Annotated in this window: 48 protein-coding genes (2 of these 48 only partly in view); 24 read left to right on the forward strand and 24 right to left on the reverse strand. The window is 46.1% G+C overall.

Annotated features, from left to right (window positions below):
- From Q369_RS0108215 to Q369_RS0108225, 3 genes are all read left to right on the forward strand, one after another.
- A protein-coding gene (locus tag Q369_RS0108215) for an ABC transporter ATP-binding protein (RefSeq protein WP_031527325.1) crosses the window boundary here: on the forward strand, positions 1-165 show its 3' portion. 600 nt of this gene lie to the left of the window's left edge; 165 of the gene's 765 nt are visible here — the last part of the coding sequence; the start codon falls outside the window, past its left edge; its stop codon occupies positions 163-165.
- 3 nt (positions 166-168) lie between these two features.
- Positions 169-1,182: an MlaD family protein gene (locus Q369_RS0108220; protein ID WP_031527326.1), complete on the forward strand. Its 1,014-nt coding sequence runs from the start codon at positions 169-171 to the stop codon at positions 1,180-1,182.
- Positions 1,183-1,285: 103 nt separating this feature from the next.
- The gene (locus Q369_RS0108225) at positions 1,286-1,654 is read left to right on the forward strand and encodes an Hpt domain-containing protein (RefSeq protein WP_031527327.1); all 369 of its coding nucleotides are present in this window, start codon (positions 1,286-1,288) and stop codon (positions 1,652-1,654) included.
- Positions 1,655-1,659: 5 nt separating this feature from the next.
- On the opposite strand, the gene Q369_RS0108230 is transcribed toward Q369_RS0108225, so the two are convergent.
- Together Q369_RS0108230 and Q369_RS0108235 are read right to left on the reverse strand one after the other, a co-directional pair.
- Positions 1,660-2,844, reverse strand: a complete 1,185-nt coding sequence (locus tag Q369_RS0108230) for a glycosyltransferase family 2 protein (RefSeq protein WP_031527328.1) — start codon at positions 2,842-2,844, stop codon at positions 1,660-1,662.
- Positions 2,845-2,847: 3 nt separating this feature from the next.
- Positions 2,848-3,765 carry a glycosyltransferase family 2 protein gene (locus Q369_RS0108235; RefSeq protein WP_031527329.1) on the reverse strand — a complete coding sequence of 306 codons (918 nt, stop codon included), beginning with the start codon at positions 3,763-3,765 and terminating at the stop codon, positions 2,848-2,850.
- 185 nt (positions 3,766-3,950) lie between these two features.
- Between Q369_RS0108235 and Q369_RS0108240 the strand changes: the two genes are divergently transcribed.
- Genes Q369_RS0108240 through Q369_RS0108280 form a run of 9 tightly spaced genes read left to right on the forward strand, consistent with a single transcriptional unit; the run spans position 3,951 to position 11,629 of the window.
- Positions 3,951-4,484, forward strand: a complete 534-nt coding sequence (locus Q369_RS0108240) for a hypothetical protein (RefSeq protein ID WP_031527330.1) — start codon at positions 3,951-3,953, stop codon at positions 4,482-4,484.
- Positions 4,481-5,638: a response regulator gene (locus tag Q369_RS0108245; RefSeq protein WP_031527331.1), complete on the forward strand. Its 1,158-nt coding sequence runs from the start codon at positions 4,481-4,483 to the stop codon at positions 5,636-5,638. The genes Q369_RS0108240 and Q369_RS0108245 overlap by 4 nt, the downstream gene beginning before the upstream one ends.
- A gap of 6 nt (positions 5,639-5,644) precedes the next feature.
- The gene (locus Q369_RS0108250) at positions 5,645-5,983 is read left to right on the forward strand and encodes an STAS domain-containing protein (RefSeq protein WP_031527332.1); all 339 of its coding nucleotides are present in this window, start codon (positions 5,645-5,647) and stop codon (positions 5,981-5,983) included.
- Between the two features lie 3 nt (positions 5,984-5,986).
- On the forward strand, positions 5,987-6,568 hold the full coding sequence (locus tag Q369_RS0108255; protein WP_157488102.1) for an ATP-binding protein: 582 nt from the start codon (positions 5,987-5,989) through the stop codon (positions 6,566-6,568).
- Complete coding sequence (locus tag Q369_RS0108260) at positions 6,565-7,692, forward strand: acyltransferase family protein (protein WP_031527334.1); 1,128 nt, start codon at positions 6,565-6,567, stop codon at positions 7,690-7,692. Before Q369_RS0108255 ends, Q369_RS0108260 begins: the two co-directional genes overlap by 4 nt.
- Positions 7,693-7,718: 26 nt before the next feature.
- Positions 7,719-8,609, forward strand: coding sequence for a glycosyltransferase family 8 protein (locus Q369_RS0108265; RefSeq protein WP_031527335.1), 891 nt, complete (start codon positions 7,719-7,721; stop codon positions 8,607-8,609).
- A gap of 11 nt (positions 8,610-8,620) precedes the next feature.
- On the forward strand, positions 8,621-9,379 hold the full coding sequence (locus Q369_RS0108270; RefSeq protein ID WP_031527336.1) for a glycosyltransferase: 759 nt from the start codon (positions 8,621-8,623) through the stop codon (positions 9,377-9,379).
- A 15-nt stretch (positions 9,380-9,394) separates the two neighbouring features.
- Positions 9,395-10,738: a flippase gene (locus Q369_RS0108275; RefSeq protein WP_031527337.1), complete on the forward strand. Its 1,344-nt coding sequence runs from the start codon at positions 9,395-9,397 to the stop codon at positions 10,736-10,738.
- A 39-nt stretch (positions 10,739-10,777) separates the two neighbouring features.
- On the forward strand, positions 10,778-11,629 hold the full coding sequence (locus tag Q369_RS0108280; protein WP_031527338.1) for a glycosyltransferase family 2 protein: 852 nt from the start codon (positions 10,778-10,780) through the stop codon (positions 11,627-11,629).
- A gap of 5 nt (positions 11,630-11,634) precedes the next feature.
- Here the strand turns inward: Q369_RS0108280 and Q369_RS0108285 are convergent, their stop codons facing one another.
- On the reverse strand, positions 11,635-12,840 hold the full coding sequence (locus Q369_RS0108285; protein WP_031527339.1) for a glycosyltransferase family protein: 1,206 nt from the start codon (positions 12,838-12,840) through the stop codon (positions 11,635-11,637).
- A gap of 11 nt (positions 12,841-12,851) precedes the next feature.
- Positions 12,852-13,676 carry a hypothetical protein gene (locus Q369_RS0108290; RefSeq protein ID WP_229206771.1) on the reverse strand — a complete coding sequence of 275 codons (825 nt, stop codon included), beginning with the start codon at positions 13,674-13,676 and terminating at the stop codon, positions 12,852-12,854.
- Between the two features lie 286 nt (positions 13,677-13,962).
- Here Q369_RS0108290 and Q369_RS0108295 point away from each other — a divergent pair, with 286 nt between their 5' ends.
- Positions 13,963-14,694, forward strand: a complete 732-nt coding sequence (locus Q369_RS0108295) for an FkbM family methyltransferase (protein WP_031527341.1) — start codon at positions 13,963-13,965, stop codon at positions 14,692-14,694.
- A 139-nt stretch (positions 14,695-14,833) separates the two neighbouring features.
- Complete coding sequence (locus Q369_RS0108300) at positions 14,834-15,184, forward strand: Hpt domain-containing protein (protein WP_031527342.1); 351 nt, start codon at positions 14,834-14,836, stop codon at positions 15,182-15,184.
- Here the strand turns inward: Q369_RS0108300 and Q369_RS0108305 are convergent, their stop codons facing one another.
- The 9 genes from Q369_RS0108305 to Q369_RS0108345 all read right to left on the reverse strand — a co-directional run bounded on the left by Q369_RS0108305 (position 15,185) and on the right by Q369_RS0108345 (position 24,486).
- Positions 15,185-16,669, reverse strand: coding sequence for an O-antigen ligase family protein (locus tag Q369_RS0108305; RefSeq protein ID WP_157488104.1), 1,485 nt, complete (start codon positions 16,667-16,669; stop codon positions 15,185-15,187).
- A gap of 11 nt (positions 16,670-16,680) precedes the next feature.
- Complete coding sequence (locus Q369_RS29255) at positions 16,681-16,824, reverse strand: hypothetical protein (protein ID WP_169739241.1); 144 nt, start codon at positions 16,822-16,824, stop codon at positions 16,681-16,683.
- Between the two features lie 5 nt (positions 16,825-16,829).
- A complete protein-coding gene (locus Q369_RS0108315) occupies positions 16,830-18,002 on the reverse strand; it encodes a glycosyltransferase (protein ID WP_031527344.1) in 1,173 nt (390 codons plus the stop codon).
- Complete coding sequence (locus Q369_RS0108320; RefSeq protein WP_031527345.1) at positions 17,999-20,182, reverse strand: AAA family ATPase; 2,184 nt, start codon at positions 20,180-20,182, stop codon at positions 17,999-18,001. The genes Q369_RS0108315 and Q369_RS0108320 overlap by 4 nt, the downstream gene beginning before the upstream one ends.
- Positions 20,179-20,847: a TolC family protein gene (locus Q369_RS0108325; RefSeq protein WP_051663965.1), complete on the reverse strand. Its 669-nt coding sequence runs from the start codon at positions 20,845-20,847 to the stop codon at positions 20,179-20,181. Before Q369_RS0108325 ends, Q369_RS0108320 begins: the two co-directional genes overlap by 4 nt.
- 48 nt (positions 20,848-20,895) lie before the next feature.
- Positions 20,896-22,110 carry a sugar transferase gene (locus Q369_RS0108330; RefSeq protein ID WP_051663966.1) on the reverse strand — a complete coding sequence of 405 codons (1,215 nt, stop codon included), beginning with the start codon at positions 22,108-22,110 and terminating at the stop codon, positions 20,896-20,898.
- A gap of 14 nt (positions 22,111-22,124) precedes the next feature.
- Positions 22,125-22,514 carry a response regulator transcription factor gene (locus Q369_RS0108335; RefSeq protein WP_031527348.1) on the reverse strand — a complete coding sequence of 130 codons (390 nt, stop codon included), beginning with the start codon at positions 22,512-22,514 and terminating at the stop codon, positions 22,125-22,127.
- A gap of 411 nt (positions 22,515-22,925) precedes the next feature.
- On the reverse strand, positions 22,926-23,909 hold the full coding sequence (locus Q369_RS0108340; protein WP_031527349.1) for an energy transducer TonB: 984 nt from the start codon (positions 23,907-23,909) through the stop codon (positions 22,926-22,928).
- Complete coding sequence (locus Q369_RS0108345) at positions 23,902-24,486, reverse strand: RNA polymerase sigma factor (RefSeq protein WP_031527350.1); 585 nt, start codon at positions 24,484-24,486, stop codon at positions 23,902-23,904. Before Q369_RS0108345 ends, Q369_RS0108340 begins: the two co-directional genes overlap by 8 nt.
- A 137-nt stretch (positions 24,487-24,623) precedes the next feature.
- Between Q369_RS0108345 and Q369_RS0108350 the strand changes: the two genes are divergently transcribed.
- Complete coding sequence (locus Q369_RS0108350) at positions 24,624-26,489, forward strand: YfbK domain-containing protein (RefSeq protein WP_031527351.1); 1,866 nt, start codon at positions 24,624-24,626, stop codon at positions 26,487-26,489.
- A 39-nt stretch (positions 26,490-26,528) separates the two neighbouring features.
- On the opposite strand, the gene Q369_RS0108355 is transcribed toward Q369_RS0108350, so the two are convergent.
- The 3 genes from Q369_RS0108355 to Q369_RS0108365 all read right to left on the reverse strand — a co-directional run bounded on the left by Q369_RS0108355 (position 26,529) and on the right by Q369_RS0108365 (position 31,727).
- Complete coding sequence (locus Q369_RS0108355; protein WP_229206772.1) at positions 26,529-27,002, reverse strand: hypothetical protein; 474 nt, start codon at positions 27,000-27,002, stop codon at positions 26,529-26,531.
- A gap of 51 nt (positions 27,003-27,053) precedes the next feature.
- Positions 27,054-31,280 carry a malto-oligosyltrehalose synthase gene (gene treY, locus Q369_RS0108360; protein ID WP_031527353.1) on the reverse strand — a complete coding sequence of 1,409 codons (4,227 nt, stop codon included), beginning with the start codon at positions 31,278-31,280 and terminating at the stop codon, positions 27,054-27,056.
- 69 nt (positions 31,281-31,349) lie between these two features.
- The gene (locus Q369_RS0108365; RefSeq protein ID WP_031527354.1) at positions 31,350-31,727 is read right to left on the reverse strand and encodes a response regulator; all 378 of its coding nucleotides are present in this window, start codon (positions 31,725-31,727) and stop codon (positions 31,350-31,352) included.
- Between the two features lie 193 nt (positions 31,728-31,920).
- Here Q369_RS0108365 and Q369_RS0108370 point away from each other — a divergent pair, with 193 nt between their 5' ends.
- The 4 genes from Q369_RS0108370 to glgB all read left to right on the forward strand — a co-directional run bounded on the left by Q369_RS0108370 (position 31,921) and on the right by glgB (position 43,549).
- Positions 31,921-36,132 (forward strand): hybrid sensor histidine kinase/response regulator, encoded by a 4,212-nt coding sequence (locus Q369_RS0108370; protein WP_031527355.1) that lies wholly within the window; start codon positions 31,921-31,923, stop codon positions 36,130-36,132.
- A 173-nt stretch (positions 36,133-36,305) separates the two neighbouring features.
- Positions 36,306-38,264, forward strand: coding sequence for an alpha-1,4-glucan--maltose-1-phosphate maltosyltransferase (locus Q369_RS0108380; RefSeq protein ID WP_031527356.1), 1,959 nt, complete (start codon positions 36,306-36,308; stop codon positions 38,262-38,264).
- Positions 38,265-38,271: 7 nt separating this feature from the next.
- Positions 38,272-41,607 (forward strand): maltose alpha-D-glucosyltransferase, encoded by a 3,336-nt coding sequence (gene treS, locus Q369_RS0108385; protein WP_031527357.1) that lies wholly within the window; start codon positions 38,272-38,274, stop codon positions 41,605-41,607.
- A gap of 10 nt (positions 41,608-41,617) precedes the next feature.
- Positions 41,618-43,549, forward strand: a complete 1,932-nt coding sequence (glgB, locus tag Q369_RS0108390) for a 1,4-alpha-glucan branching protein GlgB (protein WP_035333140.1) — start codon at positions 41,618-41,620, stop codon at positions 43,547-43,549.
- A gap of 150 nt (positions 43,550-43,699) precedes the next feature.
- On the opposite strand, the gene Q369_RS27560 is transcribed toward glgB, so the two are convergent.
- The 3 genes from Q369_RS27560 to Q369_RS0108405 all read right to left on the reverse strand — a co-directional run bounded on the left by Q369_RS27560 (position 43,700) and on the right by Q369_RS0108405 (position 47,532).
- Entirely contained in the window at positions 43,700-44,989 is a 1,290-nt protein-coding gene (locus Q369_RS27560) for a hypothetical protein (RefSeq protein WP_031527359.1), read from the reverse strand.
- Between the two features lie 141 nt (positions 44,990-45,130).
- Positions 45,131-46,156 (reverse strand): T9SS type A sorting domain-containing protein, encoded by a 1,026-nt coding sequence (locus tag Q369_RS28290; RefSeq protein WP_051663967.1) that lies wholly within the window; start codon positions 46,154-46,156, stop codon positions 45,131-45,133.
- A 71-nt stretch (positions 46,157-46,227) separates the two neighbouring features.
- A complete protein-coding gene (locus Q369_RS0108405; RefSeq protein WP_157488106.1) occupies positions 46,228-47,532 on the reverse strand; it encodes a hypothetical protein in 1,305 nt (434 codons plus the stop codon).
- Positions 47,533-47,878: 346 nt separating this feature from the next.
- On the opposite strand from Q369_RS0108405, the gene Q369_RS0108410 reads away from it, so the two are divergent.
- The gene (locus Q369_RS0108410) at positions 47,879-51,457 is read left to right on the forward strand and encodes a histidine kinase (protein WP_031527362.1); all 3,579 of its coding nucleotides are present in this window, start codon (positions 47,879-47,881) and stop codon (positions 51,455-51,457) included.
- A 5-nt stretch (positions 51,458-51,462) separates the two neighbouring features.
- The gene (locus Q369_RS0108415) at positions 51,463-52,218 is read left to right on the forward strand and encodes a LytR/AlgR family response regulator transcription factor (protein WP_031527363.1); all 756 of its coding nucleotides are present in this window, start codon (positions 51,463-51,465) and stop codon (positions 52,216-52,218) included.
- A gap of 7 nt (positions 52,219-52,225) precedes the next feature.
- Here Q369_RS0108415 and Q369_RS0108420 read toward each other — a convergent pair whose 3' ends face one another.
- The 3 genes from Q369_RS0108420 to Q369_RS0108430 all read right to left on the reverse strand — a co-directional run bounded on the left by Q369_RS0108420 (position 52,226) and on the right by Q369_RS0108430 (position 54,521).
- Positions 52,226-52,609, reverse strand: coding sequence for a DUF3037 domain-containing protein (locus tag Q369_RS0108420; protein ID WP_031527364.1), 384 nt, complete (start codon positions 52,607-52,609; stop codon positions 52,226-52,228).
- Complete coding sequence (locus Q369_RS0108425; protein WP_031527365.1) at positions 52,587-53,390, reverse strand: HipA family kinase; 804 nt, start codon at positions 53,388-53,390, stop codon at positions 52,587-52,589. Before Q369_RS0108425 ends, Q369_RS0108420 begins: the two co-directional genes overlap by 23 nt.
- A 129-nt stretch (positions 53,391-53,519) precedes the next feature.
- Positions 53,520-54,521 (reverse strand): quinone oxidoreductase family protein, encoded by a 1,002-nt coding sequence (locus Q369_RS0108430; RefSeq protein WP_031527366.1) that lies wholly within the window; start codon positions 54,519-54,521, stop codon positions 53,520-53,522.
- A 91-nt stretch (positions 54,522-54,612) separates the two neighbouring features.
- Between Q369_RS0108430 and Q369_RS0108435 the strand changes: the two genes are divergently transcribed.
- From Q369_RS0108435 to Q369_RS0108445, 3 genes are all read left to right on the forward strand, one after another.
- Entirely contained in the window at positions 54,613-55,479 is an 867-nt protein-coding gene (locus Q369_RS0108435; protein WP_031527367.1) for an AraC family transcriptional regulator, read from the forward strand.
- A gap of 73 nt (positions 55,480-55,552) precedes the next feature.
- Positions 55,553-55,906 (forward strand): hypothetical protein, encoded by a 354-nt coding sequence (locus Q369_RS0108440; RefSeq protein WP_031527368.1) that lies wholly within the window; start codon positions 55,553-55,555, stop codon positions 55,904-55,906.
- Between the two features lie 8 nt (positions 55,907-55,914).
- On the forward strand, positions 55,915-56,379 hold the full coding sequence (locus Q369_RS0108445) for a hypothetical protein (RefSeq protein ID WP_031527369.1): 465 nt from the start codon (positions 55,915-55,917) through the stop codon (positions 56,377-56,379).
- Positions 56,380-56,457: 78 nt separating this feature from the next.
- On the opposite strand, the gene Q369_RS0108450 is transcribed toward Q369_RS0108445, so the two are convergent.
- Entirely contained in the window at positions 56,458-56,910 is a 453-nt protein-coding gene (locus Q369_RS0108450; RefSeq protein WP_031527370.1) for an SRPBCC domain-containing protein, read from the reverse strand.
- Between the two features lie 328 nt (positions 56,911-57,238).
- On the reverse strand, positions 57,239-57,671 hold the end of the coding sequence (locus tag Q369_RS0108455) for a DUF7133 domain-containing protein (protein ID WP_031527371.1). It continues 2,213 nt past the right edge of the window; the window shows 433 of its 2,646 coding nt (coding positions 2,214-2,646); its start codon lies off the right edge, out of view; its stop codon occupies positions 57,239-57,241.

Consider the following 57,671-nt stretch of genomic DNA (forward strand, 5'->3'; position numbering starts at 1 on the left):
AGTTCGATTATCATCACACACGACCTTACCTGTGCCCGCGCCACGGGAGATAAAATCGCAATGCTTCTTGACGGGAAATTCCTGAAACAAGGCACATTCGAGGAGGTATTTAGTTCAGAAGAAGAGAGAATCAAGAGTTTTTACGACTATAATTTTATTCAGTAAATAATGGAAACATCAACAAGAAGACGCTCTATCACCGTTGGCCTGTTTGTTATAATAGGGATTCTGATTTTCGTAGTCGGGATACTCACGATTGGTAGTATGAAAAAGATATTTTCCTCTACGATCAGTGTCAAAACCATTTTTGATGATGTTAACGGGCTTAAACCCGGGAATAACATCTGGTACTCTGGCGTGAAGATAGGAACTGTGAAATCCATCCGTTTCCTCGGCAATTCGCGAGTGGAAGTGATGCTGCACATCGAAGAAAAATCGCAGGAATTTATCCGCAAGAATGCGAAAGCCAAAGTCAGCACCGACGGGTTAATCGGAAATAAAATCATTGTCATTTACGGCGGTACGCAGAAGGTACCTTCCATTGAAGACGGCGACGAATTGGTTGTCGAGAAAATAGAAAGTACAGAAGAAATGCTGGCTGTATTATCTGAAAACAATAAAAACCTGCTGGGCATAACCAGCGCTTTCAAGACAATCAGTAAGAACATACTAGCCGGAAAAGGCACCGTGGGTATGCTCCTGAACGATGAGCGGCTTTACAACGACGTAGACCAGACGCTGGCCTCATTGAAAAAAGCCTCGGTCAATGCGCAGCAGATGACCGCTTCCCTGTCAGGATTCACGCAGAAGTTGAACCAGAAAGGCGGACTAGCCAATGATTTCGCTACTGATACAGTGATCATGAAAGATTTGCGCAGCACAATCGGCAGACTGGATGAAACAGTTTCTTCAGCCAATGTGATGGTGAACAATCTGAAAACTGCGAGCGCAGAGCTTAACTCCAACACTACCAGCCCGATCGGTGTGTTACTGCACGACGAAGCCACTGCTGCAAACCTGAAAGGAACACTTCAGAACCTGGAAACCAGCACTGAAAAACTCGACGAAAATATGATGGCGCTACGGTCTAACTTCCTGTTTCGCAGGTACTTCAAGAAGAAAGCGAAGGAAGAATCCAAACAACCGGTAAAAGAAGAAACAAAAACAGAAGTAAATCAATAATTGTTATAGTTTTGCGACGTGCAAGAGTTACCGCTGGTATCCTTGCACGTTTTAATTTTACCTCAACCAAACTTTTACCCCGCATACCCCTAACTCTGAAATAATGGCTTTAAACCTAAATCCAGCCCTCGACCTCACTTATATTGATCAGGCTTACGGAGAAGATCCCGTGATCCTTTACATGATTTTCGATGCATTTCTCAGTGATTCGCTGCCGCGTTGGAGAGCACTGGAACTTGCGCTTGAAACAGACAATAAAAAGGAAGCAGCCAGCATTGTCCACGGGTTAAAACCTTCCTTTACAATGGCGGGATTAACCGGCATTCGGCCACGGGTGGAGATTCTGGAACGGGCTATCAAAGACAATGAAACAACAGACGCGCTGATGAACATGTACATGGAGATCAACATGGATATCAATATTTTCGTACCGATCCTGGAAGGAGAATCCGCCCGTCTCAAAACGCTCTGAGCATTTCAGGAGGAGGCAACAGCACTTTTCCGCCGCGACTTATCCCAGGCGGCACTCTGCGAACCTTTGATATACCTGCGGATCCCGGCAAGTACCGCGTAGTTCATTACGCAGAAATAATAGGGTACAAACAAAGCTTTTACTTTGACTTTCCGCTTCTCGAGAAGCCAGCCAAGTAGTGCCGCCCCATAAAAGAGAATCTGGCCTGTCAGGATCAGGCTGTAAAACCACCCGCCTCCATTGACCACGATCCAGATGTTAAGCACAAATGAAAGGATCATCAGAAATGGGGTAACCGTCCAGCGCAACACGCGGTGGCTGATGTACTGAAAAGACAAAAGTGGATCATGGAATGGGTTAAGGAGTTTTTTCAGGCGCAGAATTGATTGTATCCCACCTGCAGCAATGCGGACCTTCCTCTTCAGTTCCTCCTTGATATCCTCGGACGAAAGCTCAGAAGCGTAGGCGGCAGGCTCGTAAATGATGCGGTAACCCTGCTGCGCAATGCGCATGGAAATCATAAAGTCATCGAGAATAGTATCAGGCTCTACATCCGTGTAAAGCGAATTTCGCACGCTGAACAACTCACCTGCCGCACCGACTACCGAATAAAGCTCCGAATCCCACTTTTTCAATGCTGACTCGTACTTCCAGTAAAAACCTTCGCCCGCCGTCGCATCGGAAACCGCTTCCTGCTGCACGCGTTTTTCACCGGACACCGCTCCCACTGTCGGATCCGCATAGTGCCTTGCAATCAGCAGCAATGCATCTTTGTTGAGAAATGTATTTGCATCGGTAAAAACCACCACTTCCGAATCAACTTCTTTCATGGCCCGGTGCATGGCGAGGATTTTGCCGCTCCTCACTGGTGTATGCATGAGCTTGATCCTGTCGTAAGCAGCTACAAGTTCCGGTGTTCTGTCCGAAGAGCCGTCGGTTACAAATACAAGATTCAGCTTGCCAGCAGGGTAAGACAGCTGCAAGGTATTGGCAATCTTCTCTTCAATAATGCTCTCTTCATTATATGCGGCAATGATCAGCGTCAAAGTCGGGAAATCCTGATCCAGACCCGGTATCGGCCGCTTTCCCTTGACGATCCTGCGCAGTCGTACCAGAATGTACAGCACGATCCCATAGCCAAGAAACGTATAGAAAACGACAAAGAGACTAAGCCAGAAGAGGAGTTCCATATATTAACTTATCAAATTATAACCCAGATTGTTACTATCTGCCTTGTTGCTGAAATGCCACGTAATTGCATTAAAAAACACCGGAATGAAGCTGGATTCTTTGTTTTTAATGTATTTGAAGATGTTTCTTGGGACAACTGTAAGGAGAAAGTAGCAGCAGAAAATAAAAAACGTAAACCCGGAGGCATTTTTCCGGATGAAGAGTATCCGGTTGCGGTTCATGAAAAACTCTTTCAATGCAGTCCTTTTACCCACCGAAACCGATTCTTTATGATAGATCAATGCGGATAAATCAACATGGATTTCGTAACCCGCCTTCCTGATGCGCTCGCACCAGTCCAGCTCTTCATAGTACAGGAAGTAATTTTCAGCCATCAAACCTGCCTTATCAATTGCTTCCCGACGTACCATCATTGCAGCGCCGTGCGCGTAGCCAGTCTCGCCGCTGAGCGAATCGTATTGTCCCCTATCCTCTTCGAACTGGCCAATGCAGGCATTCCGGGCAGTGTAATAGTTCATGGGCGTGTAGCCTGTGTACTGCAGCATGGTCGGGTGATCGAAGTAGTTGATCTTCGGAGAAATCATGCCGATTTTCGGATTTTGGTCTAATTGCGCGACCAGCTTGCCGATCAGGTCCGGTGTAACTTCGGTATCATTATTGATCAGGAAAAGGTAACTGCCCGTGGCTTGGGCGATTCCGATATTATTCCCGCCCGCAAAACCGGTATTTCTTTCAGACCGGATGAATTTGACTTCCGGATAGCGCTGCTGCCAGGCTGGTACCGGATTAATTTTGCTCCCGTTATCGACCACAATTATTTCCAGGTCCGGATAATTGTTAACCTCGTCAAGTGATCTGAGTAAATCTTCGGTAACCTGAGGCTGGTTAAAATTAACCGTCACAATGGAAACTGTCTTCATTGTAAAAATGACTGCGGGAAAGTGTTCGGAATGAGGGAATATTTTCGTTGTTTTGTAGAACTATTTCAAATGTAATAATAAAAATATAGCTTTAACAAATTGTTGTTTAAGACCGCAGGTTTTGTTGAGCAAAGGCAAGTAATTGCAATACCGAACCTCCTTTATCCAAAATCCGCGTCAATCAAGTGAAAATTCCTCGTCTGCTGGAAATCAGGCCGATTAGCATCCCCTCCAAAAAGGTACCGGAAAATGCGCTCCTAGAAGCAAAGGTTGACGAAATAGTTCGGCTGATCAGTCATGCCAATGTAGATAGCAAGCAGGCACTCGAATACAAGGAGCGCATTGCCGAAGCATTCCGCAAAGCCGAAGCTACCAGGAAAAGACTGGCACCGTACGAGGCGCTGGACCAGGATACCCTGTCAAGGGAGGATTTGCTGGAAGGTCTTGAAAAGCTTCTCGCAGAAAACCCGGTTGACAACAGGATTGTAGAGAACAGCCCGGCACGGAAAGGGCTACAGACCGGCATCATGCTGATTTTAGGATTCCTACTGATCACCACAGGATTTGCTATGATCATCATGCCCGCGCCGCCCAGTTTTGAAATTGCTACCGTGTTTTATTTTAATATCAATGACGGCGTAACAATCATGGATTTGGTCTCGCTGATGATCATATTTGGAGGAGTTCTCCTGATTGTTTTAAACTTCAGCAAGAAATGATCACGTTTGCAGATCCGCTGACAAGTGTCAAAAAGATCCTTCTGGTAGAAGATAGTCTGCTGTTTGGCAGGGTAATCGAAGCTGCATTGCGGAAAGCGGGCTACGAATGCGCCTTCTGCGAATCGGCCGGGCAGGCGCTTGATTTTCTTACCAACGAAATCCCCGACCTGATTATCTCCGATTACGATATGCCCGAGATGAACGGTTTTCATTTCAGGCAAGCCGTTTTGATGAACCCGAAGATCAATGAGATACCTTTCGTTTTCCTGACCTCTTTCACCGATAATTCGCTGGTACTGGAAGGTTTGAATATGTATGCGCTTGATTTTATCAATAAGGAAACGCCGATCCCGGTCATTATTTCCAAGCTGAACAACATTATCAAGTCGCTGCAAAACGAACATGTGCGCTCAGTACGTGAGTTGAAGATCGCGGCGGATGCATTGAATGTAAAGTCCATTCCGGTACGTGAGCCGGAACTGGGCGGTTTCCGCGTTTCCTTTTGGCATAAAGGGTTCAGAGGATATCCCGGCGGGGACTTTATCGATTTTGTCCAGGTAGACGACCGGTACTGTTTCGCATTCCTGGGAGATATCATGGGTAAGAAATGGAAAGCCTGGTTTTTCACATTTGGGTTCCTGAGCTATATCCGTGCTGCAATCCGCTTTTGCGTGCTGGACAAAGATTTTGAGCTTGACTTGATTGTTCAAAAGATCAACAAGCTAATCTGTCTGGACGAAAGCCTGCAGAACATTCTTTCGAGCCTCTCATTGCTGCTGCTCGACAGCCACACCGGCGAGGTGCACTATACCGGTGCCGGCGACCTTCCGCTGATCAGCTTTAAGGCATTTAACAGACGCGTTGAAACGGTACAATCATCGGGATTACTGCTGGGTTTGCTGGAAGAAGGAATGTACGACAAGCAGCACATTCAAATGGAGCCTGGCGACCAGCTCGCCATTTTCACGGATGGAATGATCGATATACCTTCAAACAATTCAAAAAAGAGCGATTATCCTTTTTTTGTCGAAAAAATCACCCCCTATCTTGGTCAGAATCAAAGCTTTGAGCTTGTCAAGAAATACGTTTTGGCAATCATCGACGATACCAATCAGGTGGACGATGCCAGTATTATTTTTATCGAAAAATTATAAGCTCCAATGTTATTACAAACCAGTGAAGTGAACGGCGTAATTCAGGTTACAATCCTGCCCGAGGAAGCCAATCTATCCAATGCGGAACTATTTAAGGAAGAAATGATCAGCCTGATGGTCAACGGCGCCAAGCTGATCATCGTGAGCTTTGAAAATGTCAATTACATCGATAGTTCTTTCCTGGGCAGTTTGGTAGTTGCCCTCAAATATGCATTGCCCCGGAACATTGATATATACCTCGTGTCCCTTAAACCGGATGTACATAATTTATTGACGCTGATTAGAATGGACAAAGTATTCAAGATTTACAAAGACCATCAAACGGCGTTGGAAACGCTTCGCTAACGGATGATGGAAACGCGCAACAAGTTTGAGAAAGTGTTCAGATGCGACCTGCAGGGAATTTCAGACATGTTGAATAGCTGTATGGAGTATGTGGAGCAGAGTAGCGTGCCAACAAACGATCTGACCGAGGATCTCAGATCCAGATTTAAGTGGGTTGTGACTGAAATGCTGACGAACGCCATTAAACATTCGGGCGTGCCTGAATGCGCGGTACTGATCCGGAACGATCAGGAAAAGCTCGTGCTGGAAAAAGCAGATACGGGGCTTCCGCTGACGATCAAGCTGGAAAACGGTGCTGGGAAAGTGTCGTGGCCGCTGGAAAGCATTATGCCGCCTGTTGCATTCGAGATTTACCAGAACGGGATCGAGTCGCTGCAGTTGACCGCGCCTAGCACAACCAGAGCAGTCTTTTCGGTGAAAGAAATGCAGCACAGCGATCAGCCGGTTATCTCGGAATCGACCACCGAACATTTCGGATTGCTGATCCTGACGAAGGCTTCGGATGCATTTGAATACGAATACGAAGCAAAAACGGGGACAAACACCTTTCGGTGCATTTTTAATTTGAAACCAAATGGCCAATGAAGCATCGGTTTGAGGTACTTGACATTTTTCGGGGATTGTTTGCGTCGATGGTTTTTCTGTTCCATTTGAGCCCATTCGCAGCTACGCCGATCATCAACAACAGTTTTGTTGATAATGCCGATATGTTCGTTGACTTCTTCTTTGTACTGAGCGGATTTGTGATCGCTTACAGCTATCAGGCGATCTCGTCCGGCGGAGACGTAAAACTTTTCCTCAAAAAACGCTTTTTCAGGATTTATCCGCTGCATTTATTCATGCTGCTCACATTTGTAGCGATTGAATTTGCCAAAAAATCTATGACAGCTTATGTGAAAGTAAATAACCCGGAAGATCCTGACAATAACATTTACACCTTCATTACCTCACTTTTCCTTCTCAACTCAACACCTGTTTTCAACCCCAAAGACGTAAGCTGGAACATACCCAGCTGGTCGATCAGCGCTGAAATGGTGGCTTACATTGTTTTCGCATTTCTGACGCTGACAGTATCTCTGATTGGTTTACAAAAATTGAAAAACTGGTTTTACGCCGCAGTAGTACTGCTAGCCGCTGTCGCGCTTATTTCAGTTCAGGACAGCTTCAAAATTGATTTCACCTTTGACTATGGCTTTCTGAGAGGCATTATCGGCTTTTTTCTTGGGGCAATTTGCGTGTATGTTTTCAGATCAAGCTACGAAACCGTTTCCCGGCTCTCTTCTCCCCTGTTTTCTGTACTTGAAATCCTGGCGGTTGCGGCGATTATCGCGATGATCTGCGCCGGGGCTGCATTGAAGGAAATCGGCTTTGTATATGAAGTACTCTTCTTCGTTTGCATTTACATTTTTGCATTTGAAAAAGGAATATTGTCCGGAATCCTGAAAAGCGTAGGGATACTGCATAGTCTTGGCAAGTACTCCTACTCCATCTACATGTGTCACGCCCTGATGATCAGCCTGTTCAATGTTGCATTCATCCGCGTGCTGAAATTCCCGGAGACAGCTTATTCTTACCTGTTCATTCTGAACTTTCTCATTATCTATCTCTTCTCCGCCTGGACTTACAAGCACATCGAAATGCGGTTTGCTTACAAACCCAAAGCGCGGGTCAATAAAAACAGCAAGGAACCCGAATTGAAAACACCCTAATTGTTCGCCAGTTTAATATCAAATGTATGAGCATTAAAGACAAAATCACGATCGTCGTTGCAACCGATAACCACTACGCAATCCTGCTTGGCGCGTTGATCAAATCCATCGAGATGAATCACAAAACGCACGAGAAAATTGACCTTTACATTATCGACGACGGCATTTCTGAGTCCAGCAAGAAGAAGATCCTTGCGTCCAGCAACCCCGCAATAACGACTATGTACTGGCATAAAACGGCCAGCGTGATCCCGCCGAATGTCAAGATCCCGGTGGATAAATCGGCATTCCCGATCACTACCTATCTGCGACTTTTTGCTCCTTACATTATCCCGAAAGAGACTGAGCGTTTCCTGTACCTGGACGTGGATATGATTTTGAAAGAAGATATTTCAAAACTGTGGCACACCGACTTGCAGGACAAAATGTTTGCGGCAGTACCCGACCTGGCCAAGGTGGTAAGCAGTGAATGGGGCGGTGTTCCTAACTACAAAGAACTCGGATTCGACCCGCAAACCCCGTACTTCAATGCAGGTATGCTGCTTGTAGACCCGATCCAGTGGCGCGCGCAGGATATTTCCAATAAAGTGATCCAATGCATTTACGACAATATTGCATCCGCCAGCTTCCCTGACCAGTATGGTTTGAATGTGGTTTTGGTAAATAAATGGGTAGTGCTCGACCAGCGCTGGAATACATTCGCAGTACTCGAAATCAAAGATCCCTGGCTGATCCATTACCTTGATATCAAACCGATTTTCCAATCTTACAACTGCAACCCTGCCTATAAGGACGAATTTTACAAATACCTGAGAATGACGCCGTGGAAAGACCACAAGCCCGTACCAGACTGGGTGCGACTGAGCAGAAAAGCTTATAACAAATTAAGGAAAATCGTTTCGGGATATCTCAAATAGAATACTTTCAGATGCATAGTTTCGATGATATAACTTTACTCGTAACGCATTACAACAGGAGCACTTCACTCGAAAGGCTACTGAAATCGTTTGAGGACCTCGGCTGCCGGTTCGGGAATATTGTTGTCTCCGACGACGGCAGTAAGCCCGAGCACATTACTTACATCAACTCGCTCAAAAGCACTTACACTTTCGAGCTGGTGACTACGCCGAAAAACCGCGGGCTTGGTAATAACATCAACAAAGGTCAGGACGCTGTTAAAACACCTTACACTTTGTATGTGCAGGAGGATTTCGTCCCTCAGGCGATTTTCCCGGACAAGCTCAGGAGTGCATTCGGTTTTATGCAGGAAAGAAAAGAGCTGGATTTTGTCCGTTTCTATGCCTATTTCAAATATCCGTATCTGAAACCCTACAAAAACGGGTTTTCCGATATGGTGTTCAGCATCTGGAATCCGGGTTACAAGAAGTTTTATTACTACAGCGACCACCCGCATTTGCGCAGAAGCAACTTTTTTGAGCGCTTTGGCCGCTATCCCGAAGGCTTGAAAGTGGAAGTTACCGAATACCGGATGATGATGTCTGTGCTCAAAAACAAGGGTAAAGCTTTGTTTTTCGACGAATACACCACCCTTTTCGATCAGGTAAATTCTTCTGCCGAGCCTAGCACGGTTAAGCGGAATTACTGGCGGGAAACTGAGAACCCGTTTGTCACCATGTCCCGGCATTTGTACCGGCATTTAAAATTCAACTACGATTTCCTGACCTAGTGTCGGCCGGTTTTTATGGCTACTGAAAAGAAGGCGAACGACAAATACTGGCTTAAATCGGGCATCATCAATGTACTGCAAAACCTCACGGGCGTACTTTTCGGCTTTGGCGGGTTTTATCTCATGGTACGAATGCTCGACAAGCATTCATTTGGCGTCTGGACGCTCTTTGCTGCTACAACCACCATTTTCGAAATGGTACGCAGCGGCTTGATACAGAATGCATTGATCAAGTATTTATCGTTTAGTGAGCCCGAAGAACACGACAAGATCCTATCCGCATCATTTGCATTAAGCGGCGGACTCACGCTGGTTTGCATCCTCGTGAACCTGCTCCTGGCGACTTACCTCGGCAGGATCTGGAACTCGCCCGACATCGTGCCGCTTTTCTGGACATATAGTGTCGTTTATCTGTTTTCGGGCATTCTGTCGCAGTTTCACTGGATGGAACAAGCCAACTTCCGTTTCAATGGAATTTTCATTACGAACTTTCTGAAATCGGGTGTATTCTTTTGTTTTCTTGCTTTCTGCTTTTTCTTCAATGTAAAGATCAGGCTGGTTGAGCTGGTTTATGTTCAGGCAGTTGCATTGTTCCTTGCGATTTGTCTGGAATATTACTTCGTCAAAGACCTGCTGAATTTCACATTAAAAGTTACCGGAGAATGGGTTAAGAAATTGCTCAATTATGGTAAATATGCATTTGGGACCTCTATCGGCTCCATTCTTTCAAGTACCATCGACCAGATGATGCTCGGATCGCTGCTTTCGCCGGCCGCCTCGGGTGCATTCAATATTGCAGTCCGGATTATGAACCTGGTTGATATCCCTACCAATGCAATTGCGGTCATCGTGTTTCCGCAAAGTGCGCGGAGGCTTGCCACCGACGGAGAAGCGGCGATCAAGTATTTGTATGAAAAATCGGTAGGTACCATCCTCGCGATACTCATTCCTGCGCTGCTTTTCCTGTTTTTGTTCCCTGAATTCGTGGTGAGTTTCATTGCAGGCGACAAATACACCGAAACGATCCCCATCCTGAAAGTGACCGTTTTATACTGTGTCCTGATCCCGTTCGGCCGGCAGTTTGGTACCATCCTGGATTCTATCGGCAAGCCAAAGATCACATTTGCACTGGTACTACTTAGCGCCACCACCAACCTGGGACTCAACTACATACTGATCACCCGAATGGGCGTAATGGGCGCGGCGTATGCGACATTGATTTCCAATATTGTCAATTTCGCGATTTCTCAGACGATCCTGAACCGCATTCTGCATGTAAACCTGCTGAATACATTTGTATACGCATTCAAATTTTACCCTGAGTTTTTTGCAAAGTATATTAAGCCAAGATTTACCTGATTACTCCATTTCTCCTAACTGACTTAAAGCCGCGTTCCAATGTCATTCTTTCAAAATCCGGATTGGCTAGAAAAATACAACTATCCTTATACCGCTTTCGACCAGATCCCGGACCAGGTTTTTGCTGAAATCAACCACCGGCTCGATTCGAAGAAAGCGGCGGAGCCTCTGGTCACCATCATGATTGCGGCGTGGAATGAAGAAGTAAACCTGCTCCGCTGCGTCGCGACGCTCTCGGATATGGCGACCAAAATTCCATTCGAGATATTGGTTGTCAATAACAATTCGACTGACAAAACGCAACAAACGATTGACAGCCTGCACGTTAGGACTGTATTCCAGGAAATACAAGGTCCAGGCCCCGCGCGCCAGCTCGGCCTGGAAAATGCACGCGGCAAGTACATCCTGCTTGCAGATGCGGATTGTTTTTACCCGAGCTCGTGGATGGACGATATGATGAATGTACTAACCCAGCCTGGCGTGGTGTGTGTGTACGGAAGATATTCTTTCATCAGCGAAGAAGGTTACTCCCGCTGGCAGCTCTCGGTGTTGGAAACGGCCAAAGATCTCATCGCTGAATACCGTCACCTGAACCGTCCATACCTGAATACTTATGGAATCAGTATGGGATTCGTTCGTGAGCCTGCATTGAAAATAGGTTTCGTAATGAAGAATGTCCGGGGTGAAGATGGCCGACTCGCTTATGCCTTAATGAATTACGGTAAAATCAGGCAGGTAAAAGCCAACCGTTCACGTGCCTGGACCGGCGCAAGAACCCTGAAACGAGACGGCAGCTTTTTGAGTCTCTTTACCAAAAGAGTTGTCAAAGAGATCAAGGGATTGTTCTTCAACCTGCATTCAAAAGCACCGAAAGAAATCGAGAAATTATAGCTGATCTACTTTTTGGCAAGTTCCGCGGCAAGTAGTTCCGAAATCTGAGCAACGCGCTTTTCCCAGGTATTGTCCGCAGCAACCTGAATGCGCTCCCGTCTTTTTTCCTCACTATCACTAATCAGGGCTTCATTTATAGCACTTGAAAACGCAGCCGCGTTTGAGCAAAACGCTACCGAATCTTTTGTAAATTCCTTTAAATCATCATTGAAGTTAATGGATACCAGGGGCTTACCTGCTCCCAGGTACTCAAACAATTTCAATGGGAAAATGGTAGCACTCACTTCATCCCGCTTGAAAGGCAACAACGCTACATCAAATCCCTTGATAACCGCAGGCATTTCAGAATAGGGTACACTGCCGGTAAAATGAACATTAGCCGCATTGAAAAACCATTCCGGTATGTACGATTTATCCATTGGCCCTACAAACACGAAGCTCTTATCCGCATTCATTTTGATCACTTCTTCAAGCATTACATAGTCCATTCGCCGCTCGATGTTCCCGAAGTAGCCAATCACAGGCTTTTTAATATCCTTCAAAACAGATGCAACGGGCAATGCAGGATCAAGCGCCTTCTGACTGTGCGTTACATCGGCTGCATTAGGAACAAAGTAGGTATTCGCGTTCAGCTTTTTACTTTGATTATAAAGCTGGCGTGCGGTACAAAACACAATATCACTTTTGCGAAGCAGCTGGTTCTCTGATACTTGCCCGTGACGCGCATCGAAAGGAACAATGATCGGGTCAACACAATGGTAAGCAGTTAATTTGGGACGCAGCCCGTCCATTAAGCCGGGATAATGGAAATTGAAGGAGTTGATAAATATAAAATCCTTGATGCCATATTTCTTGATAATCCTTTTCAGCTTTTCGCGGATCAGAAGCTCATTGATTTTCAGCAAAGAACGGAATAAAATTCCCTCCGGCAAAAAGTTGATCGACAATAAAACGGGTGGAATAATAACCTTGAAATTGGGGTTTTCGGTATCGATTACTTTGTCGTCAAGAACACCGTGATACCCTTTACGTTTCTCATTTTCAGGCTCATTGCGGAGACGCATGTAATCCTTAATGGTAAACGGATGTTCTACGTAAAAGACCTGATTATCCTTTGCCAGCATTTTGGCAATTGTATAATTTGTCGATTCGATTTTTGAATCAAACCGGGGCAATCCAAAAATGATCAGTTGTTGTCCCTCTAATTTCATCGCCAATCGTTTCAGACAAAAAATTCATTTACATAATTCCGTACTTCTTCATCTGTTTTTGCGTGCAGGATCTTTGCACCTGAGAATTGCGGATACAGCTTTTGAAAACAACCAAAATGATGTTCCGGCCCTTTTTTGGAAAAGATCAGGTTAGTGCCTCCAAAGTAACTTGCCAAAGTCGCGGTTCCTCCGTGAATAGAAATAAACTTGCTTGCATTGGCATAAACCATATATTGTAAGTGGTTGAAGTTGTTGGCATTACCTCGGTTCTCTTTGTAAAGATCTTCCATTAATATCACTTCCGGATGATTTTCTATAAGCCACTCATATTCCTTCAGATCATACACTTCACTGTTATCCATCGTGATCTGTTCCGGGCGCGGCCGATTGTAGATAATCGTGTATTTATCTTTAAGCAAAGTGATTATGAATTGTAAAAGCTCAATACTGTAAAAGCTCACCGGCGGACCGTCCCATTCCATATTATAGCGATTGGCGATTATCAGAATGGGCTTACTATAAACGTAAATCTCATTCTTGTAAATCTCTTTCAATGGTACAGGCAGCCACTTGGACATATTATAATCCTGGCTGTAAAGAACTCGCGGCATTTCGAAATTTTTATTGCCAGGTTCGGTCCTTACGTCAAATTCTTCGGTATGTTGTGGTGAGAAAAAGTAGAGTTCTTTGGTGTACTTGGGGGCACTTGTACTTTTCAATGTTCCATTCTTATAGTGCCAGTATGCAAATGGCAGAACAAATTGAAGTTCGCACGCAAATTCGCCCTCGAATGAGAGTTCCTTGTATTTGGGCTTAAAAATATAATCTTTTAACAAATACTTAATCTGAACCAACTTACAAGTGTAGGTATGTCTATAAAAATACCTGAGATCTGGCGGTAAGTTCCCGTATTTCAACAGTACAAAAAAGCTCAGTATTTTATTTAACATATTCAGAATTCTTGATCCCTGAAAAGGTACGGAACTGGTTACATTCTTAAAGTAAAAATACACAAGAATTGCTACCTGTTTAGCAAACCTGACCTAAAAGTGCTAAATTTAAAAGGCTGTCTATGCCAGCACACTGTTTGTTTCGGTTTCATTTGACGTTAAATTGTTTGCCATGAAAAATTTTATCCGGTACCTGCTTCAAAAAACATTATCATTTGAAAATTATCTCTTCCTATTTTCCTTATACTCAATCAGAACCATCGAAGCCGGAAAGTACGAGCCGGAGTTTTTACATTTCTTAAAAATCATCAAAAAGGACGGTATCATACTGGATATCGGCGCTAACATTGGAATCACAGTTGCGCCGCTTGCAAAACGTCACCCCAACGCACAAGTTCACGCATTCGAACCCATTTCGGAAAATTATTCCGCGTTGGACCGGGTTGTCCGATTTTTGAAATTGAAGAATGTCAAACTATTCAATATTGCATTGGGCAGCGAAATGGGAACGTTGAAAATGATTATGCCGGAACGCGGCAATTCCCGGATGCAGGGCCTGAGCAAAGCATATGAAGAAGGCGCAAATGAAACCGGGGTCGTTTACCAGGTGCCGCTGAAAAAATTGGACGATCTCTATCCTACTGAGACCAATATCAATGCAATCAAGATTGATGTGGAGAACTTTGAACTCGAAGTATTTAAAGGATCTTTGAAAGTCTTGGAAAAGAATAAGCCAATGATTTACTGCGAGTTATGGCAAAACGATAACCGTAGACAAGTGTTTGCTCTGCTGAGTGGATTTGGTTATAAATCGTATGTTTTCAACGAAAATAACGAATCACTCGAACCTGTTCAGCATTCAGATTCACTGCCGGCGGGTAACTTCTTTTTTATTCATGGCTGAGCCGGAGAATAAATGAGGATGTATATTAGAAAACAGTAAGTGGTCTGGCAGATTGCTATAATAATGTTAGCTTTGTAAATAATGCTGATCACAGACCAGCAACTATTTATGATATAACCCCTCAAAAATTCAAGAAGAAATGAATAGCACGCCCAACGACACCTCTCTGATTGATTTTGCTTATCTGCAGGAAATTACCGGCGGAGATGATGAATTGAAACATGAATTAATCAGCATGTTTGAATCAGAAACGGTTATCCAACTTGATAACATCCGTGATAATTGCAAAGCAGGCAATCTTGACCTGCTGAAACAATCCATTCACAAATACAGATCCTCATTATTTTCAGTTGGGCTACTAAATACTGCTGCCAAATACAAAGAAATCGAAACTGCATTAAAAAGAAATGAAACTGTTCCCAATCTGGCAATTCAATTAGCAGATCTGGAACTGGAATCCAATGCAGGTTTGGAACTTCTTAAATCCTGATCAATTTTCCTTTAAACTTTTTGCTGTTTCCCTCTTGTCGATCAGGTAAGTGGTGTGCACAATAGCGGCTGCAATATAGAAGAGGATATTGTTTGGAAATTGTACCAAAGCTTCCTGCGGAAAATTGCCAATATTTAGCGAGAAAATTACCAAAGTCATCGCAAGACAGTAAGTCTTCAATTCTGGATTTTTGATTCGGTAAAAATTCGTGATCCCCATCTTTAATATAGAATACATTAAAAAGCAAAAGATCAGTAATCCAATCCAGCCAAGTTCCACCGCCACACGAATATAGCCGCTGTCGGGTGGGAATGTCGCCAGAAAAGAATTAGGTGAAAACCGGGCGCCCCAGGCTCCGGTTGATCCTAGTCCGCCGCCGATCGGGTGCGTTAAAATATATGGTTGTATTTTCTTCTGATTGGCCTTCCTTACATTGAACGAAGCATCATCAGAAGGCCGGAATGCAGTTTGAAAACGTGCAATGGTAGGATTTGAAGTTGGAATGACAATCAGGATAATGATGAAAACGGCCGCCACGCACGAGGCAAACATGATCTTTTTACTGAAATTTAGTAATGCAAAGGGAATCAGCGAAGCCGGTACAAGTACGTAAGCGCCGCGCGTTCCGGAATACAACATTGCCAGGAGAAATGCGCCTATCATCACGACCAGGATGATCTTTTTCAGCAGACTTGCTTTCGCCGATAACAATGCTACACAGATCAAGCTCGCGCCTACCATTGTATAAGAAAAAGATACAGGGTCAGAAAAGATCGAATATTTCCGCCACGCACCATTGATATATAACAGGCTCACCTGCATCGGATCGCTCCATAAGTCAGCCAACTCAGCCGGGGCGATGCCGATATATTCCTGTTTGAAGCCATAAATAGCACCACAAACTGCCAGTACCAGCCACGTTTTCATAATTATCCGAATTGCATTTACAGATCTGAGGTAGTATACAAACACAAAATACATGATCGTGACAGCAGCTACCGACCGCACCGTGTACACCCAAGCGAGCCGCGACTCAGCCCAGGGATTTGCAACCTGGATCAGATTGTAGCCGATCCAGATCAGGATCATCAGAGAAACCGGGTTCTTGAATGTACTGATATTCCAATCTCCCTTTTGTTTCAATTTGATCAGAAAGCCTACGATCAGCAGCGCTTCCAGTCCGTCCATTAGAGTTCCGAGCGGGAAATTAATACCGAGCCGCAGGATGAAAAAGAGGAAAAAACCCATTGTAAGCAGCACAACAATGCCGAAAATCGGGTAAACCACTACTGCATAAACGGCAGGTATCGCAATCATAGCAACCAGCACCAGCAGACCGGCAACCATTCCGCCATAAATCGTAGCAAGCCCCAACCCGATTGCAGCCAATGCAAGCAGCACCATTCCGACAGGCGTACTTACCTTGTCGATAATCGGCAAATGGATCAAACGCCTATCTGATTCCGCTGATAATTCGTATTTCAATATCGTAACAGTTAGAAGAACAGGATCTTGAAAAAGAAAACAAATACGCTGACAAATGCGATAATAAGCGCAATCGTCCGGGTCAGCGTCTGAATTTGCGTGAGCTCAGGATCGTTCGATTTTTTCTTTGTTTTTTGGGAGGGGAATACTTTCATTCTGCTTAGGGTGCTTTACGGTAATTGTGCTTTGTTGCAACTGAAATCTTATTCGCTTTTCTGGCTTTAAGCAGCGAGAGCACCTGGTAGTACATAAAAACGGGAATCGACGTAAGTGACCGGAGAATGCGCTTATCGACTGAACTATCAAAAAGAGGCACCAGAAATCCGGCCACAAAAGTGAGCAATGCAGCCAGCCACCACGCGCTCATCAATGGATCGATCCAGAGATTGATGAACATGAACAGTACTGAAATAATCAGAAAAATGAAGAGCGGAGGCCGCAGCAGCACGAAGCCAAAGAGGAACTGGTTCCAGTTCAGGTTTTTCACGCCACTGAAAATCAGGTCGAATCCAAACTTGAAGTATTTGAACCAGGTATTAATCCAGCGCGAGCGCTGGTTGACAAGCTGCCCGGATTCAGATGTTTTTTCGTCCCACACCACAGCCTCTTCGCGGAATGCAATTCGGTGCTTGCGTGTGATGATTTCTTTTTGGAGTATTTTGTCAAAACCGGCTCCTACTATATCCAATTTACCCAGCGCCTCTTTGTACAATTCCACTGTAAAAGCCATTCCCGAACCGGAAAGCGTGGCCGATGAACCTGCTTCGAAGAGTAATTGACCATCATAGAAGTGATAGTAAATGTCGCGGGCAGCGTCCAGACAAGCATAAACAGAATCGAGGTTCTTTGCTTTTCTTACACCTTGAACCGCCACAAATCCATCATTGAAACAAACATCCAGCTCATTCAGCAGCTCCGGGTCAACGATATTGTCGCTATCAATGATCACAAGTCGCTCGTGCGCTCTCCTGAAATGGTTGATCGCGTAGAAATGCGAACGTGTGTTACTGGCCAGCACAGTTGGCGGGTGCAGTACGATTACCCGGTCACTTTCCAGGTTCAGCCCGGAAGCGTCACATTTATCTGCGACTACATAAACCAGGTAATTGGAATAGTTAAGCCTTGATATAGAAGCAATAACGTCAGGCAGCTGCTGCGTTTGCTCATAAGTCGCTACGATCAGCGCGTAATCTGCTTCCGGAAGTTTTACAGGTTTCTGATCAACCTTCTCCTTTTTGGTAAACAGATTGAACATCAGCAGTAATACCGGAAAAATCAGGTAAAAGCCGATTGCCATCTGGCATAACCACCATAAGAACCAGACTATTGTCATTCCGTTACTTGTTTGGAGACTCTTCCAGATTGCTTCAAAATATCCTGCGCGCCAGTCAATACCCAGCCTGCCATTTTTCCATTCAGACCTTTGAGATACTCAATTTTTGACCGGTCTTCGTAAGAAATGCTGTGCCCGCTTTCAAAAACTGCTACTACTGCATCCGAGAATGTGATCCATTCTTTGGCTTTGTTCATGGATACCAGTGAACCTGCGTCGACCAGAATCGTATCATACTGGGTTTTCAATGTTGCGAGCGCCTCTTTGATCCGCGCTTCGTCGGCCAGTTCGAGCAGCGACACGTCACCACCTTTGTTGGCCAGGATTGAAATAGAACCATTTGCAGCAGCTGTAACCGTATCCCCTTTCGTAAGGTAATCTTCCAGGTAGCGCGAGCCGGTGTTCAGCTTTGTAATATCGGCCGCATTGAAATTACCATCGATAATCAATACCCTTTTGTTGATTTTGGAGAATGCCCAGGCAAGGCTCAAAGTCAGCAAAGTCTTCCCGCTTCCTTCCGAAAGGCTGGTAACCGAAAGGATCTTTGGGTCCGGATATTCATTGTCCAGCTCGAAACGAATGGACCGGATCAGGTTCCTGAAAAGTTCTATTTTGCCTTCGGTGGTATGTTCATTCTGCAATTCACTAATAGGAAAACCGCCGCCAAGCTGATTGACAAAACCCAGCACAGGCCGGTCGGTTGCATTCGCAAGCTGCTGCGGATAGCGAATTGAGGAGTCGAAAAAGTAAAGGATAAAGAGAATGAACAGGCAGAATGCAAAGCTGATCACGCCGGAAAGGATCACCAGTACGATCTTTTTAGAAGGCTGGATTACGCCAGGAAGCGCTCTTTCAGCGATTTTGAGCGTGGCAGGAAAGCTGGAAAGCATTCTGGCGTCGTTGTACTTCTGGAGTGCTTCCATGTACTCGCGGCCGGCAATGTCAATGGCAGTTTCAAACTCCTGTACCCGCGCTTCATTCGGTACCAGCCCGTCAAACTTGTTGTTCAAAGCTTTCAGCTCTGCTTCGATCGTCTCCAGACTGTTAGCGGCAAGGTCGCGCTCCACTTCCATTGTCAACTTTTGAGAGACCAGATTTTCTTTGATAGAGAGCGGACTGTAAACGTACCTGTCGGTAGATTCATCAATTTGCGCAGACAATTTCGTCTGGATCGAGTCCAGAGTTGCCTTGTACTTGGGATCAAAATTGCTCTTTACATAAGCTTCATTCACAGTTCTAAGCCGCTGTTTTGTAGCAACAATGCTCTGGTTGATGCCGGAAACGGCACTTTCGAAGTATTTACGGTCGTTCGCGCTGAATTTATTGTCGATATTCCTGATCGCCACACCGTATGCAATAACATCTTTCTTGGCTACTTCTCTTCTCAACTCGAACTCGGCCATTTGTCCGTACAAACTTTTAGCCTGTTCGTCCAGGTTTAGTACCCGGTTTCGGATCTTGTAATCGCGTAATCCATTCATTTGGACACGCAGCGCCATTCTTTTCTGTTCAAGAAAATCAGCAAGAAAGCTGATCGTACGGTTGTAAGTGTCTGTCAAACGTGTCGAATACATTTTGATAAACTCACTACCGAGCGTATTAATCACAAACGACGCCATCAAGGAGTTATCCGCCTCGTATTCGATATTGATAAAATCACTGTTGGAAAGCCGGAAAATAGTAAGCTTCTTTTGTAAAGACTCGGCGTCGTAGCCCATATCTTTTAAAATCACCTGCAACTTCTTCTCCTGCGGAACCGCGGGTGAGAGCTCCTGCTGCGTCTTGTACTTCTGTGTCAGCAGGTTTACAGCCTGGCTTCGTGCATTCTGGTCCATTGCCTGCAACTCTTTTGAAGCCGAGCGGAAATCATCTTTTTCCGCCGCTTTCAGATCGTGGAGCAACAGCTGATACGAAACCTGATCGAGCACTTTCTTCTGCGACATCATCTGAATGATGTTGTCAAACTTTCTGGCAATCTCGAAATCCTGCTCAGTGCCATTGTTCATCAACCCCTGCTCGGTCTTGTCAACCAGCCCCGTTGCAATGCTTCCGTGCGATTTGAACTGGTCAGGCAGTGATTTTACCAGGAAATACGCTGCTACTACCGTGATCAGCGGCACAAAGATCAGTACGAACTTATTTCTATATAATATTCTCAGAAATTGCGAGAGCTCTGTCATTTGATGTCTTCCAATTTTTGTCCTAATAATTCTTCCAAAGCGCTTTTAGAGATAAGCACATCTGCCTCTGCCGATACCTTGGCCTGCTGCCGGTCCGATATCACCACCAAAGCTTTACTGTACTCTTCCAGCGTAGTCTCGCCTTTTTCGTACTTGTATTTCAGCTCTTCTGCAAGCGCTTCCACGTCATGCAATGCATCAGACTTGATCCGCAGCAGCACTTTGTACTGCGCATAAGCAAAGTAGCGCTGCTTCACATCGGCTTCCAGGTTCAGCAGGTAAGTGTCCCGGTCGTGCTCTACAGCCTTTAATTCACTCTTTGCCTGCCTGATCAAAGACGGCTTTTGCAAAAGCGAGCCGATGTTCACGAAAAAGCCAAACTGGTATCCGTTCAGGAAATTGGGATTGATGGTGGAGGCCAGCCGATCCGGACTGTACAGGTAAGAGAAGGAAAGGATCTCAAAATAGGAAAGCTTCATTTTTTTGGCATTGTAAGTGCCGGCGTCAACCCTCGACTGATACAACTTCAACTTAGGGTAGTTTTTCTTGGCGATCTCCACCAGCTTTTCGAGATAAGAAAAGGAAATTTCGTCCGACAATGCATTTTGTGCCTTCGCGGGAGCCAGTGAGATCAGGAAAATTATCAGGTAGCAGAAATATTTCATTTAGAGAATTTAAGTGAGTAGTAGTTCTGAGGGGGGTATGGGGGGTATCTAAACGTTTTCTGATTGTAATAGTGCAGGGAAGGTTTTTAGAATGATCTGCATATCCATTTTGAATGAAAATTCCTTCGCATAGGTAATGTCAAGTTGTGTTCTTTCTTCTTCTGACATATCTGCTTTTCCTTTTCCTCTCTTGGTAACCTGCCAGAGGCCAGTCAATCCGGCCGGTCCCGCAAAACGGAAGATTTTATCGTCAGTAGTCATTTTTTCAGCTTCATAAAGCGGCAGCGGCCGGTTGCCCACCAGCGACATATCGCCTTTCAAAATGTTGATCAGCTGCGGAAGCTCATCGAGACTGGAATTGCGCAGGAACTGGCCGAACCGCGTGATCCTCGGATCATTCTGGAACTTCATAAAAGCCGCTTTCTGCTCCTTCTGAAAGTGGTACAGCTTTTCGCAAATCTCCTTACCATCGTGAAACAGCAAACTTTTGCATTGATTTCCTGCCTGACACTCCGCACAAAGCCCATTGCTCTCTATTTGCTGTACAGGCTCGGTCGTTTTGTTGTACATACTCAATGCAGCCATTTTGCGGATCTGCTGGTCGGCATCAGTACGCATCGTGCGGAACTTGTAGAGATCGAAGATCTTGTATCCGCTGCCTACCCTTTTTGATTTATAAAAAACAGGACCTTTTGAGTCCAGTCGGATCAGGATAGCAACAATAATGAAAACCGGCAGAAGCAAAAGAACCGCTGTACCTGTGGTGATTACATCAATTGCCCGCTTCCATAATGGCGTATGCGCGCTTTGGCTGCCAATCTTTTGGAGCGCTTTGTTGGCAACATACCACTGTCTCTTCTTGAAATACTTGATCCGGGTAATGAGGTCACCGTCGTCGAAGCGGACGGAGAAAACATCGTCAGCGTGCTTTTTCCGTGCAGTTTCAATCGAATCGCGCGTGAGCTGGTCTACCATTAATACAAATGGGATATTCCCGAATTTCGCTGTGCCGCGGATGTAATCGAGCAGCTCAACGCCGCCACTGTTCACATGCGCCACGATTACGTCGGCCGGAAAATTTTCCTGCAGTGCAGCTAGCAAACTTTCCCGGTCGCTGAAATACTCTACCTGAAGGGCATCTGCAAAACGTTCAGAGAAATGAATGTAATGATCAAAATCGGCATTCAGGTACATAACCCTGAACTGAGCCGCGAAAGACCTGGTCTCGGCATTCGGGCTCGGGATTTCACTGGCAGTTTCCATCTTATCTAAACTGATTAGGAGTATCTTTTGGCGCGGCGCAGGATCGCATTGATCTTGGCGTGTACCTCCATTGGATTGAAGGGTTTCACCATAAAATCATCGGCTCCAAGATTAAGGCATTGGATACGCTCGCTGCTTTCGTCGGAGCCTGAAAGGATGATAATGGGTATTTCCGAGTACAGGTTGCTCGCTTTGGTCACTTTCAAAAATTCCTTACCGCTCAGGTTCGGCATGTTCAGGTCCGCAATGATCAAATCGGCGTGATTCCCTTCTTCCAGCCAGAGCATACCCTCCGAGCCGTCACTTTTGATAATCACGTTGAAGTCCTTTTTTAAAAAGTGCTCCAATATCTTGGTGATACTCGGCTCGTCGTCGATAATCAACAGACTTCTTTTAATGTCCATGGGTTATGTAAATATTAATCAAATACTGATATAGGTCTTAAATGTGCTCGTTATACCGCAGAATTCATCGTAGTGTGCATTCAAACTAGTTGACTTTTCTGACAGACTTGCCGACAAAATAGTTTTGTAGATTTAGTCATAATACTTATCATAACAAAACAGGAAATTGAAAAGGTAAGTCCGATTGTGTCACCATTGTTTTGCTCGTCCTGAGTGTCCTTCTTCATTGTTAAGGCTAATTCCAAGTCGTTCAGGACAATAGCAAGCTATTATGGTTAAGAGAGATGATTTGTAGAGAGTAGGTAGTAAAATTATGCACTGGGAATTACATCACAAAAAATCCTCAGCAAAATTTGAAAATATTTTGCAAATTAATTCTACGTGAATTGTAACCGGTTGATAACGTTCTGGTTATTTAGCGGAGTGAAAGTAGATCGCAACCTGAGCAGGCGCATCAAGCGAAATCCCGTTTTGCTTCGCCGGTGTCCAGGGCGGACCGTTGCGAACAATGTCGATCGCAGATTGTTGAAGAGATAGTTTACCCGTGGCTTTGATGTCAGTTAGCGTCCCGTCGGATTTCACCATGAAACTTACAATAACCGTCTCATTACCCTCGTGGTGCGGCGTATTTTGCCGGATATAGGAAAGATAGTCCTGCCAGCCAGCTTGCGGCTGCGGCTTTCCGTCTGACTGCGCGTCAAACTGCTCGTTCAGAACACCATCTGAAACCAGGCGGGAAGAAGAACGGCTGACTTTGGCAGGAGCCGATTTTTTAAACAACTGAATGGATGACGGCGGAGCCACGAATGCAGAAGGGACAGGCTCCGCAACAGCAACGCGCGCGCCAACCGGCAGAGAATCAGCCAGTATATCCTGCATAACCGGAGGAGCAGCCGCAATATTTAGCTCAGGCTCCGCAGCAGCATTTACAGGAAGTGGCCGCGCTGATTTCTGCTTTTTCGGCAACAGAGGAGCTGGCGCTACTGGCGCTGATTTCTGCTCCGGCGCAGTTTCCTTCGCTTTCACAATGGGCTGTTCAATGAGCGTGGGAGTCTGGCCGACTTCTTCGACAGTCCTCGTTTGTGAAAAAACAATCCAGAAAACTCCGGCCGTGATCAAAATTGCCGCAGCGGATGCGTAACTCCACAAGTAAGCTTCACGCGATTTATTGCGGGCTAGTCTTTCTGCCAGCTTGTCTGCAAGCGCGTTGCTGATCATTTCGGCTTCGGCAGCAGTCGGGCTTAATAGTAGGAAACCCTCGTAAGCTTCTGCGAATGCAGGATTGCTCAGGAGTCTTTTTTCAAATGCATGCTGCTCCTCGAAAGACATGGTGCCGCTTTGGTAGCGCTCAAAATCTTTCAGGTTAATGGGGGAACGTTGGTCAAACTCAGCCATTTCTTTCCATACAAATTTTCAGGTTCCGCTTCCCGTTCTGGATATAGCTTTTCACCTTTTCTAAACCAAACCCCGTTTCCGAGGCAATTTCCCGGTAACACTTACTCTCAATGTAAAACAGGGTCACCGCCAGCTTTTGCTCGGACGACAAGATGGAGAGACATTTGTCGAGTGACTGCATCTGTTTTTGCGAAAAAATCTCTGCCTCTCCGGTGTCAACTATCGCCAGCAGCTCCACAGCCTCTTCCACACTCCCGTCCATTGAAACAAACACCTGTGCAGACCTCAGCTGCATTAAGCAGAAATTCCGGGCTACTGAATGCAGCCAGCTGCTGAAATGCTGCACTTCATGTACCCGCAGGTCTTTCACAAGCTTCTCGAAAATCTGCATGACTGCATCTTTCGCGCGGCTCTCATCTTTGAGGTATTTATAACAAATCCCAAAAACAGTTTCCATATAAGGTTCATACAACGCGCCCAGAAACCCCAGCTCACCAGACTGGCGATAGGCTTCCAGCAGTTCCGCCTCATTGCGCGGAGCTTTATACTTTTGGGTAAATACCTTTAAAAACCTCACATGTGTATGCTTGAAGAAAAACCCATTCAACTAACAGCTGGATGCGCGACGGAAAGCTTTTCCATAAAATTGTTCAGAAATTTTATGGAAAAGCTTTCCGTCGCGCATCCAGTCAATAAACTTAAACTTTATTCACCATGAAAGGAAAGATCGTAATACTCCTTGCATTATTCCTGAGCGCGTTCGCTGTGCTGCCGGATAGGATAATTAATGGAAAGGTAACTTTCAATAATCAGCCGGTCGCCGGCGCCCTGATTTCCATGGAAGGGAGCAAAGCTACTTCCACAACAGACCAGCAGGGAGAGTTCACCATTTCAGTTCCGCATTTTACCAAAATCCTGAAAGTAACAGCCGCAGGATTTAAAGCACAACAAATAGCCTTAACCTCTGCTTCTTTCCTGAATATAGTTCTGGAAAAACCAGCATTTGATCTGAAAAAGGAGCCACGACTCGTCGGTACTTACGAGCAGGCGCCTAAAAAAGTCACTAATCAGTTTGCAGGAATGTCCGCTCCCGCCCCGGCAGCTTACTCCATGAGACAGAGTAGCCCATTGTTTGACCAATTAACCGTATCTTACAAGGCAATTGATGAAAATGGCTTCCAGGTAACTAGTCAGCAGGCAGTTACCACATTCGCGGCAGATGTGGATCGCGCATCATACAGTAACATTCGCCGCTATCTTAATCAGGGCAGCCTCCCGCCGGCAGATGCAGTGCGGATTGAGGAAATGATCAATTACTTTGATTATAACTACCCGCAACCGAAAGGTGACGCTCCCATTGCACTTACTACCGAGCTGACCGACTCCCCCTGGAACACGGGGCTCAAACTGCTGCACATAGGAATGCAGGCGAAAAAGGTATCTGTCGAAAATTTGCCGCCTTCAAACCTGGTTTTCCTTGTGGACGTATCAGGCTCGATGAATGCTGAAAATAAATTGCCGCTGGTGAAAGAGGCGCTCAAACTACTGGTAAACCAGCTGCGGGAGCAAGACAAAATTTCCATTGTCGCTTACGCAGGTGCCGCGGGGATTATCTTACCTCCTACCCCCGGAAATGAGAAGTCGAAGATCAAAGCTGCACTTGAAAAGCTCGAAGCCGGCGGCTCGACTGCCGGTGGTGAAGGGATTGAACTCGCTTATGATCTGGCCGCCGAGCATTTCATCACGAAAGGCAACAATAGGGTTATCCTGGCCACTGACGGCGATTTCAATGTAGGTATTTCAACTGAGGCAGGCTTGCAGCGGCTGATTGAACAAAAAAGAAAAAGCGGCATTTACCTCAGCGTAATGGGATTCGGAATGGGCAACTACAAGGATAACGTGGCCGAAACGCTGGCCGACAAGGGGAATGGAAATTACGCTTACATCGACAATATACAGGAAGCCAGAAAGGAATTTGTACATGAGTTTGGCGGCACCTTGTTCACTGTCGCCAAAGACGTGAAAATTCAGATCGAGTTCAACCCGGCGCATGTGCAGGCTTACCGGCTGATCGGCTATGAAAACAGGGCGCTGAAAAACGAAGAATTTCACGACGACAAGAAAGATGCAGGAGAAATGGGATCGGGACACATCGTCACTGCGATTTACGAGCTAATTCCGGCGGGCTTCAAGAGTAGCTACTTGCCGAAGACCGATCCGCTCAAATATCAGAAAAACAACATTTCAGCTGATGGAAAAACAGACGAGCTGCTCACAATCAAAGTACGCTATAAAGAACCAGACAGTGAGAAAAGTAAGCTGTTCGATCTGCCCGTAGGCAACAGCTCCCGTCCATTTGCCAGCTGTTCAGAAAACCTCCGCTTTTCAGCGGCAGTTGCCGAGTTCGGATTACTGCTCAGAGATTCTGAGTTTAAAGGCGAAGCTTCCTATGCAGACGTGATCAGTAAGGCGCAAAATGCATCGGGCAAAGACAATGAAGGCTATCGTACTGAATTCGTGCAGCTTGTGAAAACCGCCCGGTCACTTCAAGATACCAGAGAGACTGCAAGCAGGAAGTAATAAAACAAAAAGAGAGTCCTGCGAGGGCTCTCTTTTCACTTATTTGCTTGCTTTAAATTTCAATGCAATTTTGGTGAGATTGGGATAATCGTAAGCTGTGCTTTGGGTTTTCATGATGAACGAGCTTTCACTTACATCTCCCGGAGCGATCGTCCAGTCGCTTGGTGATGGTGGCGCGCCGGGAGAGCCTACAGTGATTTTACTTTCATTCAACTTCCATTGCAGCTGAAAAGGCCTGGATTCTCCCTTGAAAACTCCTTCGAAATTTCCGTCTTTTCGGATCTCCACAATCTCCATATAGCGTTGAAAATCGATCCCGCCAAATTGCTGCGTCATTTTTCCATTCTCAAATGTCACTGCATCATTCACTCTGATCTCATCTATTTTCCACCTGGGTGCAGCAGTCAGATACGCCGCAGCTTCTTTCGGATCTCCTGCCGTTTGACTGCAGGAAGTTATCGCGACAAGGAGCGCGCACAGCGACAATAACAATGGAAAAGCAGCAGTTTTCACTTAACAAAAAAGAATATTGGCCCACAAAGTAAGAGGTATGTGGGCCAAAAACTAATCGCGGTTATACAATTGCGCCAGCTCTGCCAGAAACTGCTGGTCTTTTTCGCCATACTGGTCCGGCAGTAACCGCCATGCCCAGTTGTCGTCATTAGAACCCGGCACGTTCATCTTCGCACTTTCGTCGAGATTAAGTACATCCTGCATAGGCAGTATCGCAATCTTAGCAACGGACTGATAAATCAACCTCGCCATTTCCGCGTAAGCATTCTCTTCGGTTACTTCCTTGCCCGTATAGCGTTCCAGCCTCGCCTTCACGCCTTCGTCGGCTGACTGCTTAAACCAGCCGCGGGTTGTATTATTATCATGGGTACCTGTGTACGCGATGAAGTTGAATGCATAATTATGCGGGATGTGATCCGACTGCGGCATGTTTTCGTCGAATGCAAATTGAAGGACTTTCATGCCCGGCAATGCAAACTGGTCGCGGAGCTTGTAAACTTCCGGTCCGATCTCGCCCAGGTCCTCGGCGATAAATGGCAGCTTACCCAATGCAGACTGGATCTTTTCAAAAAAGGCTGCGTCCGGCCCCAGCTTCCATTTACCATTGATGGCGGTTTTCTCATCGCCAGGAACCTCCCAATAATCCGCAAAAGCACGGAAGTGATCAAGACGTACCAGGTCAAAAAGCTCGACATTCTTTTTCAGACGGTCAATCCACCACTGGTAACCCTGCTGCTCAACAACTTCCCAGTTGAAAACAGGCATTCCCCAAAGTTGTCCATCGTCAGAAAAAGCGTCAGGCGGCACACCTGCAACACCTGTGATCTTTCCGGATTTATCAATGCAGAACAGCTCTTTGTTCGCCCAAACATCCGCAGAATCATAGCTTACATAAAAAGGAATATCACCCAGGAGCTTAATTTCCAGATTACTGCAATACTCGCGCAGATTTTTCCATTGTTTGTCAAAAATGAACTGTTGCCATTTCACAAACTCAATGAGCTCCGATTTCGTATTTTCAATTTCTTTGATCGCAGCTTCGTCTCGCATCTTAAACTGGTCTTCCCACTCGTGCCAGGGTGCACCGTCGTGTTGTGTTTTTAGCACAATGTAGGTGGCAAAATCCTGCAACCACTCAGCGTTCTGGTCGCAGAAGTCGTTGTAAGACTGCTGGTCACCTGCTTTGTCTTGCTGCTTGTAAGCTGCAAAAGCTTTTTCCAGGATTTCGGTTTTAATGCGGTTTGCTTCTTCGTAATCGACTTTGTCAGATGGATCCACCTGAAACTCAGCCAGCGTTTCGGCATCGAGCAAACCTTCATTTACCAGCAGCTCGGGACTGATCAGCAGCGGATTTCCCGCCCGGCTCGACACCGCGCTGTAAGGCGAGTTAGCTTGCGAAGGCTCGGTGGGGTTCAGCGGCAACAATTGCCAGATCCGCTGGTTGCTCTTGTTCAGAAAGTCGGCGAATGCAAATGCCTGCGGGCCGAGGTCGCCTATCCCAAAAGGAGAAGGCAGTGAAGTGATGTGCAGCAAAACACCTGCTTTACGCTCATTATCAGGTTTCGAACCTTTCAGTAATCCGAAAGGCAATTTTTCAAACAGATCTGATGGTACCAGTTTGCCCTGCCACTCACCTTTTTGCTTTGTCAAAACGTCCATCCATTCCGGGGCAAGTCCGTCAGGCAGCACGACGCTCGTATCCTTCCAGTCAATGTCAAAGAATGACGTTTGCTGCTCCTTGCACAGCGCGGCAATGTGCATTGGAATCACTACCACGTAGTAGTCTTTCTTATGCTTCCGGGCAAAAGCCATTAAATGGTTCTTGTATTCACCCCGGGTTTTTAATGGAATGTACTGACCTTCGGTGAAGATATGTGCTTCATTCTTACGCAAATGGAAGAGCTCCGAAGTAAGCCACAGCTTAATTTTCGCGGTGTACCTTTCGTCCCAGAGCTTTTCGAGCAGGCGGTCGGATTCATAATCTTCCAGTTCTTTCAGCCATTTGATGCGTTTGTCAAAATCCGGTGCGCGGCGGTTGTCGGGATCCACCAGCGAAAAGTCCCAAAGCTCGCATCCCTGGTACACATCGGGAATCCCTGGCAACGTAAATTTAAGCAGTACCTGCGCCAGTGAGTTGATCACTCCGTAATCTGCTATATCACCCAGGAAACCCTGGAAGTCTTTGTAAAATGCGCTATCGTGTTTCAGCAATGCAGCCGCAAAATCCTTTGCTTTCTGCTCATATTCCTCATCAGGCTCAGACCAGGAAGAATTCACTTTTCCTTCACGCAAAGCTTTTTGCAGGTACTCGGCAAGACGATTGGAAAAATCATCCTCGTCCTCGCCCGGCATGGGGTGCGCACCTGTGATAGTTTGGTAAATTAGGTATTCATCGTTCGCGTCCGGCCCTTTGCCACCTTCCCTGAGATCGGCTGTCAGCTCGCGCCATTGCTCCACCTTTTCAAGCCAGCCTTCGGCCAGGTCTGTCAGCACATTCAGTCTTGCGCGCACATCCTCTCCGCGCTTGGTATCGTGCGTGGAAGTCGCATTCAATGCAAGCGGCCATTTCTGTTGGCGCTTGGTCATATAGCTGTGAAAATCCTTCACGGTCACACCAAAGCGGTCGGGAAAATCACCTACCTCGTTGTGTGCGATGAAGCGATTGTTGGTATACATCAATGTATCCTCCCCTCCTTTCGCCATCAGCGGACCCGAGAACTGCATGCAGCGCTGGTAAAATTCGAGCGCGCGTCCGTTATATTCCTCATCTTCCTGTTCACCCGGCTTTTCAATCAGGCATTTGGAAAACAGTTCAGCAGCATCGGACAAATCGGGGTGGTATTCCAGTACCTCGTCGATGATCGACTTCACGGCTGCATTCTCCGACTCGGAAAGTGGCATCTGGTTGCCGTAATAGCGGTACACCGGACAATGCACCAGGAATTCACCTATGAGTTTTTTCAAATTCTCTTTGCCCGCAGCTTCCAGTTCGTCGTTGGTTGCAAGTTCCAGTTCGGTGAACAGGTGATAGAGGTTTTCAAGCTCCCCGCCCATGTGTCCGTACAGTATCTCAGATTTTTTGCTCAAAAGCTGATCGTGCACAGGCTTGTCGGACGACACCAGCTTCTGATAGAATCCATCGAAGATTTCCTCAGCAGCAGGATTTGACAAAAGGTTATTGATCATCGCAAGAAACTCGTAGCCCGTTGTTCCCTGGATCGGCCATTGCTCTGGGAGATCTTCATCTTTTTCCAGGATCTTTTCAGCGATAATGTACGTATCCTCTCCTACTGCACTCCTGAGTTTAGCCAGGTATGAATCGGGATCGAAAAGCCCGTCGATATGGTCAATACGCAGCCCCTGAAACACTCCCTCTTTTACAAGTTCTTTTGTCAGCCTGTGGTATTCGTCAAAAACCTCGTCGTTTTGCATGTTGAGACAGATCAGCCCATTGACTGTAAAAAACCGGCGGAAGTTGATCTGTTCTTCGGTTTTCTGCCAGTGGCAAAGCACGTAGGTTTGCAGGTCGGCTACCTCGGTAAGCAGCTCTTTGCTCGCATTGAAATGCGCCAGAGTTTCGTCAATGTACTTTTTGATCTGCTCATTTTTGTATAAAGAGGCAAGCTGCAACATCAGTTCGTTCCATCTTTCAGAAAAGACATTTGCATCTTCCACTTCATGGATATCTTTCAGCTGCGTCACAAATTGCTGTACAGACTGCGGCTGGTCACTCTCCGAAACGGAAAGAATGCGCTGGTAGGATCTCAGGTTCAATGGGAAAGCGCCGCCGGAAAATTCGAGCATCAGCCTGTTGTTGGTATAAACAAGCTTTAACTCCCCGCTTTCAATCACTTCTGCAAGATCGTTTGCCAAAAACGGCACCATAATGCGCCCCTTAAACAGGCGGTTGTTCCAGGCAATGTCAAAAAAGGAGGCATAGCGCGACTGTGTTCCCTTTTCGAGAACATCCATCAGCCACGGGTTATCGGAATGGAACGCCATGTGATTGGGCACGATATCCTGCAACCAGCCGATATTGCCTTCGTGAAGTTTGGCGCTGATTGCTTTCAGCTGGTCCAGCGTGCCGAGTTCAGGGTCAATGTATGCCGGGTTTACCCCGTCATATCCATGTGTGCTCCCCGGGGTCGATTCCAGAATGGGCGAAGCATAGATAGTACCAACTCCCAGTTTCCGGAAATAGGGAATCAGTTTTTCAAAATCCTTAAATGTGAATGTATGGTTGAATTGTATGCGGTAGGTAGATGCAGGATGATTCATAAAATGCTGTTTTGGATCTGACCCTGCCCTTTAAATATTATGCCAGACAATTTTCAGCACAGCGTCGCATCAGGCTTGCAGCAGTGATCTCAGCAAAACCAGATCGAGCGGCTTCGGCAGCAGCTTGATAATAAACGGGTTATTATCAGCTTCGGCAAAATCGTTGGGGTCAACTGTGGATGAAATCATGAACAGCCTGATACGGCTTCTTACCGCATCCGGCAACAGCCCGTAATGCGCGGCGAATTCAAATCCATTCCGCCCTGGCATTTGCAGATCGAGCAGGATGACAGTCTCTGGCATTTCATGACTCTGCTTGACCAGGTACTCTTCCGCCAGCTCAGCCGAACTGAATGTCAGCACACTGGTAGCCAGTCCGCTTTTTAGCAGCAGCTTTTCCTGTGTGAACAGGTCGAATACGCTATCATCAATTAATATGAATTCCATGCATGCAGGGAAATTTGAGTCATTGCCAAGCCTTCCGCCGGAGGTTAGGAACAATAAATGTAGAAAAATAAATTTTTGTTTTACATTTAAGTGTAATTGTAGAATTAGTTAACAAAAGAGACCAATGTACAATTTCTAACTCCTATCCCTTCTCTGAAATGTTCGCATAATTCTCATTTGGTGCTGATTGCTAATGAAACTACCTCTACTGCTTTGTTTTATACTCACGCTTGCGTTCTCTGATTCCAGCGCCCAAGCCCGAAACCGTCCGTTTCGGCACCTCACGACCAACCAGGGACTTTCGCAAAATAATGTGAACAGCATTGTAATGGACAGGCGGGGCTTCATGTGGTTTGGCACACAGGATGGGCTGAATATGTACGATGGATACAGGTTTACCGTTTACCGCCACGATCCCCAGAACCCGAAAAGCATCTCGCACAGCTATATTACCGCATTGTTTGAGGATAATAAAGGAAAGCTTTGGATTGGTACCAACGACGGCGGACTGAATGTATATAACTACCAGCAGGATAGCTTCACTAAGTTCAGGCACGATCCCGCGAACCCGAAAAGTCTGGGCAATGATAAAATTACCTCCATTGCGCAGGATCGGTCGGGCCGTATCTGGATCGGGACGGGGGGCGGCCTGAGCTCCTATGATCCTGCCGCAAAGCAGTTTTCAGTTTACAAGCACAATCTCGCCGATCCGCAATCGATCAGCCAGGACCATGTCAGAAGTGTGCTGGTGGACGGCGAAGGGATGGTTTGGGCGGGTACGTTGTCGGAAGGCTTGAACAGACTTGATCCGAAAACCGGGAAATTCACGCGCTACAAGCACAATCCCGCAGACAAAGCCTCACTCGGACCGGGCGAGATCAACAGCCTTTACGAAGACAGGAACCAGTATCTCTGGATAGCTACCGAGGGCGGCGGGCTGAACATGCTCGACAGGTTGAATGGAATTTTTAAAAAAATCCGCAACGATCCTGCCCGTCCCACAAGCATTTCGCATAACGATATCATGTCTTTTGAAGAAGATATGGCCGGTCGACTGTGGATAGGTACTCGGAACGGTGGTATCAACATCCTAGAAAAAGACGGAACCTTCACGAAACATGAATTCAGCAAGGCCAATGTGGAAGGTATCAACAATGGGTCCATTTACTCGATGTTTTGTGACAAAAACGGCACGATGTGGATCGGGACTTTCAGCGGAGGCGTAAACATACTAGACCACGAGCCGCTGAAATTTAACCGGTTCAGAAGCAGCGCCGCGATACAGGAAGGATTGAACAACGACAATGTGCTCTCGCTTACCGAAGACCTGAACGGGCAGATGTGGCTGGGTACCGATGGCGGCGGCGTGAATGTAATGAACCCGGAAACTGGGAGTTTCAAACACTATTTACACATACCTGGAAACAGCGCATCGGTAGCCAGCAACTTCATCACCTCGGTAATCCGGGACATGGAAGGAAAGATCTGGGTCGGGAATTACAAAGGCGGACTAAGTTTTTTTAACAATGGTACAGGAAAGTTTGTCAACCTGAATAACAACCCTAAACTCAAACCGATCACGGCGAACATTTATTCGATGATCGACGATGGAAAGGGGCACATCTGGATCGGCAGCTCCGACGGACTGCTGCGTTTCAGCAAGTCGGATTATTCTTACATCACCTTCAAAAATGATCCGCGCAACCCCGGCAGCATTGGAAATAACGTGGTGGCGTCTGTGTACATGGACAAAATGGGCCAGCTCTGGCTAGGCACCGAAGGAGGCGGCCTGAACCTTTACAATGAAAAGTCAAACAGCTTTACCCGTTTTTTACATAATCCAAAAGACCGCAAAACGATCAGCAATAACCTTGTTAACTGTACGGTTGAAGACAGCAAGGGCAATTTGTGGGTTGGTACCAATGGCGGCATTAACGTTTTTGATAAAAGGACAAAAAGCTTTACATCTTACACCCAGCGCGACGGCCTTCCAAGCGACCTGATCTGGGGCATTCTGGAAGATGAACATGGAATGATGTGGATCAGTACGAATAATGGTTTGTCGAGATTTGATCCGGCTACCCGGACTATCCGCAACTTCGATATCAGTGACGGATTGCAGGGAACTTCTTTCAACAGAATGGCAAGCTACCGTGACAAGAGCGGGAAAATGTATTTCGGCGGGCAAACCGGACTTAATATTTTTCATCCCGACAGCATTCGGTACAATAAATTCATCCCGCCGGTTTACGTCACAGATTTCCAGATCTTCAATCAGTCGGTTAGTGTGAGCGACAGTACTGCGCTTTCGAAACACATTACCCAGACAAGGGAAATCACTGTTTCGTATGAAGACCTGATGCTTTCATTCGAATTTTCAGCCCTGAACTTCACATTACCCAGGAAGAACAGGTATGCCTATAAGCTCGAAGGTTTTGATAAAGACTGGATTTATTCAAACACAACACGCAAAGCCACTTACACCAACCTTGACCCCGGTGATTACCTGTTCCGAGTGAAAGCTTCCAATAATGATGGGGTCTGGAATGAGACAGGTACTTCGATCCGGCTGCATATCATTCCGCCCTTCTGGCAGACCTGGTGGTTCCGTGTTTTCGGATTGCTGGCTATTGCAGGCTGCATTTACCTGTTTTACCAGACCAGAGTAAAGGTGATCAAAAATCAGAAGCAGGTTTTGCAGCGTAAGGTGTTTCAGCGAACCAAAGAGGTTATACGCCAAAAACAGGCCCTGGAAGAGCAGGCAACCAGTCTGCACCAGCTCAATGAACATTTACAGCAAAAGAACATTCGAGAGCTTCAAGCGCGGAAGGAAGCCGAGAAAGCAAACCAGGCGAAAAGTGTGTTTTTGGCTACAATGAGCCACGAAATCCGCACACCTATGAACGGGATTCTCGGAATGGCGGTATTGCTTTCGCAAACAGAAATGACGGAGGAACAGTCCGAGTATACCCAGACAATCATCAGTTGCGGCGACGGGTTGCTGACCGTGATCAACGACATTCTGGACTTCTCGAAAATCGAGTCTGGTAACATGGAGCTCGAACACAAATCTTTCGACCTGCACGATTGCATTGAGGAGGTACTCGGGATCTTTGCCGGGAAAGCTGCTGATCTCGGGCTGGACCTGGTGTACCAGATCGATCCGGCTATACCTTCCCAAATTGTCGGCGACAATCTCAGGTTGAGGCAAATACTGATCAATCTGGTCAGTAATGCTGTCAAGTTCACGCATAAAGGCGAGATCCTGGTAAATGTAACAAGGGAGAACCCGGGGCAACACACTTCCGAAATCCAGTTGAAATTTCAGGTACGGGATACCGGGATCGGGATTGAACATGAAAAGCTGGACCTGCTTTTCAAAGCTTTCTCCCAAGTGGACTCGTCGCATAGCCGTAAGTATGGCGGTACCGGACTGGGGTTGGTAATCAGCCAGCGCCTGACCGAACTGATGGGCGGCAAGATATATGCAGAAAGTGACCCCGGAAAAGGCACGAGCTTCTTTTTCACCATAAAAACCACAGCGGGGAATGCTACCGGCGAGCTTTCCGAAGAAACCGATGGAAGTGAAAATGCAGGCAAGCAGGTATTGGTTGTGGATGATAATAAAACCAACCTCCGCATCATTGAAGCGCAGCTTAAATACTGGAAACTGACTCCAGTACTGGCGTCGTCGGGAGAAGATGCACTTTCCAAGCTGAATGCCGAACACAAGATCGAGCTGGTCATTACCGACCGGAATATGCCAGGTATGAGCGGCGTGGAGCTGGCCCAGCAAATCAGAGCCAAGTACCCCGAGTTGCCAATTGTACTGCTTACGTCGATGGGCGACGAGACGCGCAAGAATTATCCCGGAATATTCCATTCCGTTTTGACTAAACCCGTAAAACACCAGAAGCTGGGCGAAGTAGTAAGAAAGCAGCTTTCAAGACAAGTGTTACCCCCTGACCCAAAAGCTGCTGCACCAAATGCACTCGCCACCAGCTTCGCCTCTGAGTTCCCGCTCAAAATCCTGATGGCAGAGGATAATGCGATTAATGAGAAGCTGTTCGTAACGGTACTATCCAAGCTTGGCTACATTCCCGTGGTGACCAGGAATGGGAAAGAGGCTGCTGCAGAAGCAGCCCGCAACGCTTACGACCTGATTTTCATGGATATTCAAATGCCCGAAATGGACGGGCTTCAAGCTACCGGCGTGATCCGCAGGTCACCCGGCCCTCAACCTTATATTATTGCAATGACCGCGAATGCAATGCAGGAAGACAGGCAGATTTGCCTGTCAGCGGGAATGGACGATTATATAGCCAAGCCGTTGCGATATGAGGAAATAAAATCTGCATTACAACGTGTTTACCAGCAGCGCTACACGGTTTCCGACCTGAGCTGATCTATTTGATCGATTTGTAGGTTAAAACTTTCATTTTCAATTTCGTATACGTGCACAATGTTCGTCAAACGTATACTTTTGCCTGGAAGGGTTTGTAAAAAACCATTTCTGCAGGCATGATTTTGATTGCTTGATAGTCCATTCGGCAAAATGAAAAACTAAAAAACAGATCGATGAGCAACCAGGACGGAAGAAAACGCGTGGTAATCACCAATGTTAGTCCCCAAGTTGAGGCTGGTAAATACCCGGCAAGACGTGCCATAGGTGAAAGCATTGATTTTTCGGCTGATGTGTTTGGTGACGGTCACGATGTGGTGGCTGCCGCTGTGATTTACAAGCACGAAACCGAGGAAAACTGGAATGAAGTCCTGATGCAGTTCACGGGCAATGACCACTGGGAAGCAACCTGGTCTCCCGATAAAGAGGGCATTTACCAATACAGGTTTACAGGTTGGATAGATCATTTTACAACCTGGAAAAAAGGATTGGTTAAAAAATACGACGCTCGCCAGGATATAGCTGTTGAAATCCAGATCGGTGTAGAACTGCTCGAAGAAGCCAGTTTACTGACTGAAAGCCAATACGCAGCGTCATTCAAGCAATGGATTGATTTCTTCAATAACAGCACTGACCAGCAGGCGGCAGTTGACCTGGCTATCAGCGACGAACTAGCTGCGGCAATGTCGCGGATCAGGTACACCGACCGCATTACTGTTTTTGACAAAACCTTTCAGCTCGAAATAGAAAGAAAGAAAGCTGCTTTCAGTAGCTGGTACGAGCTTTTCCCAAGATCAACCTCGCCGGATCCTGAACGTCACGGAACTTTTAAAGACGTGACAAGGCTGCTCCCGAAAGTAGCTAAAATGGGTTTTGATACGTTATACTTCCCTCCTATTCACCCGATTGGTGAAATGAAGAGAAAGGGAAAGAATAACTCGCTGGTCCCATCTGAGACCGACCCGGGCTCTCCCTGGGCTATTGGTAACAGGCTCGGCGGTCACAAAGCAGTACACCCGGAACTGGGAGAAGTGGAGGATTTTGTGGAACTGGTTACAGAGGCCAAAAAGCTGGGTATAGAGATCGCAATGGACATTGCGTATCAATGCGCTCCCGACCATCCCTATGTGAAAGAACATCCACAATGGTTTAAATGGCGCCCGGACGGAACAGTCCAATACGCAGAAAACCCTCCGAAAAGGTATGAAGATATCCTACCATTTGACTTCGAAACCCAAGACTGGCAGAATCTCTGGCAGGAGCTCAAAAGCGTTCTTGATTTCTGGATTGAAAAGGGTGTAAATGTGTTCCGCATTGACAATCCGCATACAAAGGCATTTGGTTTCTGGGAGTGGGTGATTGGTGAGGTTCGCAAGGAAAATCCGCAGATTATCTTCCTGGCAGAGGCATTTACGCGGCCGAGGGTGATGGAGCGGCTGGCTAAGATCGGCTTCAATCAATCCTACACCTATTTTACCTGGCGGAACAGCAAAGGGGAAATAGAGCAGTACCTGAATGAACTGACTAAAACTGACCAGCAGTATTACTTCCGGCCTAATTTCTGGCCTAATACCCCGGATATCCTGCCGCACCACCTTGTCGAGGGCGGAGAGAATGCGCACATCACGCGGTTTATCCTGGCCGCTACACTTTCCTCAAATTATGGATTATACGGCCCGGTTTACGAATATGGCGTTAATACACCGCATCCGGGGAAAGAAGAGTATACAGATAATGAGAAGTATGAGATCAAGCATTGGGACTGGGACAGATATAGCCGCACCCGCGAGATTATCACGAGGGTTAATAAAATAAGAAAGGAAAACCCTGCGCTTCAAACCACCTGGAATATCAATTTCGCCGAAACCAACAATGATATGGTGATCTGCTATACCAAAGTGGATCCATTAAGCAATAATCTGCTGATCATTGCGGTGAACCTTGACTTCTTCAACACACAGGGAGCTAATATCAAGGTACCGCTGCACAAGCTGGGCATGCATTGGGAGCAAAGTTACCGCGTTCGCGATATGCTCAGTGGAGAGTTGTACGATTGGCATGGAGAGTACAATTACGTACAAATGAACCCTTACGAGATGCCGGCACACATTTTTAAAATCGAACCACTCAATTGAGATAACCATGGAATATAAGAACGGAGTGCTTGAAAAGAATTTGCATTGGTATAAGGATGCAATCATTTACGAGCTGCACATCAAAGCCTTCAAAGACGGGAATTGCGACGGTATCGGTGATTTCAAGGGCTTAATGGAACAGCTTGATTATCTTCAGGATTTGGGTGTGACGGCAATATGGCTGCTCCCTTTTTATCCCTCGCCGCTCCGCGACGACGGATATGATATAGCTGATTATTACAGCATTAATCCCTCCTATGGGGACATTGAAGAATTCCAGGCATTCCTGAAAGAGGCACACAAACGCGGTTTAAAAGTAATTACGGAGCTCGTAATCAATCATACTTCCGACCAGCACCCCTGGTTTCAGCGCGCACGGAAAGCACCGAAGGGTTCAGACGAGCGGAATTTCTACGTCTGGACCGATAATCCGAAGCAGTTTAAAGACGCGAGGATCATCTTTCAGGATTATGAAAAGTCAAACTGGACCTGGGACAGCGAGGCGGAGCAATACTACTGGCACCGCTTCTTCCATCACCAGCCGGATCTGAACTACGACAGCGTTCAGGTACAGGAGGAAATCTTTAAAATCATCGATTACTGGTGTGCAATGGGCGTTGACGGGTTCCGCCTGGATGCAGTGCCCTACCTTTTTGAGCGGGATGGTACCAATTGTGAAAACCTGCCCGAAACACATGAGTACCTCAAAAGGTTGCGGAAGTATGTTGATGACCGGCACCCTGGCACTTTGTTGCTTGCGGAAGCTAATATGTGGCCGGAAGATTCCGCTGCTTATTTCGGCGATGGCGACGAATGCCAGATGAACTACCACTTCCCGATTATGCCGCGGATGTTTATGTCGCTGCAAATGGAGGACAGGTACCCTATTACAGATATTTTCGATCAAACTCCGGCAATCCCAGACAATTGTCAATGGGGTATTTTCCTCAGAAACCACGATGAGCTCACGCTCGAAATGGTGACTGATGAAGAGCGCGACTATATGTATAAAGTGTACGTAAAGGATCCCAAAGCGCGCATTAACCTTGGAATCCGACACCGGTTGGCTCCTTTAATGGAAAATAACCGTAAAAAGATCGAGCTGCTGAACTCACTGCTCTTCACATTTCCGGGAACGCCCATTATCTATTATGGGGACGAAATCGGGATGGGAGATAACTTTTACCTGGGCGACCGTGACGGCGTAAGAACGCCAATGCAATGGAGCCCCGATCGCAATGCAGGATTCTCGCAAGCAAACCCGCAACGTCTTTACCTGCCAACTATTCTTGATCCGCAATACCATTACGAGGCAGTGAATGTGGAGCTGCAATCGCGCAACTCGTCCTCACTGCTCTGGTGGATGAAAAAAGCGATAAGCACCCGCAAAAAGTACAAGGCATTCAGCCGTGGTGATATTCACTTCCTGAATTCTGAGAATTCAAAGGTACTTGCATTTACAAGGACATTCGAAGATGAGACAATGCTGGTCATCGCCAACTTGTCGCGTTTCCCGCAACCTGTTGAACTGGATCTGGATCAGTATAAAGGTTTCCAGCCTGTTGAAATTTACAGCAAGAATAAATTCCCGTCTGTAAAGGATAACACCCCGTACTTCTTTACGCTTGAAGCTTACGCTTGTCAGTGTTTCGTTTTGCAAAAAACACACCCTGAACTCGACGAAGTACGTGAGCTTCCATTGCTGCAGCTTGACAAATGGAGCGACCTCGTTGAACCGGAGGTTGTGGATATGCTGGAAAACACATTCCTGCCTTCGTATCTGATGAAAATGCGTTGGTTTGGGGGAAAAGGAAAAGGACTGGACAGCGTAAAGATTGTTTCACACGCCGCTATGCCGCTGGGAGATAATCCGCCTGCTTACATCCTGCTCCTGGAAATGACTTATCAGAACGACCTGCCTGAAATGTACCAGCTTCCGCTGGCATTCGGCAAAGAGCCTTTCTCCTACAAAGTGAAAGAGGATTGTCCACAGGCAGTTGTGGCACGCATCGCGATTCAAGGCGAGGAAGAAGGTGTTTTGTTCGATGCGATGTACGGTCTCGAAATGCAGCAGGCGTTGATCACCAACATGGCCAAAAATGAGAAGATCCAAGCTAAAAACAGCGAGATCCACTTTACAGGCAATGCAAATTTGGCGGCACACATCGAGGAAACCGAACGTGTAAAACCTCGGGTTCTTTCTGGCGAGCAAAGTAATACGTCCGTTACTTATGATGGAAAATATTTCTTCAAGCTTTACAGGAAAGTGGACCGAGCGATCAACCCTGATGTTGAAATCACGCAGCATTTAACCAATAAAGCACATTTTCCAAATATTCCCGCGTTTGTCGGAGCCATTGAGTGGAAACACAGAGAAGGTTCGATGGTGCTGGGTATGATGCAGGAAATGGTTATGAATGCGACGGACGCCTGGGCCAATATGCTTGACCGGTTGGATAGCTTCAATGAAAAAATCCTGTTGGGAGATGCAGTTGAGCTGCCAGAAATGCGTGGAACGCTCACAGAGCCGATTGGATACGAGGATATACCCGACGAGTTAAAAACGTTGCTGGATGTACCTGTTGCTGAACAGGTTGCATTACTTGGTGTAAGAACAGCGGAAATGCATCTGGCACTGGCGTCAGACAAATCATCGGAGGATTTCAAGCCCGAAGATTTCTCTCTTCACTACCAGAGATCGGTGTACTCTTCGCTGCAATCGCTGGTAAGAGTTGCATTCCAGAGTCTTAGCCGCAATTCGAAAAAGCTTTCGCCCGAGGTGAAAGAAGAGGCTGACAAGGTGCTGCAAATGAAAGATGAGATTTTGGCAGAACTGAAAAAGGTGTACTCGCACAAGATAGATACATCCAAGATCAGGATTCACGGCGATTATCACCTAGGCCAGGTACTGTTTACCGGAAAAGACTTCGTAATTCTTGATTTCGAAGGCGAACCCGCGAGAAGTTACAGCGAACGACGGTTAAAACGGTCTGCGCTGCGCGACGTTGCGGGAATGTTGAGATCTTTCCATTATGCCGCCTATGGTAGTCTGTTCCTGGATAACCAGATCAGGAAAGAAGACGTTGGAAAACTGATCCCGTATGTGGAGCAGTGGTACCATTACATGAGCGGATTTTTCATGAAAGCCTATCTGGAAACGGTTAAAGATAACCCGATCATACCTTCGAACAAACAGGATCTGGATATTCTGATACAGACTTTCCTGTTGCAAAAGGCAATTTACGAGCTCAATTATGAAGTTAACAACCGGCCATCTTGGGTAATGGTACCTCTGAGAGGAATCAAGTCCATTATGAAGAAAATTGATCCGGTGATTGTATAAACAAGCTAATATGACTGATCTTCAAAGTACCTCGTTTGCAAGAATGTCCGACTTCGACATAGATATGTTCAAGGGCGGCAAGCATTACCACGCTTACAACAAACTAGGCTCACATATCGCGGAAGTGAATGGACAAACCGGGACGTTTTTCGCTGTCTGGGCGCCGAATGCGAAAGAGGTTTCGGTTGTTGGTAATTTCAACGGCTGGAATCGGGAAAGCCACCCACTGGCCGTCCGCAATGATGGCTCCGGCATTTGGGAAGGCTTTGTGGCGGGAATTGGCAATGGGGAGTATTACAAATATTTCATTGTCTCACATTCAGGTTACCAGGTAGAAAAAGGTGATCCTTACGCATACCACTGGGAAACGCCTCCGAGCACTGCATCAATCGTGTGGGATTTAGGATATAAATGGAGCGACGATCAGTGGATGCAGGAGAGAAAAGCAGCGTCGCCGTTAGAAAAACCCATTTCCATTTACGAAGTGCACATGGGCTCCTGGCGCCGGGTGCATGAGGAAGAAGGCCGGTTCATGACTTACCGTGAGTTGGCTGCCGAGCTGCCTGAGTATTGCAGCTACATGGGCTTCACTCACGTGGAGTTCATGCCTGTGATGGAACATCCGTTTTACGGCTCTTGGGGATATCAGCTGACAGGGTACTTCGCGCCTTCAAGCAGATATGGAACACCGCAAGACTTTATGTTCCTCATTGATGCGCTACACCAGAAAGGCATCGGCGTTATCCTCGACTGGGTTCCTTCCCATTTCCCTACCGACGAACACGGGTTGGGATATTTCGACGGGACACACCTTTACGAGCACGCAGATCCAAAGAAGGGATTTCACCCTGACTGGAAGAGTTTCATTTTTAATTACGGCAGGAATGAAGTCAGGGCGTTTCTGATCTCCAATGCCATTTACTGGCTTGACAAGTTCCACATTGATGCGCTACGCGTAGATGCAGTTGCTTCAATGCTGTACCTTGACTATTCCCGTAATGAAGGTGAATGGATCCCAAACCAGTACGGAGGAAGAGAAAATCTGGAAGCGATTGATTTTATCCGAGAATTTAACTCCGCAGTACACCAGTACTTCCCTGACGTATTTACAGTTGCAGAAGAATCAACTGCCTGGCCGGGTGTAACGCAGCCGCCACAGAATGGTGGCTTGGGCTTTGACATGAAATGGATGATGGGCTGGATGCATGATACATTGTCTTACTTCCAAAAAGATCCCGTGTACCGGCCTTATCATCAGGGGCAGCTGGCTTTCAGCATTCACTATGCATTCTCCGAGAAATTTACATTGCCGCTCTCACACGATGAAGTGGTGTATGGAAAGTATTCGCTGATTGATAAAATGCCTGGCGATCATTGGCAGCAATTTGCAAATCTGCGGCTTCTGTATGGTTATATGTTCGGTCACCCAGGCGCAAAGCTTGTTTTCATGGGCGGGGATTTCGCGCAACGCCACGAATGGCGCCACGATTTCAGCCTTGATTGGAACGAGAATTTGAATCCTTTGCACCAGGGAATTCAGTTGGTGCTCAAAGATCTGAATGCACTGTATCAATCAGAACCGGCATTGTACGAAAAAAACTTTTCCAGCGAAGGTTTTGAATGGATCGACAATCAAGACAGCACGAACAGCGTTTTGACCTGGATCAGAAAAGGCAACACTCCTGGACAGGAACTGATCTTCATAGGAAACTTCACGCCGGTTGTTCGTACCAACTACCGTGTCGGTGTACCGAATCCCGGATACTACAAAGAGCTGTTTAATACGGACAATCTCAAATATGGCGGCTCAGACCTGCTCTGCGGAGAAGAACTCGAAAGCTACCCGATTCCAAAGCACGGGAAGATGCATTCCATTCCAATGACCCTACCTCCCTTGGCCATTGTTGTGCTGAAACTTGACCGTGGATTTGACTGGTTGTAAAATAAAAATAAGGCTACCTCTCGGACGAGGTAGCCTTAATATGTACTACGCACACACTATTTAGATGAGAAAATTTGTGTCCTCATCTTGTTCTTGCAAATCAAATACATTCGGATATCAAAACTGTATTCATGATACGCCTCAGAGCGACTAGTTGGTTGAAACGCTTGTTATCACAGCATTGTTCGATGAATCACCCTCGCCGCTAGCTCCACCTGAGATCACGCCCGTGATATTTTGTGTCAAGCCACTTCCTATTCCAGTCTTCCTCTTGATTTTAAATCCGATCGTAGACTTTCCTGTACTTGGGATAAACGCGTTGCGAATAGCCGTGATAAAGTTTGCGTTTTCAGAGAATACCCAACTAGAATTTTCATTAGCAATTCCTCCAAGTACATTGGAGATGCCACTCTGTGTTGGGTAAGTAATTTCGAACCCGCTCGGTTTGGTTATTCTGACGACAGTAGCAGTGTCTGTGCTCGCTCCCTGCACTTCATATACATTTAGCACAAAATCCCGGCTTTGTCCTTGCGAGAAATTCAATCCGTTGATGTCCAGGCTTGGTGAGAGATCAAAACAACCTGGTTCTACTGTAACTTTCGCAGTCGAATTGTCTGTATTGAAACATTGAAGCACATCATGGTATTTAAAAGCGTAGTATATTCCGGGTTCGGCAGTGCTCGGCTGATTGTATTTATCTCCCGTATGTGTCGCGTTCTTATACCAAACCACCGAGACGGTAGCTCCTGCATTACCCTGCACCAACGAAGTCAAGTCTGCACCTTTGCCACATTTGGTTTTCGTAGTCGTTTTGCTCAAGCTTACTTGATCTGTCCCTGCTAAACATTCTGTAAGTGCATTGAATCCGATGTCCAGGTTGACACAGCCACCATTAGAACCTACAGCCGAAAAGGTAAGTCTAACATTCGAACTGGGAGGTGTAAACTTCAGCACTTTTGTGACCCATTTACTCGTGTTTAAACCCGGAATATAAGTAACGGTTTGATCTATGAAGGCTGTCGGAATCCCGTTGGATACAGTGGCTAATTCAACCTTACCCCATTCCGGATATCCTGCATCACCACTTTTCTTGGTGGACATGATACTGTATTTGAGATAATAAGTTTTATTAGCAACGAGGCCTGTCAGGTTGGTGTGACAAACTGCCGGCTGGTTTGCCGTCGGTTGAGCAGTCAAGAATGAACCGAGGTATGATGGTGCTGGCCCATCTGGTGCTGGCGACCAGGATTGATCTAGCAAACCTGCAAAGTATCGTTCGTTAGAGATACTAAACGAAGTAGCAGCGGCATCATTCGTCCAACCATTTGATGGCATGCAATATTGACAAGTGCTACCTGTCGACGTCCGCTTAATCTCCTGTGCAGAGGCTCTGAACGAGATCAGAAGCAGCACAATTATAAAAAAGAACTTGGTTTTCATAACAGAATTTTAGTGAGCAAACCAAAATGGCTTGGTGTTAAAGGAAAGTAGCGGAGGGTTAACGCTTATTCCACATTGCGTTGACATTCTACAAAGAGGCTGCCCCACACACTGAGCAGCCTCCGGCAAAACACACGCGAACTACTTCACAACAAGAATTTTCGAGCTTGTTTCAGCTCCGTTTACACCTTTGATCCGGACAACATATGCACCTGCATTCAAGTGGCGAACATTGATAGTCTTCTCGGGACTTGCACCGGAGTTGTACACTACTTTCCCGTTCAAATCAAACATTTTGATGCTTGAAACACTTGCCATATTTGGTATATCTAAGATCAGCTCGTCCGAAACGGGATTTGGATATAACGACATTGGTATTCCTTCGAATTTAATATAACGTATGCTACTATACGCGCTGGTTCCATCTTTGTCAATCATGTGCAAGCGATATAGATTTTCACCGGAGAATGGTGCCTTATCAACAGCATGGTAAGTGTAAGAATCTCTGCTTTCTCCTAACGCCTGAACTGTCTCGAAGGTCTTCCAGTTTTTACCGTCGCTACTTTTTTGAACATCGAAGCGTTCGCTGTTCACTTCCTCAGACGTAATCCAGCTTAACTGTGCAGATGTCCCTTCCTTGGTTACTTTGAAGTCCTGCAATTTGACTGGCAGGTTGATTTCTACCATAGTCGTTGTTGTACTATTATCATTACCTGGATCATTGCCCACCGTTTGCGGTCCTTCAAAACTTAGAGTAGCTGTCATAAAGCCTTGGCCAACAGTATTTCCTGCAAATCGGACATGAAAAGCGGCGCAAGTGGCATTAACAAGTTCACCGGTGTACTCTAATATAGCTGTATGTTCCCCGGGATCGTTTAATATGGATATAACACTAAAATCAGTTAATGGCGATCCATCAGGATTAACAACCTCCATGATTGTAAGGTTTTCTGAAAACGAAATCAGCGGACGTAACTTATTGGCGGGAGCTGTAATCGGTTCGGGATCTTCATTACAAATCTTAACTTCTACTTCGCCGATTTCACCCTTGAGAATTGATGATTGCTGGGGAGTAATGTTAAGCGAGACATCCTGTGCATACAACAGAGAAGTACTACCTATGGCTAACAAGATGAGAAGGATGCGTAAAAGTTTTTGTGTTTTCATATTTAAGATTCAATTTAGTTAACATTCGTAAGTGCCTATTCAATGAAGAAGATGGGGAAGTACAAGATGAGCTAGTTGGTAGACACACTTGTTATAATCGAGTTATTCGAGGAATTGTCATCACCACCTTTACCACCAATAATTGACGCTTTAATATTCTGAGTTGTGCCAATTGGTGTACCATCCTTGCGCTTAATAGAGAAGCCAACAACAGCTTGCCCGTTAGCAGGAATCGGCTTACTTGATGACGCAGTAATGAAATTCGCATCTTCTGCAAAGGTCCAGCTTCCATTTTCATTCATTTTACCTCCGAATACATTAGACACACTGTTTACAGTAGGGTAGCTAATAGTAAAACCGCCTGTTTTACTGATTCGAAATGATATTGGGCTGGTTGTCGAAGTACCTTTTGTTTCGAAAAGGTTTACCACGAAATCTTTACTTGCATTTGTAAAACTCAGGCCATTGATCGAGATCGTTGGAGTTAAATCGGGACAAGGTTGAATCTGAACATTTACTACCGCCGTGGATAAATCAGTATTTAGGCACGACGTATTTACATCTTGAAAAAAAGCAAAATACTGGCCATTTCCAGCGGCAATAGGATCAACAACATTGTCAACAACCTGGCCTGTATGGGTGTTATTTCTCCACCATACGAGTTGGCAGCCAGCAGGCGGCTCTGAAACGACCAGGTCGTTTAGATTAACAGTCGGTTTGGGACAAATGTTGGTTGCGATGGTAGCACCTTCTTTCAATTTCACTTGATCCAGCCCCGCCTTACAGGCAAAAACATCATTTGTGCTGATACTTAACCCGACGTAGCCAGCTTGCGTATCGCCTTTTCCAGAAAAAGAAAATTTCGCCGTCGTTGCAGTTGCAGTAAACTCTATATATTTCTTAACCCAGGTATCTACCTTCTCCACTCCAATTCCCCCACCTTGTACAAAATTTGTAGTTTGTGCCGCCTGGGCACCGCTTGTCAAAGTAACCGTTGCTGAACTGCCATAGCTAGCACCAGAAGTGCTTAACGATATGACATAGTACCTCACCTTATACTTGGCACCCACTACTAAGTTTGAAATAGTTGTTGAAGCCGTTGCCGTCTGGACAGTTGGTGAAACATATTGGGTCAAGAAGTTCGTCAAATCAGTCTTGCCCGGTGGCGGCAGTATTGGGCCATTTGTCCACTTATAATTTTGCATTCCCGCAAGAGAACTAGTATTTGATACATAGAACCCAAGGTTATCCTTCGTCCAACCCGAAGGTACACATTGGGCGCAAACCGCGTCGTGTGTTGAGGGTATAAATTGAGCATTTGAAAAACTTGGATTTAGCGCAAAAACAAGCGACATAAACAATAAAATCCGTTTCATAATCATGTGTGTTTAAGTTCAAAATTTTCATAACGGTTGTGATTGGAGAGCTTGACAGCGGGCCAGGCTGTTTGTCATGACTTAACCGATTCAAATATGATGGAGAAAAGGGAGGGTGTGGTGGTTTATTGAATTACCGGTTTCGATTCAGTGATTTAATGGCATGTCGCCCTAAAATGAAGTTTGGAGTGGATTTTCGGTAGAGATAAAGCGGTTTGTACTTAATGTGTTACGGTTATCAAGTCCTGTCTCCTTAAAATAACCGAACACTACCTTTCAGTAATCGTATCTCAACTTTGTAGTGGTTCTACCATTAATTACAATGACGTAACTGTTCCATTTTGGTATGCGCACTATTTACCTGACTATTTACCTTTTGCTCTTTTCTGTACCCGTAAGCGCCCAGTTCATTTTTCAAAATCTGAACGAAAAAGCCGGGCTAAGCTCGAAGCATGTCAGATGCATTTACAAGGATAGAGATGGATTAGTTTGGATCGGAACAGCCAACTCCCTGAACCGTTTCGACGGGAACTTCATCAAACGATACCCCGGACTAAACGGGCAGAAAGACTTATTTGTAAATGCCATTATTCCATTTGACAATGATGAGAGGCTCCTGGTAGCTACTTCGACAGGGCTATTTACATTTAATAAGAGACTCGGCAGATTTCAAATAGATCCACGTTTCAGAAAGCTCGCGGGCAAGAATGTACTTTCGTTCAAAAGAGATTCGGAAAACAGGCTTTGGATCGTGTCTGCAAGTGAGTTGTATATCGTGCAAAATGGCTCTGCCGTCAGGGCAAAAGAGGTATTCCCTTTTCTCGAAACGCTTGACGGGAGTGATTTTTCATACTGCGGCATTTCTGCGTTTTGCTGGGATGCATCCAGAAAAGGCTTCTGGATAGGCGGTGCAAACCCTTCTTTTGTTGATCTTGGCGATAAGCATATTTTTGACAGGACGAACAATCCATTGAAGCTGGCATTTTTCGACCAGACCTTTATAACAGCGATTGTACTTGACAAAAAACAGAACCTGTGGTTCAGTTCTACCGTCCCGAAATCGCTTTCCTACTGGAACCCTGCCAATAATCAGCTTAAAACCTATGACAAGCTAGGCGATACGAAAATCACAGATGGATGTAATTATCTTTTCATCGACAAGATGGATAGATTGTGGATTTCAACGTGGATGTACGCTGCGTATATTAAGTATCCGAACCGGGAAATCGAGAAGATTCCGTACAGCCAGGATGCACCCTACTCCATTGCTTACGGGCATTTTAATGATGCGCTGGAAGATGACGAAGGCAATATCTGGCTGGCAACGATCAACGGACTCAGTAAAAACCAGGTCCAGGCACCATTCCGGTCCATTTACAAGCTGCCGAGCTTTGACTTCTTTCTGGATACCGGGTTTGCCCATGCAAATTCGATTGTAGTAGTTGGGGACACCATCGTGGCGGCCAAGGAAGACGGTATCATATTTTACAACACCAGCCACAAAACGTATAAACGTTACGTCGTAACCACGAAAGAAGATCTTCGCAAAAACAGGTTTGTACTGTCTGCCAAAGCACGTGGAGCTTGGTGGTTTGCCGGAAACGACGGCATTTACTATTTGAAAACGGGATCGGACAAGCTTCAAAAGTTTGACAAAGTAAAAAACAGTCTGCTGCAACCTATCTCCAACTTTGTCTTTGAAGATGTCAAAGGGTGCATCTGGTTTCAAATGGATGGCCTTTACAGATATGATCCGCTTACTGACAAACTTGATCGGTTTGACGGGAAAGATCCTGCACATGGGCTCTTCGAGTATATGAGATGTCAGAGCTATCTCAAATTGCGAAACGGTGATCTGCTGTTTGCGATGAACAAGTCCGGCTTTATCCGGTATAGTCAGCGCTTCGATAAGTTTTCGCGGATTCCTGTTGTAAACAGCTCGGAGTTTTATGTACCCACTATGGTAGAAGATGACAATGGTGTAATCTGGTGCGCTGCGAGAGGACGCGGAATATTGAAAATAGCGCAAAACGGAAGATTGATTGACAGCCTGAACACAGGAAACGGTTTTCCATTCGATTACATTTCCAGTCTTACAATTGATGCCCAAAAATCAATCTGGGCAGCAAATTCCGACGGACTTCTCTTTTTCAAGCCTTTTAACAAAGAAATAACTAGAGTTGATGTAGATCTTGGAAAGACGCTGCAGGATCATTGGAACTATGTTTATTCGTACCAAAAGAAGGTTTATGCGGTAATGCTTGATCATGTTGTGGTAATTGATCCGTTTAAATTTTCAACAATTCCGATCAAGAAGGCTCCTCGCATTACTTCGGTGCGCGTCTTTGAAAAAGAGGTAACGAGTTACCATAAGCTTGAAGACCTTGAACTCGCCCCGCAGGATAACTTTATCACATTTCAATATACCTCCCCCAATCACCGCGACGTACCGAGCCTGCAGTACAGTTACCAGCTCGGCGGAATAGACGATTCCTGGATCAATGCCGGCAGGAACCTCACCGCTTCTTATAACAACCTGCAGCCAGGGCTGTACACTTTCAAAGTCAGAAGTACGGATGAGAACGGAAAGTGGATGGCTGCATTCACAAGTATGCGCGTGCGTGTGCGGGCACAATGGTGGCAAACCTGGTGGTTTGCATTCTTCTCAGCGACCTTTTTCGCTTTCACCATGCACTTCATGATCGACAGTCACCAGCGGCGGAAGCGGAGAATGGCCTTTGACGAAACGATCGACTACTTTGCTAACTCTGTGTACGGCGAAAATTCGGTTAGTGAAATCTGCTGGGATATTGCAAGAAACTGTATTACGCAGCTCCGTTTCGAAGATTGTGTGGTTTATCTCTGGGATGCCGACAAGAAAAAGCTGGTGCAAAAAGCTGCATACGGCCCTACCAAGAACATCAAGGAGCATGAGATACTAAACCCGCTTGAACTGGAAATTGGGGAAGGTATAGTAGGCGCTGCAGCAGCTACCCGCAGACCTGTGATCGTGAAGGATACTGCCCGGGATAAGCGCTACATTGTCGACGACCAGCGCCGCCTTTCTGAACTTGCAGTACCTATTTTGCACGACGGCAAACTACTTGGCGTCGTTGACTCGGAACATAGTGAACGCGGCTTTTTCACCCAGGAACACGCACGAGCTCTGATGACGATCGCTTCCATTAGTGCAACGAAGATTGCGGAAGCTCAGGCAGAAGAACAGGCGCAGCAAAAAGAGATCATGCTCCTGGAAATCAACAAAATGCTGGCAGAAAGTCAGCTGATGGCGCTACGGGCGCAAATGAACCCACACTTTGTATTTAATTGTCTCAACAGCATTCAGGAATGCATTGTCACTGAGAAATATGGCGAAGCCAGCAAGTACCTCAACAAATTTTCGCGCCTGTTCAGGATGGTGCTGAATAACTCTGACAAAAACCTGGTGACGATAGAGGAAGAGGAAGATGTACTTAAACTCTACCTCGAACTCGAACAAATGCGGTTTGAGCAAAGCTTTACCTATCAGATCATTATTGACGAAGAATTGGAAGCAGAAGAAATTACCCTCCCTTCCATGCTCCTGCAGCCTTACGTGGAAAACGCACTCTGGCACGGACTGATGCACAAGGATGGAGATCGCCGGCTTACCATCACCTTCGAGCGGATGAATGACGACATTTTCAGATGCCTGATCGAAGATAATGGGATAGGCCGGAAGAAATCGCTGGAAATCAAGCAGTATAACAGCAAAGCAAAGCGGCACAAATCCAAAGGTCTGCAGATTGCGAAGGACCGGCTTGACTTGCTTGAAAGACAGGGGCAACATGCCTCTGTGGAGATCATCGACAAATATGACCCTGAGGGAAATCCCGAAGGCACCCTGGTAGTAATCGAACTTTCAACCTTGTTAAGTAATACATAAACGTTATGATAAAAGCGCTAATAATTGACGATGAGCAAAAAGCACGTAATGTACTCACGCATTACCTGATCAATTTTGTCAAAGAAAACGTGGAGATCCGCCATGCTGACTCGGTAAGAGGCGGATTGAATGTACTCAATGACTTCATGCCCGACATTGTGTTCCTGGATGTGGAAATGCCGCATCAAAATGGATTTGACTTCCTGTTGCTTCGCAAAAATCCGAGCTACGACATCATTTTCACAACAGCATACAACCAGTATGCTATCCAGGCGATCCGGTTCAGTGCATTGGATTACCTGCTTAAACCTGTGGATCCGGAAGAATTACAAGCTTCGATTGACAGGCATCTTGAAAAAGTCAAACAGAAATCGCAGCAGAACAATCAGCAACTTTACGACAACCTGGTTCAAAACATTGAAAAAAAGGAGATCAAAGATTTCAGGCTTGCTGTGCCTTCCAGCGAAGGTGTTTTCTTTTTTACTTTGGACGAAATCCTTCGTTTGGAAGCGGACAAGAACTACACTTCCATTCACCTGATTGGAAAACGGCCGTTCTTATCCAGCAAAACTTTGAAGCACTTCGATGAAATGCTATGTGAATTCAACTTTATACGTACACATAAATCCCACCTTGTCAACCCGAAGTACATCAAGCAAGTCACACATAATAACCAGTTTGTGCTGCTTACAGACGGATCAAGGATTGAGATTTCGCGAAGGAAAAAAGACTCTGTTCAGCAGTATTTGAAACTTAAGTAGAGGCTATTTACCCCACCTGTTGATTAAATAAGTGGCTCAATGCCTGTTGCGGGTCTTCACAAAAGCCTGCATGTACCTTTGAAGTCTGCAAAATAGTACTTCTGGTAGCAGTGAGCCAACGGAACCTGGAAGAAAGCGGCAAGCTGCCGATCGCCCCGCCTTCTTTCCGGCCTTCACAAATCTGCCTGAATGCACGCAGGTACGATTGGATTTGCTCTATGTCAAGATCCGCATTAAATACATTCAGCCGGGCCAGGTTACTGTCAAAAACAACATCAAGAAACTGGCGGCCTGAACAATAAAGAACTACTCCGACATTGATAAACTCTTCGCGCTCCACCCTGGGCACAACGCGCAGAATGGCATACTCATACAGCTGCTTGTCTTGCATCGGATGCGGCTTTTACAAATATTTCTGAATGATGAAGTCGCCGCGTCAAAAACTCGGTATAGGCGCTCCTGTGCTCTTCTTCGGATTGAAACGGTGTATCTCTGATCAGCCACTCGCCAGGGATCATGGATACGATTTCGGCTAATATAGCAGGGTTCAAGACTCGCGTAAACTCGGCATTAACTGCTTCAAGCTCGCCCGCCCATTTCAGCAGCACGTGATCTTTGACCTGCAAAAAGGGACGTTCTGCCTGCTCCTGCCAATTGTTCCAGGAATGATGAAAATACAGGGATGCACCATGGTCTATTAACCAAAGTTCCTTGTGCCAGATGAGCATATTCGTGTTGCGAACAGTTCTGTCTACATTCAGGAGAAAACAATCCAGCCACACGATCTGGGACGCAAGATGTGCATCAATCCTGCTCACCAACGGATCAAAAGTAATTGATCCTGAGAGGTAATGCATTGCCAGATTAAGCCCGACACTTGCTTTCAGCAAATCCTGGATCTCCTCATCAGGCTCAGTTCTGCCAAATGCTTCATCCAGTTCAGCGAACACTATTTCGGGTATCCTTAGTCCAAGAAATCTTGCAATCTCCCCTCCTATCAGCTCGGCAATCAGCGCCTTTACTCCCTGCCCTGCGCCGCGGAATTTCAGTACATATAAAAAATCATCGTCGGCTTCTGCAATCGCCGGCAGCGACCCGCCTTCTCTGAGGGGAGTCAGGTAGCGAACCACATTAACAGTGCGCAAATCCGGCAAATTCGTTTCCCTTTTCATAGGAACCATAGTTTGAAAACGTCAATATAGGAATTTCGATCTATGTTTCCTTCCATGCGAAACCAATGTCCGCCTCTGTCCGGAGACCGGGCGCTGACATTAGTTAAGATCAATTCGCTCAGATCAACTTCATTTATTGGTCAAAACGATTTTCCCAAATTGTTTGCCCTGATGCATATGGTCGACCGCTTGTTGCGCGTCGGCAAGCGTCGGGAATACTTTATCAACAATGGGCCTGATGTTGTGCTCGCTTGTATACGCCAGCATATTTCTGAAATCGTCCAAGGTTCCCATTGTGGTACCCAAAATGGACAGGTTCCGCCAAAAGATCTTGTTGGGCGCTATGTTGCCGATTGCACCGCCGGTGCCGCCGAAAAAGACGATCCGGCCACCGGCCCGGGCTGCATCTATCAGATTTATGAATCCTTCGCCGGAGGCGCTGTCTACAATCACATGAAAACCACCGGTTGCTTCCTTCGCTTTGGCGACCCACTCTTCATCCTTGTAATTGAAGCCCTCAACTGCTCCCAAAGCTCTTGCGCGATCTATTTTATCCTGTGAACTCGATGTAACCCAAACCTCAGCCCCTGCCGCAATTGCGTACTGCAATGCGAGCAGCGCAGTACCTGCGCCTATGCCGGTCACGAGCACCTTTTCCCCCGGCTGTACCGCGGCGCGGACAAACAATGCGCGGTAAGTGGTCACGCCTGCCAGAGGCAATGCAGCCGCTTCTTCGTCCGTGAGATGTGCAGGCTTGGCGTGAATATACTTTTCATCCACGGCGATATATTCAGCGAATGTACCCGGCTCCGGGTTTCCCAGGATTTTGAAATGTTCGCCAAATGCAGCCGGATTATCGCCCCAATCGTGGCTTGGATTGATAATCACCTGCTTACCCAGCCAGTCCTGATCCGCATTCTCCCCTACCTCTTCCACTACTCCCAGCCCATCCGAACCAAGTATCAGTCCTGATTTTGGACCAGCGTACCGACCTTTTTGTATCCAGACATCCCTGTGATTCAATGCGGAAAATTGAAGCCTGATCAAAACCTGATTAGCTCCGGCCTTCGGCGTTTCCACTTCTTTGATGATTAGCGGCTGATTAGTATCTGTTAAAAAAACTGCTTTCATGATTTTTTGTTTTTGGTTTAATAATGCAAAATTGTACTACCCGAACGGCAAAATCTCAGTACTACTTTGCTATAATCCGGTACATCTTTACATGACAATAGAAAATATCCACGAACCTTTCGAGATCATCTATAAAGAACTAGACGAATGCCCCAAATCCGATCACAAGCATAACTTTTTTGAGCTGGTGTACATTCTGGAAGGGACGGGCATTCAGATTATCAATCAAAATACTTTCAGCTATTCGCCTGGACACATGTTCCTGATTACGCCGGAAGATACCCACAGTTTTGATATCAAAACCACCACGAAATTCTTCTTCATCCGCTTTAATGATTTTTATATCAAAGAAAACAAGGCGCTGATCTCCGCTGCCGACCGGACCGATATGCTGAAAAGACTGGAATTCATCTTGCAGCATGCCAACCACCAGCCCGGCTGCATCTTAAAAAATCAGACCGATAAGTCCATTGTAAAGCCTTTGGTCGAAGCAGTTATCCGCGAATTTGTCAACCGCGATCTGTATAACAGGGATTTGATCCGCCAGTATGTGAATACCATGATCCTTTTGGTGGCCAGGAACATCGCAATGTTTTTACCTGAACAAATCAATGTAGCCAGCCAGGAAAAAGCGATTGACATTGTTCAATATATCCGGCAGCACATTTACGATCCGCAGAAGATCAAAGCGAGCGAAATCAGCAGGCATTTCGGGATCTCAGAGTCCTACCTGGGTCGGTATTTCAAAAAGCAGACGAATGAAACCATGCAGGAGTACATTACTAACTCCCGCCTTAAACTGGTTGAAACGCGCCTTCTGCACAGTGATATGCGCATGAACGAAATCGCCAGCGAGCTCTCATTTACGGATGAAAGCCACTTAAACCGGTTTTTCAAAAAGGGAAAAGGAATGAGCCTGGGAGAATACCGGCGCAAACACCGCGCTATATCCGCTTGATCGTGGAATAATATTTGAAGGTCGTTAAAGTAAAATCAGGAATCATCCGTCAACATTACTAACCAAGCAAATTATGAAAGCGCTTTCATTGATTATAACCGTTCTGTTTATTACCGCTTCACAGTCTTTTGCACAGAAATCGAGGTATACTGAGCGGACTACCGAAACGAGGACAAGCCTTAAAACGACCAAAAAAGACTCGTCGGATGTAACTGCTATCCTCAAAGATTCGTCAAATGCAGAATCCGGACCTATTTTGAAGGACGACGGATCTGTGAGCACCACCGGCACAATCGACGGCCGCAGCAGCACGGGTCGGCCAGATGCGGATACCACAACGAGCTATACCGTTAAAAAGAAAGTAAGAAGGCTGAATCCTGACGAAACTGTCAAAACTGATTCCACCAGAAAACGTAGAAAACCCTGATAATCTTTATGTTCCCCATTCTGATCATTGCGCACTCGGTAATCCGATGGTTTGTAGTTATCACTCTATTAATCGCGATTTACCGGGGAGTCCGAGGGTGGCGGGGAGCAGAAAAGTTCACGAAACGGGATGATTCGTTGCGGCATGGAACTGCCACATTCGCCCACATACAGATGATGATCGGGTATTTGTTGTATTTCAACAGCCCGTTCATCGCCTACTTCCGTTCACATTTCAAAGAAGCTGTGCAGCACTTTGACTTCGTGTTTTTTGGCATAATCCACATCACATTAATGACGATCGCTGTCATTGTCATCACCATCGGATCGTCTGCAGCCAAACGACAGCAGACAGATCTGGCAAAATTTAAGGTGATGACAATCTGTTATCTGATCGCAGCGATAATTATCTTCATTGCAATACCCTGGCCATTTTCTCCGCTTTCAGCGAGACCGTATCTGAGGTTTTTTTGATGTAGCGTGCGTGATAGTGTAATTGATGCCACAAAGGCGAACACCAAGCTTTATGAGTACCAGCTGATCGGACCTAAACTATTGAAATCGCCACGCAAATGCACCTTTGCGCAGGTTGATACCATGTTCGAGATACGCTTTCAGAAAGGCCAGAAAATAAGCCCAGCCTTCGGTATTGCCCCTCAGCCAGTCGATTCCTTCGGGTGTATTCTCCATGTATTTTTCGGAAATGCGCACGATCGTTGTTCCGCCCAATGGTTCCAGTGAAATCTCTACGAGTGTTTCATTACCCTCCTCACCCCAGTAAAATGAGATAAATTGATGATCGGTAACTTGCTCGACCAGCACCGGTACATCCACATCAGTTTCCGGAAAATGCCAGGTCAGCCGGGCTCCGTCGCGAATATGGCCACTGCTGTCGGCGATGAAATAGTTGACCATGTGAACCGGGTCTACAATAGCCTCGAAAACCTCAGCAGGCGTTTTGGCGATCTGTATCGCGGCCTTACTTTCCAATTTTACACCTTCCATTAAGATCAAAGTTTTAGTTGAAGACTTTCGCCGTTAAAGGCTGCACTCGCATTTAAGCAAAAGCCAGGCCAGCCCCTTTCTGAGGTGAGCAGTGAATGCGGGCCGCCCCAAACAAAAAAACCTCCATAAAGCTATCTAAATGGAGGTTGATATTGTATATGATAAACGTTGAGTAAAGATGCCTGATCAATAAGTATCCGCTTGTTACCAAAAGTAATACTAGTTTAACTGAAAACAGGCTATCAGGTTTTATCAAATAGTTAAAAAAGTTGCCGGCAAACTATGCCGGCAATTGAACGTTTTACGGATAATCTGCCGCTTTAATGCATTATTTTTTCTGCTGTGACAGGAAAGTAATGAGTGACGCAAATTCCTCATACGATAGCTCGTTGGCCAGGCCCGGGGGCATCATCGAGTTTTCCATTTCCTTCCGGGAGGTAATATCAGAAGCTTTGAAAGTGTAAACGGCACCGGTAATATCCCGTAAAACCAGCTTCTCCGCCGACTCCTCAGAAACAAAGCCCATGAAGCTTTTTCCATCTTTGGTCGTAATCAATACCGATGCAAATCCCTGAGAGATCGACGCATTCGGTTTCAATATGGACTCAGCAATTTGTTCGCGGTTCATAATCGAGCCTATTTGCCCCATGTACGGTCCTTTTAATGGACCATTGCGATTGATACTATGGCAGGCCACGCAGCCTTGCTTGGTAAATAAAGTTTTTCCAAGTGCCGGATCGCCTTCAATTTTCGCAATTGCC

This window comes from Dyadobacter crusticola DSM 16708 (assembly GCF_000701505.1).
GTDB lineage: Bacteria > Bacteroidota > Bacteroidia > Cytophagales > Spirosomataceae > Dyadobacter > Dyadobacter crusticola.

Coding starts and splice junctions, on each gene's coding strand:
- Q369_RS0108220 (WP_031527326.1), top strand. CDS start 169: ATGGAAACATCAACAAGAAGACGCTCTATCACCGTTGGCCTGTTTGTT.
- Q369_RS0108225 (WP_031527327.1), top strand. CDS start 1,286: ATGGCTTTAAACCTAAATCCAGCCCTCGACCTCACTTATATTGATCAG.
- Q369_RS0108230 (WP_031527328.1), bottom strand. CDS start 2,844: ATGGAACTCCTCTTCTGGCTTAGTCTCTTTGTCGTTTTCTATACGTTT.
- Q369_RS0108235 (WP_031527329.1), bottom strand. CDS start 3,765: ATGAAGACAGTTTCCATTGTGACGGTTAATTTTAACCAGCCTCAGGTT.
- Q369_RS0108245 (WP_031527331.1), top strand. CDS start 4,481: ATGATCACGTTTGCAGATCCGCTGACAAGTGTCAAAAAGATCCTTCTG.
- Q369_RS0108250 (WP_031527332.1), top strand. CDS start 5,645: ATGTTATTACAAACCAGTGAAGTGAACGGCGTAATTCAGGTTACAATC.
- Q369_RS0108255 (WP_157488102.1), top strand. CDS start 5,987: ATGATGGAAACGCGCAACAAGTTTGAGAAAGTGTTCAGATGCGACCTG.
- Q369_RS0108260 (WP_031527334.1), top strand. CDS start 6,565: ATGAAGCATCGGTTTGAGGTACTTGACATTTTTCGGGGATTGTTTGCG.
- Q369_RS0108265 (WP_031527335.1), top strand. CDS start 7,719: ATGAGCATTAAAGACAAAATCACGATCGTCGTTGCAACCGATAACCAC.
- Q369_RS0108270 (WP_031527336.1), top strand. CDS start 8,621: ATGCATAGTTTCGATGATATAACTTTACTCGTAACGCATTACAACAGG.
- Q369_RS0108275 (WP_031527337.1), top strand. CDS start 9,395: ATGGCTACTGAAAAGAAGGCGAACGACAAATACTGGCTTAAATCGGGC.
- Q369_RS0108280 (WP_031527338.1), top strand. CDS start 10,778: ATGTCATTCTTTCAAAATCCGGATTGGCTAGAAAAATACAACTATCCT.
- Q369_RS0108285 (WP_031527339.1), bottom strand. CDS start 12,840: ATGAAATTAGAGGGACAACAACTGATCATTTTTGGATTGCCCCGGTTT.
- Q369_RS0108295 (WP_031527341.1), top strand. CDS start 13,963: ATGAAAAATTTTATCCGGTACCTGCTTCAAAAAACATTATCATTTGAA.
- Q369_RS0108300 (WP_031527342.1), top strand. CDS start 14,834: ATGAATAGCACGCCCAACGACACCTCTCTGATTGATTTTGCTTATCTG.
- Q369_RS29255 (WP_169739241.1), bottom strand. CDS start 16,824: ATGAAAGTATTCCCCTCCCAAAAAACAAAGAAAAAATCGAACGATCCT.
- Q369_RS0108315 (WP_031527344.1), bottom strand. CDS start 18,002: ATGACAATAGTCTGGTTCTTATGGTGGTTATGCCAGATGGCAATCGGC.
- Q369_RS0108320 (WP_031527345.1), bottom strand. CDS start 20,182: ATGACAGAGCTCTCGCAATTTCTGAGAATATTATATAGAAATAAGTTC.
- Q369_RS0108325 (WP_051663965.1), bottom strand. CDS start 20,847: ATGAAATATTTCTGCTACCTGATAATTTTCCTGATCTCACTGGCTCCC.
- Q369_RS0108330 (WP_051663966.1), bottom strand. CDS start 22,110: ATGGAAACTGCCAGTGAAATCCCGAGCCCGAATGCCGAGACCAGGTCT.
- Q369_RS0108335 (WP_031527348.1), bottom strand. CDS start 22,514: ATGGACATTAAAAGAAGTCTGTTGATTATCGACGACGAGCCGAGTATC.
- Q369_RS0108340 (WP_031527349.1), bottom strand. CDS start 23,909: ATGGCTGAGTTTGACCAACGTTCCCCCATTAACCTGAAAGATTTTGAG.
- Q369_RS0108350 (WP_031527351.1), top strand. CDS start 24,624: ATGAAAGGAAAGATCGTAATACTCCTTGCATTATTCCTGAGCGCGTTC.
- treY (WP_031527353.1), bottom strand. CDS start 31,280: ATGAATCATCCTGCATCTACCTACCGCATACAATTCAACCATACATTC.
- Q369_RS0108365 (WP_031527354.1), bottom strand. CDS start 31,727: ATGGAATTCATATTAATTGATGATAGCGTATTCGACCTGTTCACACAG.
- Q369_RS0108370 (WP_031527355.1), top strand. CDS start 31,921: ATGAAACTACCTCTACTGCTTTGTTTTATACTCACGCTTGCGTTCTCT.
- Q369_RS0108380 (WP_031527356.1), top strand. CDS start 36,306: ATGAGCAACCAGGACGGAAGAAAACGCGTGGTAATCACCAATGTTAGT.
- treS (WP_031527357.1), top strand. CDS start 38,272: ATGGAATATAAGAACGGAGTGCTTGAAAAGAATTTGCATTGGTATAAG.
- glgB (WP_035333140.1), top strand. CDS start 41,618: ATGACTGATCTTCAAAGTACCTCGTTTGCAAGAATGTCCGACTTCGAC.
- Q369_RS27560 (WP_031527359.1), bottom strand. CDS start 44,989: ATGAAAACCAAGTTCTTTTTTATAATTGTGCTGCTTCTGATCTCGTTC.
- Q369_RS28290 (WP_051663967.1), bottom strand. CDS start 46,156: ATGAAAACACAAAAACTTTTACGCATCCTTCTCATCTTGTTAGCCATA.
- Q369_RS0108405 (WP_157488106.1), bottom strand. CDS start 47,532: ATGAAACGGATTTTATTGTTTATGTCGCTTGTTTTTGCGCTAAATCCA.
- Q369_RS0108410 (WP_031527362.1), top strand. CDS start 47,879: ATGCGCACTATTTACCTGACTATTTACCTTTTGCTCTTTTCTGTACCC.
- Q369_RS0108415 (WP_031527363.1), top strand. CDS start 51,463: ATGATAAAAGCGCTAATAATTGACGATGAGCAAAAAGCACGTAATGTA.
- Q369_RS0108420 (WP_031527364.1), bottom strand. CDS start 52,609: ATGCAAGACAAGCAGCTGTATGAGTATGCCATTCTGCGCGTTGTGCCC.
- Q369_RS0108425 (WP_031527365.1), bottom strand. CDS start 53,390: ATGAAAAGGGAAACGAATTTGCCGGATTTGCGCACTGTTAATGTGGTT.
- Q369_RS0108430 (WP_031527366.1), bottom strand. CDS start 54,521: ATGAAAGCAGTTTTTTTAACAGATACTAATCAGCCGCTAATCATCAAA.
- Q369_RS0108435 (WP_031527367.1), top strand. CDS start 54,613: ATGACAATAGAAAATATCCACGAACCTTTCGAGATCATCTATAAAGAA.
- Q369_RS0108440 (WP_031527368.1), top strand. CDS start 55,553: ATGAAAGCGCTTTCATTGATTATAACCGTTCTGTTTATTACCGCTTCA.
- Q369_RS0108445 (WP_031527369.1), top strand. CDS start 55,915: ATGTTCCCCATTCTGATCATTGCGCACTCGGTAATCCGATGGTTTGTA.
- Q369_RS0108450 (WP_031527370.1), bottom strand. CDS start 56,910: ATGGAAGGTGTAAAATTGGAAAGTAAGGCCGCGATACAGATCGCCAAA.